This is a genomic window from Planococcus salinus, from assembly GCF_003719725.1.
Lineage (GTDB): Bacteria > Bacillota > Bacilli > Bacillales_A > Planococcaceae > Planococcus > Planococcus salinus.
Genome location: NZ_RIAX01000015.1, coordinates 1 through 54,347 on the forward strand (window position 1 = coordinate 1; position 54,347 = coordinate 54,347).

The 54,347-nt window shown below is 45.9% G+C and carries 52 protein-coding genes and 1 riboswitch; of the genes, 39 read left to right on the forward strand and 13 right to left on the reverse strand.

The genetic code is table 11. The annotated features are described in order from the left end of the window. The first annotated feature begins 141 nt into the window (after positions 1-141). Together EEX84_RS14675 and EEX84_RS14680 are read left to right on the forward strand one after the other, a co-directional pair. Entirely contained in the window at positions 142-903 is a 762-nt protein-coding gene (locus tag EEX84_RS14675) for a polyphosphate polymerase domain-containing protein (protein ID WP_123166401.1), read from the forward strand. 2 nt (positions 904-905) lie between these two features. Further along, positions 906-1,589, forward strand: a complete 684-nt coding sequence (locus EEX84_RS14680) for a DUF4956 domain-containing protein (protein ID WP_123166402.1) — start codon at positions 906-908, stop codon at positions 1,587-1,589. 53 nt (positions 1,590-1,642) lie between these two features. Here the strand turns inward: EEX84_RS14680 and EEX84_RS14685 are convergent, their stop codons facing one another. Together EEX84_RS14685 and EEX84_RS14690 are read right to left on the reverse strand one after the other, a co-directional pair. Next, a complete protein-coding gene (locus tag EEX84_RS14685; protein ID WP_123166403.1) occupies positions 1,643-3,064 on the reverse strand; it encodes a YfcC family protein in 1,422 nt (473 codons plus the stop codon). A gap of 202 nt (positions 3,065-3,266) precedes the next feature. After that, positions 3,267-3,764 carry a hypothetical protein gene (locus tag EEX84_RS14690; protein WP_123166404.1) on the reverse strand — a complete coding sequence of 166 codons (498 nt, stop codon included), beginning with the start codon at positions 3,762-3,764 and terminating at the stop codon, positions 3,267-3,269. A 126-nt stretch (positions 3,765-3,890) separates the two neighbouring features. Between EEX84_RS14690 and EEX84_RS14695 the strand changes: the two genes are divergently transcribed. The 9 genes from EEX84_RS14695 to ystJ all read left to right on the forward strand — a co-directional run bounded on the left by EEX84_RS14695 (position 3,891) and on the right by ystJ (position 12,759). Continuing rightward, the gene (locus EEX84_RS14695) at positions 3,891-4,598 is read left to right on the forward strand and encodes a hypothetical protein (RefSeq protein ID WP_123166405.1); all 708 of its coding nucleotides are present in this window, start codon (positions 3,891-3,893) and stop codon (positions 4,596-4,598) included. Between the two features lie 54 nt (positions 4,599-4,652). Further along, on the forward strand, positions 4,653-4,841 hold the full coding sequence (locus EEX84_RS14700; protein ID WP_123166406.1) for a hypothetical protein: 189 nt from the start codon (positions 4,653-4,655) through the stop codon (positions 4,839-4,841). Positions 4,842-5,002: 161 nt separating this feature from the next. Then, entirely contained in the window at positions 5,003-5,989 is a 987-nt protein-coding gene (locus EEX84_RS14705) for a LacI family DNA-binding transcriptional regulator (protein ID WP_123166407.1), read from the forward strand. Between the two features lie 92 nt (positions 5,990-6,081). Further along, positions 6,082-7,362: a histidinol dehydrogenase gene (gene hisD / locus EEX84_RS14710; protein ID WP_123166408.1), complete on the forward strand. Its 1,281-nt coding sequence runs from the start codon at positions 6,082-6,084 to the stop codon at positions 7,360-7,362. A 114-nt stretch (positions 7,363-7,476) separates the two neighbouring features. Continuing rightward, positions 7,477-8,796: a GntP family permease gene (locus tag EEX84_RS14715; RefSeq protein ID WP_192892984.1), complete on the forward strand. Its 1,320-nt coding sequence runs from the start codon at positions 7,477-7,479 to the stop codon at positions 8,794-8,796. Positions 8,797-8,884: 88 nt separating this feature from the next. Further along, positions 8,885-9,835 (forward strand): 3-hydroxyacyl-CoA dehydrogenase family protein, encoded by a 951-nt coding sequence (locus tag EEX84_RS14720; protein WP_123166409.1) that lies wholly within the window; start codon positions 8,885-8,887, stop codon positions 9,833-9,835. Further along, a complete protein-coding gene (locus tag EEX84_RS14725) occupies positions 9,832-10,596 on the forward strand; it encodes an SDR family NAD(P)-dependent oxidoreductase (protein ID WP_123166410.1) in 765 nt (254 codons plus the stop codon). The genes EEX84_RS14720 and EEX84_RS14725 overlap by 4 nt, the downstream gene beginning before the upstream one ends. A gap of 15 nt (positions 10,597-10,611) precedes the next feature. Then, positions 10,612-11,376, forward strand: coding sequence for a 3-hydroxybutyrate dehydrogenase (locus EEX84_RS14730; protein WP_123166411.1), 765 nt, complete (start codon positions 10,612-10,614; stop codon positions 11,374-11,376). Between the two features lie 144 nt (positions 11,377-11,520). Continuing rightward, positions 11,521-12,759, forward strand: a complete 1,239-nt coding sequence (ystJ, locus tag EEX84_RS14735; RefSeq protein ID WP_123166412.1) for an NADP-dependent malic enzyme — start codon at positions 11,521-11,523, stop codon at positions 12,757-12,759. Positions 12,760-12,984: 225 nt separating this feature from the next. On the opposite strand, the gene EEX84_RS14740 is transcribed toward ystJ, so the two are convergent. Continuing rightward, the gene (locus EEX84_RS14740; RefSeq protein WP_123166449.1) at positions 12,985-14,097 is read right to left on the reverse strand and encodes a 5-methyltetrahydropteroyltriglutamate--homocysteine S-methyltransferase; all 1,113 of its coding nucleotides are present in this window, start codon (positions 14,095-14,097) and stop codon (positions 12,985-12,987) included. Positions 14,098-14,234: 137 nt separating this feature from the next. Then, positions 14,235-14,338, reverse strand: a riboswitch (SAM riboswitch). Positions 14,339-14,527: 189 nt separating this feature from the next. Here EEX84_RS14740 and EEX84_RS14745 point away from each other — a divergent pair. The 5 genes from EEX84_RS14745 (at position 14,528) to EEX84_RS14765 (ending at position 17,816) form a co-directional block, all read left to right on the forward strand. Continuing rightward, positions 14,528-14,833 (forward strand): antibiotic biosynthesis monooxygenase family protein, encoded by a 306-nt coding sequence (locus tag EEX84_RS14745; RefSeq protein ID WP_123166413.1) that lies wholly within the window; start codon positions 14,528-14,530, stop codon positions 14,831-14,833. Further along, positions 14,830-15,183, forward strand: a complete 354-nt coding sequence (locus tag EEX84_RS14750) for a hypothetical protein (RefSeq protein ID WP_123166414.1) — start codon at positions 14,830-14,832, stop codon at positions 15,181-15,183. Before EEX84_RS14745 ends, EEX84_RS14750 begins: the two co-directional genes overlap by 4 nt. 16 nt (positions 15,184-15,199) lie before the next feature. After that, the gene (locus EEX84_RS14755) at positions 15,200-15,859 is read left to right on the forward strand and encodes a cobalamin B12-binding domain-containing protein (protein ID WP_123166415.1); all 660 of its coding nucleotides are present in this window, start codon (positions 15,200-15,202) and stop codon (positions 15,857-15,859) included. Beyond that, positions 15,834-16,601, forward strand: a complete 768-nt coding sequence (locus EEX84_RS14760) for an STAS domain-containing protein (RefSeq protein ID WP_123166416.1) — start codon at positions 15,834-15,836, stop codon at positions 16,599-16,601. Before EEX84_RS14755 ends, EEX84_RS14760 begins: the two co-directional genes overlap by 26 nt. A 207-nt stretch (positions 16,602-16,808) precedes the next feature. Then, complete coding sequence (locus EEX84_RS14765) at positions 16,809-17,816, forward strand: LLM class flavin-dependent oxidoreductase (RefSeq protein WP_123166417.1); 1,008 nt, start codon at positions 16,809-16,811, stop codon at positions 17,814-17,816. Positions 17,817-17,903: 87 nt separating this feature from the next. Here EEX84_RS14765 and EEX84_RS16645 read toward each other — a convergent pair whose 3' ends face one another. Further along, positions 17,904-18,074: a hypothetical protein gene (locus EEX84_RS16645; RefSeq protein WP_192892982.1), complete on the reverse strand. Its 171-nt coding sequence runs from the start codon at positions 18,072-18,074 to the stop codon at positions 17,904-17,906. Between the two features lie 172 nt (positions 18,075-18,246). Further along, on the reverse strand, positions 18,247-19,134 hold the full coding sequence (locus EEX84_RS14770) for a hypothetical protein (RefSeq protein WP_192892983.1): 888 nt from the start codon (positions 19,132-19,134) through the stop codon (positions 18,247-18,249). Between the two features lie 181 nt (positions 19,135-19,315). Here EEX84_RS14770 and pcp point away from each other — a divergent pair, with 181 nt between their 5' ends. Beyond that, complete coding sequence (gene pcp, locus EEX84_RS14775; RefSeq protein WP_123166418.1) at positions 19,316-19,921, forward strand: pyroglutamyl-peptidase I; 606 nt, start codon at positions 19,316-19,318, stop codon at positions 19,919-19,921. A 183-nt stretch (positions 19,922-20,104) separates the two neighbouring features. Here pcp and EEX84_RS14780 read toward each other — a convergent pair whose 3' ends face one another. Next, a complete protein-coding gene (locus EEX84_RS14780) occupies positions 20,105-20,764 on the reverse strand; it encodes an HAD family hydrolase (protein WP_123166419.1) in 660 nt (219 codons plus the stop codon). A gap of 585 nt (positions 20,765-21,349) precedes the next feature. Here EEX84_RS14780 and EEX84_RS14785 point away from each other — a divergent pair. After that, a complete protein-coding gene (locus EEX84_RS14785) occupies positions 21,350-22,480 on the forward strand; it encodes an acyltransferase (RefSeq protein WP_158599130.1) in 1,131 nt (376 codons plus the stop codon). Between the two features lie 74 nt (positions 22,481-22,554). Further along, positions 22,555-22,848, forward strand: coding sequence for a hypothetical protein (locus EEX84_RS14790; protein ID WP_123166421.1), 294 nt, complete (start codon positions 22,555-22,557; stop codon positions 22,846-22,848). Positions 22,849-22,890: 42 nt separating this feature from the next. Here the strand turns inward: EEX84_RS14790 and EEX84_RS14795 are convergent, their stop codons facing one another. The 4 genes from EEX84_RS14795 to aceA form a co-directional block, all read right to left on the reverse strand. Further along, positions 22,891-24,972: a thioredoxin domain-containing protein gene (locus EEX84_RS14795; protein ID WP_420812583.1), complete on the reverse strand. Its 2,082-nt coding sequence runs from the start codon at positions 24,970-24,972 to the stop codon at positions 22,891-22,893. Between the two features lie 545 nt (positions 24,973-25,517). Beyond that, positions 25,518-25,646 (reverse strand): protein YhfH, encoded by a 129-nt coding sequence (yhfH, locus tag EEX84_RS14800; RefSeq protein ID WP_123166422.1) that lies wholly within the window; start codon positions 25,644-25,646, stop codon positions 25,518-25,520. Between the two features lie 17 nt (positions 25,647-25,663). Beyond that, positions 25,664-27,208 (reverse strand): malate synthase A, encoded by a 1,545-nt coding sequence (gene aceB / locus EEX84_RS14805; protein WP_240034004.1) that lies wholly within the window; start codon positions 27,206-27,208, stop codon positions 25,664-25,666. 64 nt (positions 27,209-27,272) lie between these two features. Beyond that, a complete protein-coding gene (gene aceA, locus EEX84_RS14810; RefSeq protein WP_123166424.1) occupies positions 27,273-28,565 on the reverse strand; it encodes an isocitrate lyase in 1,293 nt (430 codons plus the stop codon). Positions 28,566-28,742: 177 nt separating this feature from the next. On the opposite strand from aceA, the gene EEX84_RS14815 reads away from it, so the two are divergent. Further along, positions 28,743-29,393 (forward strand): LytTR family DNA-binding domain-containing protein, encoded by a 651-nt coding sequence (locus EEX84_RS14815; protein ID WP_123166425.1) that lies wholly within the window; start codon positions 28,743-28,745, stop codon positions 29,391-29,393. Between the two features lie 60 nt (positions 29,394-29,453). Here the strand turns inward: EEX84_RS14815 and EEX84_RS14820 are convergent, their stop codons facing one another. Continuing rightward, complete coding sequence (locus EEX84_RS14820) at positions 29,454-30,818, reverse strand: FAD-binding oxidoreductase (protein ID WP_123166426.1); 1,365 nt, start codon at positions 30,816-30,818, stop codon at positions 29,454-29,456. Between the two features lie 124 nt (positions 30,819-30,942). On the opposite strand from EEX84_RS14820, the gene EEX84_RS14825 reads away from it, so the two are divergent. The 8 genes from EEX84_RS14825 (at position 30,943) to EEX84_RS14860 (ending at position 39,072) form a co-directional block, all read left to right on the forward strand. Beyond that, positions 30,943-31,965, forward strand: a complete 1,023-nt coding sequence (locus EEX84_RS14825) for a TRAP transporter substrate-binding protein (RefSeq protein ID WP_123166427.1) — start codon at positions 30,943-30,945, stop codon at positions 31,963-31,965. 168 nt (positions 31,966-32,133) lie between these two features. Then, the gene (locus EEX84_RS14830; RefSeq protein ID WP_123166428.1) at positions 32,134-32,787 is read left to right on the forward strand and encodes a GntR family transcriptional regulator; all 654 of its coding nucleotides are present in this window, start codon (positions 32,134-32,136) and stop codon (positions 32,785-32,787) included. An 8-nt stretch (positions 32,788-32,795) separates the two neighbouring features. After that, entirely contained in the window at positions 32,796-33,824 is a 1,029-nt protein-coding gene (locus tag EEX84_RS14835; protein WP_123166429.1) for a TRAP transporter substrate-binding protein, read from the forward strand. Positions 33,825-33,901: 77 nt separating this feature from the next. Beyond that, positions 33,902-34,396 carry a TRAP transporter small permease gene (locus tag EEX84_RS14840; protein WP_123166430.1) on the forward strand — a complete coding sequence of 165 codons (495 nt, stop codon included), beginning with the start codon at positions 33,902-33,904 and terminating at the stop codon, positions 34,394-34,396. Continuing rightward, a complete protein-coding gene (locus tag EEX84_RS14845; RefSeq protein ID WP_123166431.1) occupies positions 34,393-35,682 on the forward strand; it encodes a TRAP transporter large permease in 1,290 nt (429 codons plus the stop codon). The genes EEX84_RS14840 and EEX84_RS14845 overlap by 4 nt, the downstream gene beginning before the upstream one ends. Positions 35,683-35,715: 33 nt before the next feature. After that, positions 35,716-36,873, forward strand: coding sequence for an aminotransferase class I/II-fold pyridoxal phosphate-dependent enzyme (locus EEX84_RS14850; protein WP_123166432.1), 1,158 nt, complete (start codon positions 35,716-35,718; stop codon positions 36,871-36,873). Positions 36,874-36,900: 27 nt separating this feature from the next. Beyond that, positions 36,901-38,520, forward strand: coding sequence for a M20/M25/M40 family metallo-hydrolase (locus tag EEX84_RS14855; protein ID WP_123166433.1), 1,620 nt, complete (start codon positions 36,901-36,903; stop codon positions 38,518-38,520). A 57-nt stretch (positions 38,521-38,577) separates the two neighbouring features. Beyond that, positions 38,578-39,072: a cupin domain-containing protein gene (locus EEX84_RS14860; RefSeq protein ID WP_123166434.1), complete on the forward strand. Its 495-nt coding sequence runs from the start codon at positions 38,578-38,580 to the stop codon at positions 39,070-39,072. A 175-nt stretch (positions 39,073-39,247) separates the two neighbouring features. On the opposite strand, the gene EEX84_RS14865 is transcribed toward EEX84_RS14860, so the two are convergent. Further along, positions 39,248-40,612 (reverse strand): aspartate kinase, encoded by a 1,365-nt coding sequence (locus tag EEX84_RS14865; protein WP_123166435.1) that lies wholly within the window; start codon positions 40,610-40,612, stop codon positions 39,248-39,250. Between the two features lie 126 nt (positions 40,613-40,738). Between EEX84_RS14865 and EEX84_RS14870 the strand changes: the two genes are divergently transcribed. From EEX84_RS14870 to thrB, 3 genes are read left to right on the forward strand one after another with little or no spacing between them, the layout of a single operon-like run. Next, positions 40,739-42,031 carry a homoserine dehydrogenase gene (locus EEX84_RS14870; RefSeq protein ID WP_123166436.1) on the forward strand — a complete coding sequence of 431 codons (1,293 nt, stop codon included), beginning with the start codon at positions 40,739-40,741 and terminating at the stop codon, positions 42,029-42,031. Then, entirely contained in the window at positions 42,028-43,089 is a 1,062-nt protein-coding gene (thrC, locus tag EEX84_RS14875; protein ID WP_123166437.1) for a threonine synthase, read from the forward strand. Before EEX84_RS14870 ends, thrC begins: the two co-directional genes overlap by 4 nt. Further along, a complete protein-coding gene (thrB, locus tag EEX84_RS14880; protein WP_123166438.1) occupies positions 43,086-43,991 on the forward strand; it encodes a homoserine kinase in 906 nt (301 codons plus the stop codon). Before thrC ends, thrB begins: the two co-directional genes overlap by 4 nt. A gap of 79 nt (positions 43,992-44,070) precedes the next feature. Here the strand turns inward: thrB and EEX84_RS14885 are convergent, their stop codons facing one another. Continuing rightward, positions 44,071-45,495: an NAD-dependent succinate-semialdehyde dehydrogenase gene (locus EEX84_RS14885; protein WP_123166439.1), complete on the reverse strand. Its 1,425-nt coding sequence runs from the start codon at positions 45,493-45,495 to the stop codon at positions 44,071-44,073. 232 nt (positions 45,496-45,727) lie between these two features. On the opposite strand from EEX84_RS14885, the gene EEX84_RS14890 reads away from it, so the two are divergent. The 8 genes from EEX84_RS14890 to EEX84_RS14925 all read left to right on the forward strand — a co-directional run bounded on the left by EEX84_RS14890 (position 45,728) and on the right by EEX84_RS14925 (position 54,149). Further along, complete coding sequence (locus tag EEX84_RS14890; protein WP_123166440.1) at positions 45,728-46,915, forward strand: hypothetical protein; 1,188 nt, start codon at positions 45,728-45,730, stop codon at positions 46,913-46,915. A 166-nt stretch (positions 46,916-47,081) separates the two neighbouring features. Then, entirely contained in the window at positions 47,082-48,218 is a 1,137-nt protein-coding gene (locus EEX84_RS14895) for an amidohydrolase (RefSeq protein WP_420812584.1), read from the forward strand. 27 nt (positions 48,219-48,245) lie between these two features. Further along, entirely contained in the window at positions 48,246-49,544 is a 1,299-nt protein-coding gene (locus tag EEX84_RS14900) for a M20 family metallo-hydrolase (RefSeq protein ID WP_123166442.1), read from the forward strand. Positions 49,545-49,774: 230 nt separating this feature from the next. Then, positions 49,775-50,074, forward strand: a complete 300-nt coding sequence (locus tag EEX84_RS14905) for a MarR family transcriptional regulator (RefSeq protein WP_123166443.1) — start codon at positions 49,775-49,777, stop codon at positions 50,072-50,074. A gap of 611 nt (positions 50,075-50,685) precedes the next feature. Further along, positions 50,686-51,705: a GNAT family N-acetyltransferase gene (locus tag EEX84_RS14910; RefSeq protein WP_123166444.1), complete on the forward strand. Its 1,020-nt coding sequence runs from the start codon at positions 50,686-50,688 to the stop codon at positions 51,703-51,705. Positions 51,706-51,760: 55 nt separating this feature from the next. Continuing rightward, positions 51,761-52,234 carry a hypothetical protein gene (locus tag EEX84_RS14915; protein ID WP_123166445.1) on the forward strand — a complete coding sequence of 158 codons (474 nt, stop codon included), beginning with the start codon at positions 51,761-51,763 and terminating at the stop codon, positions 52,232-52,234. Positions 52,235-52,269: 35 nt separating this feature from the next. After that, positions 52,270-52,578 (forward strand): MGMT family protein, encoded by a 309-nt coding sequence (locus EEX84_RS14920; protein ID WP_123166452.1) that lies wholly within the window; start codon positions 52,270-52,272, stop codon positions 52,576-52,578. A gap of 272 nt (positions 52,579-52,850) precedes the next feature. After that, a complete protein-coding gene (locus tag EEX84_RS14925) occupies positions 52,851-54,149 on the forward strand; it encodes a glucose-6-phosphate isomerase (RefSeq protein ID WP_123166446.1) in 1,299 nt (432 codons plus the stop codon). Positions 54,150-54,347 lie beyond the last annotated feature (198 nt).

A 54,347-nucleotide genomic window follows, 5' to 3' on the forward strand; every position in this document is an offset into this window, starting at 1 on the left:
GGGCGAAAATAAGTTAGCTTATTTTCCCTCTACTCGATTTCATTCTCATGAACTTCTCATAATCGTTTAAGAAGATTCACATAATTGCCCGTTACACTTAACTTATCCCAGTAAGAAAAACTAATGAAAGGAGAGCGTATCATGGCTTTGGAAATTTTCAGAAGAAGGGAACAGAAGTATTTAATCACAAAACCGCAATATAAAGAATTGATTCGACAGCTGCAAATGTATATGCGGCCAGACAAATACGGGCAAAATGGAAAATATACGGTATCAAGCCTGTATTTCGACAATGCGGAGCAGCAGATTTACTTTGAAACAAAAAACAAGCTGAAGTACAGGCAAAAACTTCGTCTGCGTACGTACGGCGTTACGTCTATTGGAGGAGATGCGTTTTTTGAAGTAAAGCAAAAGCATGATAATGTCGTCAACAAAAGAAGATTGATCATGCCGCTTCGCGAAGCTTATCGTTATTTGCAGGAAGGAGATACGGCTGACTTGAACAGTTACCAGTCTTCCAACCTCCAGGTGCTGCGGGAAATCGATTACTTTATGAAGTACTATCAGCTGGAACCCAAAATGATTATCAGCTATGACCGACAGGCTTTTCACGGCATGGAAGACGCGGATCTCCGTGTCACATTTGATTTGGAATTACGGTGCAGAAAAGAGGATTTACTGTTGGAACAAGGAGCGCATGGCATTTATTTCATCGATTCGAATCTGGTAGTGCTTGAAGTGAAAGTGAATGACAGCGTCCCTCTTTGGCTGACGCGCATTCTCCAATCTCTTGAATGTGAACAGCGCAGTGCGTCAAAGTTTTGTTCCAGCATGGAGCTGTTGGAGGATTGCTTACATCAACAATGCGGGTTATTGGAAAATACAAATTGGGGAGGAAGATGAAAATGGAATTAATCGATAGGCTGTTTACTTACAATAGTGCTACAGGAGAATCGACCATTTGGTTAAGTTTAGCCGCAATGGCTATTGCTGCAGTATTGAGCTTGGTAATCACCGAAGTTTATCAAATGACTTTTACGGGTGAAAGTTACTCACAGGATTTCGTCCACACCATTGTTATGATGAGTGTCGTGGTATCGGTGGTCATGAATGTGGTCAGCGGCAATGCGGGAGTAGCATTCGGTTTGTTTGCGGTCTTTTCACTGATCCGTTTTCGAAGTGCTGTTACCAATGCCAAAGACATCGCTTATATTTTCTTCGGGTTATGCGTAGGGATGACCAGCGGCTTGTACCAATTTCAATTGGCGATTGTTCTGACTTTGTTTGCTTGCGCAGTATTTTATTTCCTGTTTAAAGCGGATTACGGCAGAGGCCATGATACACAGGTATTGAAAGTGACGGTGCCGGAAAATTTGAACCATGAAAACATGTTCGATGACATTTTAAAAGACAAAACGGAAGATTATCATTTGCGTCAGGTGGAAACCGTGAATCTGGGGACCATGATCCTTTATACATTTACCATCCGCAGAAAAAGTACGACACAAGACCGTGAACTCCTCGATGTCATCAGGGAACGCAATGCCAACTTAAAAGTCTCGCTGTCTTACCTGCAGGCGAAAGAATAATAAAAAAGCCCAAGGCGTGGGTCTTGGGCTTTGTATTTGCAACGGGATTTCTTCTACATCGGACCATAATCGATAAACTGCGCAATGATCAGGAAGACGATGGCAATGGAATACCAAACAATGAGAAGCGGAAAAATGAACTTCAGCCATTTTTCCCAGCGTACACCCGCGATGGCAAGTGTCGCCATAAAATAGCCGGATGTCGGATAAAAAATGTTGGTGAAGCCGTCACCCATCAAGAACGCCAGTACAGCCGTCTGCCGCGTCACACCGGTCAAATCGGATAAGCCGGTCATGATTGGCATAGTGACCATCGCCTGGCCGCTGCCGGAAGGAATCAGAAAGTTCAACAACGCCTGCACAACCATCATGAACACTGCCGTCAATGAATTCGGCATGAAATCGACAAAATTCCCGAAAGCGAAAATAATGGTATCCATGATTTCTCCTGCTTCCAGGACGACAGCGATTCCCCGTGCAATCCCGACGACGATGGCGCCCAGCAAGATGCGTTTAAACCCTTCATTGAAAGACTCTGCAATTTCCGTGGTGCTGAGTCCCGCGACGAGTCCTGCAGCTACTCCGATAAGTGCATATAATCCAGTCAATTCACGGAAATACCAGCCATAATTCAATAGGCCAAAAAGCAGGAAAGCAAACGCAATCAATAATGTGATGGATGTATAAATTTGTCTTTTGGTTGCTTTGGTTTCAGTAAAATCGGTATCTTCATGCTGATCGGTATCCTGTTCATCAAACGTAATGCTCAATTCGGGATTGGTTTGCACTTTTTTTGCGTAACGCCAGACATAAAACATGCCGACCGATAAAACAACGGCTAATATAATTGCCCGGTACCACAAGCCTGAGTAGAATGGGAGTTCCGCGATTAATTGGGCGGTCCCGAGGTTGGCCGGCACTGTCAATGCCAGGGAAAATCCCGAAATGGTCGCAACAAGGACAATGGCGGTAGCTGTGATTTTATCAAAGCCCAATTTCAGGACCAACGGCAGGATGGCCGGCAAGTAAATTAAACTGAGTTCTACCTGGCCGGTAAATGTAGTGAACAAAGCAAATGGGATCATCAAGGTAGGGATAATCCAGAGCCCTTTATCGGAAAACTTCTGTGCCAGTTTATTGACGCCGATGGAAATAACTCCAGTGCGTTCGATAACCGCGAACATTCCGCCGATCATCAAAATACCGAAAATAATTTCGGCTGTCTGTATGAAGCCGTCTGGTATAGAGAACATGAATTCATAAAAAGTGACAGCCGTAGCATCAATATAAGAAAAGGTTTCCGGTTGAATAACTTCTGCTCCGCTTTCATTTTCCACCCGGTCAAACTGGCCGGCTGGAATCACATAGCTGGCAAGGGAGGCAAGTGCAATCATGATGAACAAGATGACGTAGATGTGGGGAACTTTCCATTTCCGTTTCTTCTCCGGCTCTTTTGACTCTTCATGTCTGGCCATGGTACTCCCTCCATTCGGTTTTTCTCAATTGCAGAAAAAGCAATTGGCTTAGTGACCTTATACCCTTGAAAGTCAGGTATGTAACACGAGCAGCCGGCTCAGTTGAGTTTTTTTGACCTGCGGGAAGGGTATGGAAAAAGAAACGGGAAAGTTTCATTTTCAGAAGAGGCGAAGCCCTTATTCGTTTTAGCAGCAAGACCTGTCAATCCATGTATGCATCGATTTTTCCGGTGTCCATTGCTTCTTTGTTTTCGGCAAGCACAGTACCGTTCAGATCTTTGACGATAATGGTTGGCTGCTGGTTATCGAAATAAGCAGAATTGACGTATAAGCGACGGATTAACGTATCGAAATACGGGGCTGCAAAAAGATTATCGAGAGATTCACCATCCCTGTTATTCAATGTGATGATAATTTCGCCTTGGTTCATTTTAACGTTGGCGACCAACTGCATCCCGGCTTCACCTGCTTTGGATAAATCAGACAGATACTGGTCGAAATCATTTTTTGACAAGTAAATGACTTCCCATTCCTGGTCGGAGATGTCGTGCAGGTCCTGTTTCAATAATTCCTGGTTGCAGCTTTCATCCGTTTCCTGCGTTCCATGTACCGCCTTTTCGGCTGTCGGAGTTTCAGTTGCATTACAGCCGGCCAGGAAAAAAACCGCTGAGCCAAAAACTGTCAGTAGTATGCGTTTCATCCTTTTCATCCTCACTTAAAAAGTTGCGTCCTATCGCTTTCCTTATCTTAACAAAAATGCAGTGTACTTGGATTGGAAATAAAAGAATCTTCGCTTACCGTATTATGCTTGAAGGAGGAGATTTTTATGAAGAAAATGACAATCGCCGCTGGAATGCTGGCGTTGTTGACATTAAGTGCGTGCGGCGATGACGCCCCGCCCGAACCCGAAGTGCAAATTCCGGCCGGATCTGATACCAATGTAACCGATGAAGACCCGGAACAAGTCGAAGAAGCCATTGAAGAGGAGGCTTCTGAAGAAGAACTTGGAGAAAGCGAAGGGGAAAATGTGGATCCATATGCATTTTTCATGGAAGACGGCACAACAGCGACTTATGAAGGAAAAGGCATTGAATATGCCGCGCTCAGCATTCGCACGGAATATCTGGAGGAAGACCACATCGCTTTATATGAAGACAACGGAGGCACTATACTCTTGCGTGTTTACCGGCTGTCTGAGGATAAAGTGGAACTGGTGAAAGAAGAACCGGAGTTTTACGAAGAGTACACAGCGACTGCCGAAGAACTGAGCGCATTGGAACCCATTTCCACTTATTTGGAGTTTCCGATTGAAGAAGGCAACAAAATGAACGGTCGAACCATCGTTGAAACAGGAGCGACAGTTGAAACACCTTATGACACCTTTGAAGATGCCATTGTGATTGAGAACAAAAGCGAAAGCTCGGTCAGTCGTTCGTATATCACAGAAGGTTTCGGCGAAGTGAAACGTGAATTTTTATCAGAAGAAGGGGAAGAGGAGTTCGTGGTTACATCCTCGCTTGAAACAATTGAATAGCCGGCATCAGTTGGGAATAATAAAAATTCTCCAGAACAGAAAGGAGGGAAAAATATGAAAACCTGGTTGACTGCCTTCGGATTGGTTTTCGCGCTGCTGTTGGGTGGATGTGGAGCTGATGAGCCTGCTGTACCGGAAGTCGAAGTTCCGGGCCCTGACACCGATGCAACCGACGGCAATCCGCCGGATGAAGACGACTTGGAAGACTATGAAGACATGGAAGATTCTGAGGAAGGAGATTAAAGTCGGTGAATGGGTAATCCAACCGTGATGTCCAGGACAATGAACACAGCAGTTGCATCAAAAATGTAGAAACTTTTGACTCTGTATTGTCTTTGGATTTCCACTCACTGAAAAGTAGTGTAAGCTTGTAGATAATCAAGTGATAAAGGGTTGAAGGACGAATGAAAAACGTGGTAACCGCCAAGGACGTAGCAAAGCTTGCAGGAGTTTCGCAGTCATCAGTTTCAAGGGTCTATTTCGAAGGGGCGAACGTGTCGGAAAAAACAAGGAAGAAAGTACTGGCTGCTGCTGAAGAACTTGGCTACCGGCCGAACGAGTTTGCCAGAAGTCTCATAACAAATCGGACAAAAATTATCGGTCTGGTTATGAAAGGCGTGCAAAATCCATTTTATCCGCAGGTGCTGCAGCAGTTCACTGCTTCTTTCAAAAAATGGGGTTACAGCGTTTTATTCGTTCATACGAACAACGACGAAATCCAAAAAGAAGATATTGAGACTTTGCTGAATTACAATGTGGCAGGCGTCGTCATTACAGATGCGACAATGGCATTGAGCGCTGCAGAAGCTTTCAGGTCAAACGAAATTCCGCTGGTGCTTTTCAACCGGAAATTGAAAACGGGCGAATTCTATACTGTTTGCTGCAATAACCTGAGCGCCAGCCGGCAGATAGCGGAGTATTTGATCGGCAAAGGCGGCGGGGACATGGTTTATATCGCCGGAAATGAAAACACGTCGACCAGCAGGGAACGGGAAGCCGGCTTCAGGGAAACTCTTGAACGGAACCAGGTCGCCTATAGGAAATATGCTTCTGACTTTACGTACGAAGGAGGGTATGCAACCACGTTGAAAGTGCTCGAAGGCAAGAAGGTGCCTTCTGCGTTTTTTGCAGCGAATGACATTATGGCTTTGGGCGCATTGGATGCACTCCGCCAACATTCCATCCGTGTCCCGGAAGATACGAAAATCATTGGTTTTGACAACATCGATATGGCATCCTGGCCGGCGTACGAGTTGACGACATGGGAGCAGCCGATTGAGAAAATGGTTGAAGAAACAGTAAACTATCTGCTTTCAGAAATTGACGAATACAGCGGTTTGATCAAGACAGTAGAAGTGGATGGTTCGCTTATTGAACGAAAAACCACGTAAAAATAGAGTTGACAATCGGAAATGATTCGCCTATTCTTTGAATTAGTTCCATTTTGAATACGTATTCAAAAAACGATGATGGGGGTAATAAAATGGTTAAAGTATTTAAAGCGGGCAAATCACCGGAAGAAGTGAGTGCCAACGATTCGAAAGTTTCGAAAATCGTAGCTGGAGCTTTGGAAGATGTTGAAACAAGAGGCGACCAGGCAGTTCGTGAATTATCTGAGAAATTCGATAAATGGTCTCCGGAGTCTTTTCGGTTAACTGAAGAGCAGATAAATGAAATCGTTTCCAAAGTTCCTGACAGCGTTATTGAAGACATTAAATTTGCACAGAAAAACATCCGCGCGTTTGCTGAAGCGCAATTGGCTTCTTTGAACGACGTGGAAGTTGAACAAATTCCAGGCGTTATTTTAGGTCACAAAAATATCCCGGTAAACAGTGTAGGATGCTACGTTCCAGGTGGCCGCTACCCGATGGTCGCTTCGGCACATATGAGTGTTCTGACCGCTAAAGTGGCGGGCGTCAAACGGGTCATCGCCTGCACTCCGCCGATCAATGGTGAAATCCCGAATGCCACAATCGCTGCTATGTCACTTGCCGGAGCAGACGAAATTTACCTTTTGGGTGGTATCCAGGCAATGGGCGCCATGGCCATCGGTACCGAGTCGATTGAACCGGTCGATATGATTGTCGGACCAGGTAACGCCTTTGTAGCAGAAGCGAAGCGTCAGCTATATGGACGCGTCGGCATCGATTTGTTTGCCGGACCTACTGAAACGCTGGTGGTGGCAGACCACACAGCAGATGCTGAAATGATCGCTACAGACCTTTTGGGACAAGGCGAACACGGACCAACTTCGCCGGGTGCTTTGATCACAACTTCTGAACAGCTGGCTGAAGAAACAGTGAAAGAAATTGAACGCCAATTGGAGACATTGCCGACTGCAGATGTGGCCAGCGTGTCATGGGAAGACTACGGGCAAATTTTAATCGTTGATTCGATTGAGGAAGCACGGATCGAAGCGGACCGTTTGGCATTCGAGCATGTGGAAATTTTGACGGAAAACCCGGATTATTTCCTGGAAAACATGACGAATTACGGCTGCTTGTTCCTGGGGCCGGAAACGAATGTTGCATACGGAGATAAAGTAATCGGTACGAATCACACATTGCCGACAAAAGGTGCAGCACGCTACACAGGCGGGTTATGGGTCGGCAAGTTCATTAAAACCGTAACGTACCAGAAAGTGACCACCCCTGAAGCGAGCGCATATATCGGCGAATACGCTGCGCGTCTTTGCCAATTGGAAAACTTCGAGGGACATGCTGAACAGGCACTACTTCGAGTAAGAAGATACGGAAAACAATAAGGCATTTACGGGCAGTAGATTTCTCGCTTGTTTCAAGCTTTAAGCGGGAGTCATACTGCCTGTTTATATGAAAGAATTTATGTGCAGGTGATGGAGGTTTTATCAGTGTTAGAGATTATTGGGATGATCGGAATGTTCGGCGGGTTGGCATTATTGGTGTTTTTGACGATGAGAGGGATGAATCTTCTGATCGCCGCACCGCTGACAGCGTTGTTCGTCGCGGTATTGAACGGCTTGCCGTTGTTTCCGCAATTATTAGAAGACGAAAGTGGTGTAAACTACTTAACGAATTACATGGATGGTTTTACGAGCTTCATCGGTTCCTGGTATTTGATGTTCCTGACGGGGGCCATTTTCGGTAAAGTGATGGAAGACAGCGGAGCTGCAGACAGTGTGTCCCAGTGGATTGTCGGGAAAATCGGGATGAAACGGGCGGCTTTGGCAATTGTCATTGCCTGTGCTGTTTTGACATATGGCGGCGTCAGCTTGTTTGTCGTAGCTTTCTCGGTCTACCCGATGGCACTCAGCTTGTTTAAACAAGCAGACTTGCCGAGACGTTTTATCCCGGCGACACTTGCTTTCGGTTCCACCACGTTTACGATGACTTCAGCCGGTTCTCCGGAAATCCAGAACTGGATTCCAATTGAGTTTTTAAATACAACTCCTTATGCAGGATGGGAAGTCAGTTTAATTGTCGCTGTCTTTATGATGGTGTTCGGATACTGGTGGCTGACGAAAATGATCAACAAAGCGAAATCGAAAGGGGAGCATTTCGTCTCCAGACCGACGGACCCGACTGCAGAACCAAGCAGCAAATTGCCGAATCCACTGCTCAGCATGATTCCGTTGTTGGTAGTTTTAATCGTTTCGTTTATTTTCCATGATATTTTGGGAACTTCCGCATTGATCATTGCATTGAGCGGCGGAATTTTAGCTACATATATCATCAACCGCAAGTACTTCCATAACTTGGCGAAAGCATTCGGTGACGGAGCGATGGGTGCGGTCATTGCCATCGCCAATACGGCGGCAGTAGTCGGTTTTGGTGGCGTCGTGAAAGCTACTCCGTCTTTTGAAGCGGCAGTCAATGTTATGACGGATATTCCAGGCAGCCCGTTGATTGGCGGCGCACTTGCTGTAGCGGTCATTGCCGGGCTTACAGGATCTTCGTCAGGCGGTCAGGCGATTGCGTTGCCGCTGCTGGCGCCGCATTATCTGGATATGGGCGTTGATGCGGAGGAGTTACACCGTACAGTAGCCATTTCTTCCGGATCACTGGATTCATTGCCGCAGGGCGGTTATGTGGTGACAACCATCCGGTCAATTGCCGGAGAAACACATAAAGATGCATACCCTGCGTTTGGTGCATTGTCCGTTGTCGTACCATTGCTTGGTGCTGCATTGGCAGTCGTGCTGTTTTCTCTGGGATTATAATATAGTAATGGATACCCAACAGACTAGTAATATGGTAGTTTGTTGGGTATACGTCGTTTTACATACGAATGAAGAAGGGGTGTAATAAATGGAGAAACTGGCAATCATCGGTTCAGGTACGATGGGACATTCCATCGCTTTGTCAGCCGCATGGACAGGTCTGGAAGTCAGCGTCTACGGGGTAAACACAAAAGATCTGGAAAACGCCGAAAAAGGCCTTGCAAGCAAACTTAAGGTGATGATGGAAAATAAGTTGTTTGATGAGACAGCCGCACGAAAAATCCGGAACCAAATCCATTTTTCCATCGTATTGGAAGATGTGGTCGCTGACTCGACTTTTATCATCGAGGCCATTCCGGAAGTGCTGGAACAGAAAAAGAAACTGTATAAACTACTCGAAACGCTTGTTCCGGAAGACGTCGTCATCGCGAGCAACACATCTGGCTTCAGACCGACTCTTTTGGCAGAAGAAATGGAGCATCCCGAACGTTTATTGGTCACTCACTTTTGGAACCCGGCTCACTTGATTCCTTTAGTGGAAGTGGTATCTGGCGAGCAGACGGATGAAGGGACAGTTGAACGCTCGATGGAACTTCTGAAGTCCATGAACAAAAAACCGATTTTGTTGAAGAAGGAAATCCCGGGATTCATCGGCAATCGGCTGCAATATGCTTTGTTTCGGGAAGCCCAGGCACTGCTTGACGCAGGTGCTGCCACGAAAGAAGATATCGATGCGGCGGTTACATACAGCATTGGTCGGCGTTTGCCGGTCACTGGTCCTTTGATGACAGCGGATATGGGCGGATTGGATATTTTTTCGGCCATTTCGAATTATTTGTTCGCCGATCTCAGCAATGATCAGCAATCCGGTGAAACATTGAGCCGGCTGGTTGATGAAAAGAAACTGGGGGATAAAAGCGGTGAAGGGTTTTACCAGTGGGAACGGAATGAGTCGGAACGGATTAATGCAGAACGGGAGCAAACACTGATCCATTTCTTGAAAAAGGATTTGGAAAACAGCAGGGAGGAAGAGAAATGAAGGGATATTTTTCTGAACTTGAAAACAAAACTGTCGTCGTGACCGGAGGCAGCAAAGGTATCGGCAAAGACATCGCACTGACTTTCGCAAGACTGAACGCCAATGTCATAATCTCCGGACGCAACCGGGAAGCACTGGACAAAACATTGACGGAGCTTCATGAATTCAATGACAAATGCATTGCTGTCCCGGGAGATTTAAGTGAAATCCGGGAAGTACGGAAGTTGATCGACACGGCAGCGGAAACGTTTGGCAGTGTGGACGTGCTGGTCAATAATGCCGGTGTCAATATCGCAAAACCTGCAATGGAAGTGACAGAAGAAGACTGGGACACAGTACTCGACCTGAATCTGAAATCTGCTTTTTTCGCCAGCCAGGCGGCAGCAGGATATATGCTGAAACAACAAAGCGGGAGAATCATCAACATCGCTTCCCAGATGGCGTTTGTCGGTTATTACAAGCGGGCCGCCTACTGCTCCAGCAAAGGCGGTCTTGTGCAGATGACAAAGGCTTTGGCAGTCGAATGGGCCAAGCAGGGCGTCCGTGTCAACGCAGTAGCGCCAACTTTCATTGAAACCGAGTTGACGGCCAAAATGCTTGAAGACGCCGATTTCAAGAAAGAAATCGATGACCGCATTTTATTGGATGGATTGTCCAAGCCGGAAGACATTTCAGGAGCCGTTTTGTATCTGGCTTCCAATCTGTCGAACTTTGTGACAGGAGAAACAATCAAAGTGGATGGCGGCTGGACCGCTATTTAAACGGGGGGAAATGGGATGAAAGGAAAAGTGTTATTTATCACTGGAGCGGCACGGGGAATCGGCTATGATATTGCCAAAGCATTTTCTGAAGCAGGTGCTTCTGTAGTTATATCGGATTTGGTACAGGAAACCGTCGATTCAGCGGTCGTTGAACTTGGAGGAGACACAAGAGGAATCGTCTGTGATGTGACAAAAGAACAAGACATCCAGGCAGCCATCGACTTTACTGTGGAAACGTTCGGACGCATCGATTTTCTTGTGAACAATGCCGGCATGCAGCATGTCTCGATGATTGAGGATTTTCCGACTGAAAAGTTCGAACTGCTGGTGAAAATCATGCTCACTGCTCCGTTTATTGCCACAAAGTATGCTCTGCCCCATATGCGCCGGCAAAAGTTCGGGCGCATCATCAACATGGCTTCGATCAATGGCGTCATCGGATTCGCCGGCAAAGCGGCATACAATTCCGCCAAACATGGCGTCATCGGTTTGACAAAAGTGGCAGCGCTTGAAGCAGCCACTGACGGTGTGACGGTCAACGCGATTTGTCCGGGTTATGTGGATACAAAGCTGGTGCGCAACCAGTTCGCCGATTTGGCCAAGACGCGCAATATCGCGCTTGAACAAGTATTGGAAGAAGTGCTGTATCCACTTGTTCCGCAAAAGCGCCTGTTGGATGTGAAAGAAGTGACGGATTTGGCCTTGTATATGGCAAGTGATTCGGCCAAAGGGATGACCGGCCAAGCGGTAATTTTGGATGGTGGATATACGGCCCAGTAGGTGACGCGCTCAAAAAGCCGCTCGTTGACAGAGCGGCTTTTTCGTCTCATACAAAAGACTGAAAGTTTAAAAATGTGGAACAAAAAGCTTTTAATCCTGAATAGATTCGTTATAATTAACAAAACCAATCAGGGAGATGAGGCAATGTCTAACTTAAAACAGGAAGCATTACAATTGCACCGCAAACATCAAGGGAAACTGGAAATCAACTCGAAAGTGGCAGTTGAAAATGAACGGGATCTAAGCCTTGCTTATTCTCCTGGTGTCGCAGAACCTTGCAAAGAAATTGAACAAAATCCTGAAAAAGTATACGAATACACGATGAAAGGGAACACCGTGGCTGTTGTTACAGACGGAACTGCGGTTCTGGGACTTGGCAATATTGGCCCGGAAGCATCTCTTCCTGTGATGGAAGGAAAAGCCGTACTGTTTAAAGAGTTTGCCGGAGTCGATGCGTTTCCGATTGCCTTGAAAACCACCGATGCTGATGAAATCGTGAATACCGTCAAATTACTGGAACCCGGTTTTGGCGGTGTGAATTTGGAAGATATCTCCGCGCCTACGTGCTTTGTTGTAGAAGAGCGTTTGAAAAAGGAGATGAACATCCCGGTCTTTCATGACGACCAGCACGGGACGGCGATTGTTACGCTCGCGGGTTTGATCAACGCTCTGAAGCTGACGGACAGAACTTTGGAAGAAACCCGCGTAGTCGTGAATGGAGCCGGAGCCGCAGGGATTGCGGTGGTCAAGCTGCTGAGCAAATTCGGTGTCAAAGATCTGGTAATGTGTGATACAAAAGGCGCTATTTATGAAGGACGTCCCAACGGCATGAATCCCTATAAAGAAGAAGTTGCAAAAATCACCAACCAGTCGAAAAAAGAAGGTTCGTTGGCAGAAGTGATTGAAGGAACGGATGTTTTTATCGGAGTTTCTGCGGAAGGCGCGTTGACACAAGACATGATCAGAACGATGAACGCTAAATCGATCATTTTCGCCATGGCAAATCCCAATCCGGAAATTCTGCCTCATCTGGCTAAAGAAGCCGGAGCCAAAGTGATTGGTACGGGGCGTTCCGACTTCCCGAACCAAGTCAATAATGTCCTGGCGTTTCCTGGGATTTTCCGTGGCGCTTTGGATGTCCGTGCCACTGAAATCAACGACTCGATGAAAATGGCGGCTGTTCTGGCAATTGCTGATTTGCTTGGGGAAGACGAAGTGAATGTGGATTATGTCATTCCTGCCCCATTTGATCCGCGTGTGGCGACCGTTGTCGCCAAAGCTGTATCGCAAGCAGCGGAAGAATCAGGTGTTGCATTGCGGCCGAGAACATCCGGACCAAAAGACAGCAAAGAAAGCAGTTTGACAGGCGTGAAAACAATTTGAGTTTACAGTCTAACAATTAGTGAAAGAAAGCCACTCTTAATGACATAAACACTCCATCATTGGCGAAAAGCCAAACATGACAGAGTGTTTATGGAATTGGAGTGGCTTTTTTGCTGGTTTTTGATATTAAATAGAGAAAGTCGCGATAACAAGCAGGAGGAATCACTGAAAAAATATAAAAAAAGGAGCTCTTCGCTTACAGAGCTCCCAGTCCATTAAATTCCATCATTTTTCGCCAAAAATCTCTTCTGACAGATCGACGATGTACTTCAGTTTGTCCCATTGCTGCTGTTCTGACAGCTTATTGCCATGGTGCGTGGATGCGAACCCACATTGGGGACTGATGCAAATCTGCTCCAATGGCACAAATTGAGCGGCTTCATCGATACGCGCTTTGATGGTTTCTTTGTCTTCCAACTCACCTTTTTTCGACGTAAAAACACCGAGCACCACTTTTGCGCCGCCATTTGGTATGTGCTCCAGTGGTTCGAAGCTGCCAGAGCGTTCATCGTCATATTCCAGAAAAAAGCCATCGACTTTTTCTTTAGCGAATAAAGTCGGAGCAATTAATGCATAGCTTCCTTTGAAGGCCCAGTCCGAACGATAATTCCCGCGACACAGATGAGTCGTGATGGACAAATCTTCAGGCTTTCCTTCCAGGACACCGTTGGCGACACGCAAAGCCAGATCAATAAGAAATTCTCTTGAGAACTGCCCGTCGTTGAACGGAATGTCCGGGGAGGAAAGGCCGGCGATGTACACATCATCAAACTGGATATAACGGGCACCTGCGTCATAAAATGCTTGAATGGTATCCCGGTATGCCTGAATTATGTCCTGTGCATATACTTCGATATCGGGATACAGCTTTACATCACGGATTCCTTCATTGAAAAACTGATTGGGACTTGGAATTGTCAGTTTTGGAATTGCCCGGTCGGCCACAATGTCCTTGAATTCGATAAAATCTTTGATGAATGGATGATTTTCATTAAAGGAGATTTTTCCAATATTGCGAACATCATATGCCTCTGTTTCCCCTTCGTGAAATTGATACCCTTTCTCAGGAATGTATCCTTCAAAGCCATTAATATGCGACATGAAATCCGTATGCCAAAAAGTCCGGCGGAATTCCCCGTCTGTTACAGCTTTGAGGCCAACTTCAATCTGCTTATCGACAATCCGTTTGATTTCCTGTGTTTCGATTTCACGCAGCTGTCCTGCTGTGATTTCGCCGTCTTTGAATTTTTGCCTTGCCTGCTGCAAATTTTCAGGACGCAGCAAGCTTCCGACGTGATCGGCTTTGAATGGGGCTTGGGTGGCTGTTTTGATTGTCATGTAAATTCCTTCTTTCTCAATGTAATGGGAGTACTTTTCTTCTGCCTGTTTGTGGCTTTTGCACGAGTCATCAGTCAAAACAAAACAGGGAGCTTTCTTCAAAAAGAAGAAAGCTCCCTGCGAAAGGAAATGAATTCTTCTCATCTGCCAGGCGTTTGGCCTTTTGGAATTAGCACCGTGGCCTGTCGGCTGGTTGCTGAGACATCAAAGGGCCAATTCCCTCCGTCTCTCTTGATAAGAAATATCATATGAAATTAGATTTTGTTTCGATGAGTATAAGCTTACCTGAAGAATTCACTGAATACAAGAAAAATTGAAGAAGTTAATTTGGTTAATTCTTGCACGGAGTCAGGGATAGTGCATTTCTTTTAATACGATATCCGAAATGTTATAATGTAATAATCAAAATCACACAAAAGAGGAGAAAAACATGTATATTGTCACCTCAACTGTTCTGGTGCCGCCGGATAAAACAGAAGAAGTCATCGGGATTTATCAAAACCGTTCCAGGCGGGTTGATAATGCCCCTGGGTTTCATTCGTTCCGGCTCATACAGAATGTTAAAAAAACGAATGAGTTAACCGTCCACATGGAATGGCAGACAAAGGAAGCGTACCAGGCTTGGGTAAGAAGCCAGGAATTCAAAGAAATCCACGACCTCGAAAAGAATTACCCGGATCAGGAATTGGCGGGAATCATCCCGAAAGTCCGGCAATACGAAGTGGTGGCACGATGAAAATGGAAACGAAACAGCACATTGCGGCTGCAACAGCTAAGAGCATATACGAAGCATATCCAACTCTTTGGGAACGGTTCGGCGAGCGTGGATTTGTACATACCGAAAAAGACAATCTTCATCATTTGGACCACCTTGAAACAGCCTTTTCCATAAAAGACAAAAAAATCTTCACAGATTACTCATCTTGGCTGGAAACCGTTTTGACAAGCCGGAATGTAGAGACGGCGCTGATTATTGATAACTTTGAGCGACTGATCGATATTCTTCCGCTGCATCTGGAAGAGGATGAACGTGTATTTATGCTGGAATGCCTGGAAGAAGCAATCTCATGCTTGAAGCAAACGTGAATTAAAGGAGCTTACTATGGAGATCCAACCGAAGGAATTGGCTGATTTGTTTTTGGCAGGAGAAGAAGAAAAGGCGCTGCAGCTGGTTCAACAATATTTACAGCAACATTCTCAACAAGATCTTTATCATCAGTTGTTAACGCCGGCGATGTACCGGATCGGCGAATTGTGGGAAAATAATATCATCAGTGTGGCAGATGAGCACCTGGCGACTGCCGTGTGCGATTTTGTAGTATCTGCTGCTGAGTTAAAGCGTGAATCAATCAAGGGGATAAAAAGGAAAGCAATGATTCTGGGGCCTGAAGGAGAAGGCCATTATATCGGGATGAAAATGGTTTCATCTTTGTTTAAAGAAAATGGCTGGCAGGTTCACTATATGGGACCGAACCTTCCGTTGGAGTCGGCCATTGAATCCGCCAAACGCTGGAAGCCGGAAGTGGTGGCATTGTCAGCGGCACTGGTTTATCGTTTGCCCGCTTTGCAGCAATATGCAGCAGCATTCCGGGAACTCGATTTCAAGCCTGTCATTCTCCTGGGAGGAAGAGCGGTTTCAATTGCCGATCCTTCTTTTATCCGTGAGGAAGGCACCGTTGTGGTCAAAGATTTACAACAATTGAAAGACTGGATTCAAACAGGAAAGGAGGCAGACGATGACTTCCATTTCTCAATTGGCTGAATGTCCATTGCCGGCACTCAAACTGGACAGCAATTTGGCTATCACGGATTGTTCAAAGGAAGCAGAGGCTCTGTTTGGCCGTTGCGCATCTTTATTGGATTTGCTTGACTCGGGCAGCCAAAACAAAGCGCGCCATTTTTTCAAGCCGGACAAGAGTTCTGCGGCATTGGAGTTGAATTTTAAAACGTTGACGGAAGAGCTGTTATTGGCTGATGTACACAGTCGTTGGGAAAGTGCTTCTGCTGTGAACGTCATCATTGTTCCGAAAGACAACCGGATCAACGAAATTTCCAATCAATTGATCACCTTGAGAAAGCGGCTGAATGATACCAACTTCGATTTGCTGCGTGAAAAGGAACGGACGGAGCTGTTGTTGCAGCAGGTGAGGGAGTTGTCGGCCCCCTGTATCAAAATTGGCAGGCAACAGCTTCTCATTCCGTTGTTTGGAGATTTGGACTCTGAAAAAATCGAAGCGGTCCGTTCTCAAATTTTGAATGAAGTCTATGAACAGGATGTGGAGACCGCTATCATCGATTTGACGGCAATGGAGCAGATAGCAGCTGACGGTGTCACTCTTCTGGAATCCATGTTTCAAAGCCTGCGGATCATGGGAGTCGAAGGCATCATTACGGGCGTCAAGCCGGAACATGCGAAGCAATTGCATTTCTTGAAAGACGCAATGGAATTGCGCTTCGAATCCTCGCTTCATTCAGTTTTGACATCGCTGAATCTGGTGAAATAGAGATGTTTCAGCCCAGTCCACTGTCTGCAGAGGGCGGGCTTGTTTTATTGGAAAAGAAGAAGGAATAGTTGCAGATCCTGTTCTGATCCGAAGGTGTAAAGTAGTGGGCAAAAGTCACTGCCGTACTATCGGATCAGCCGTTGTGAGCTGAAAAAATGAATTGATCCGATTTAATCGCTACAATGGTAAAGATAAGGAGTGAATGAAATGCCAACAAAGAAGTTTGAAAATATCCCACTTGCCGTTCTCGACTTGGCGCCGATCAATGAAGGAAGCGAAACAGGCCAGTCGTTCAAAAATAGCGTGGAGCTGGCCCGCCATGTAGAAAAGCTGGGATTTAACCGGTACTGGCTGGCTGAGCATCATAATATGCCAGGCATCGGCAGTTCAGCGACGTCCGTTTTAATCGGCCATATCGCAGGAGCGACTTCGACCATCCGTGTCGGTTCCGGCGGTATTATGCTGCCGAACCATGCACCGCTCGTCATTGCTGAGCAGTTTGGGACGCTGGAAGCGATGTATCCAGGCAGAATTGATCTGGGTCTGGGGCGCGCACCAGGAAGCGACCAATCAACGGCTTTTGCGCTGAGACGGACGCTTCACAGCAGCGGCGATGAATTTCCTCAGCTGGTCGATGAACTGGAGAACTACTTTTCCGACAACCCGGCTGGACGGGTTCGCGCGTATCCGGGCACAGGCCTGGACATTCCGATTTGGCTTCTGGGTTCCAGTGGCTTCAGCGCACAGCTTGCTGCCTATAAAGGTTTGCCATTCTCATTTGCCAGCCATTTTGCGCCGGACTTCACCATGCAGGCGCTGCAATTGTATCATCAGAATTTCAAGCCGTCTGCTGCCTTGAAAGAACCGTACGCGATGGTAGGGGTCAACATCATTGCTGCCGATACACAGGAACGGGCGGAATGGCTTGCGACTTCCTCACAGCAGCAGATGTTCTCGCTGATGAGGGGAGAACCGACCACATTCCAACCGCCGATCGATGATTTGAAAGAAGTTTGGACTGACCGGGAAATCGCCATCTTCAGGGAAAAGCTGGACAGCGATTCCATGATCGTTGGAACACCGGATGTCGTCCAGCAAAAACTGAAAAATTTCATCCAGAAAACAAGAGCCAACGAAGTGATTGTCAATTCGCAGATTTTCCATCAGGAAGACCGTCTGCGGTCCTATGAACTTGTGGCTGAAATGATGGAATGATAAAAACCTCCTGTCTTCATGAGACAGGAGGTTTTTCAATGCACAGAGAAAAACACCTCCCATTCGAGAGAGGTGCTTCCATGAAGATCAGTGAAGGTCTTTTGCTTTGATCTCTTCACTTTTCTCTGCTTCCAGTGCGTCGTCTTCCTCAAACACAGAGTAATCAGGTGCTCCTTCACCGACCATATCAAGAGATGCCATAAAATCTTCATCCAAACGGCGTTCGATTTCTTTTGGATTCAGACGTTCGCGGTTCATGCTGACCAGCCTCCTTGTTTTTTCACAATAGTGGTATGGATGAGGAAGACATCTTTCTATCTATCATCAGTATACTGATTTTTCAATTTATTTTGAAGCGATACGGCTTGCCGATTCTTTTTCTTTTGAAATGAAAAAGTCGGCACACCGATTTCGGTATGCCGGCTTTTTATTAGTTGTCCTGATTTACTTCAGCGTTCAATATCATCGATTCGAAAAACAACGAAGGAGAGGTTTCGTTCCATTCGGCTGAAGTGGGGTCTTGTGTCCGTTCCGCGATAAAGCCATAGGCCATTTGCGTCCGCGGGTCGTCCGTCAGTGGAAGTTTCACCAAAGGGCCTTCAGGGGTCAGCCAATTCAATTGCTCCTGTCGATTATTCAACGAAAAGTCGATCCATTGCTGTTCAGCTTCTTCGCTTGCAAACAAAGGTGCTGGCGCCAGCATGGTCCATGTCTGGGAAATATGTTTCGGAGGCAGCCAGAAACTTTTCAGGACGGTGCCTTCTTCAAACTCCAAATTGGGGTTTTCGTGGCGGAGTTCCATAACTTCTGTACCATCGCCGAGTGTAATTTCTCTGGATACATAGATTTGGCCCTGAAGCAACTCGTTGCCATTCCATTCAATAGCGCCGAAAGGGTTGCTTGTCGGGTCTTGTCCGTATACAGGGTCCTCTGATGGGTCAACGGGTTCAGGGTTCCAGGAAGTCAGTTCCCCGCCTTCCAGACCTGACATATTCAAGGAAAGTGCATAGGGCATCCATCCGGTATTATCGACTTCTTCAAACAGCAGCTTGACATCATTGTCCAACGTCCGTTCCACAATGGTATACGTTCCGAGCTGAAGACCGAGCAGCTTGATGGCACGTTCATGTCGGATATCAGAACCTTCTTCACTGACTTCAGGATCGGAAAGTGTAAAAAGCGTCGGTTTGTCTATCGTCAAGCTTAATCCGTCCACAGAATGGACTTCTTCTTCGTGCGTCATATACATCATGCCCGCGAATAAAATAAGCGTCATAAAAAATACGACCAATATCAATAACGTGATCTTTCTGAACAAAATGTCCACCTCTGTTGTCTGCTTTGTCATGCTTCTTCGATTATAGCATGGCAAAAGGACAGAATCAGTGGAAGATTTGAGCATGCGATGAACTTTCAGGAAAGAGTCGACAGAAGGGGGCTGTATCCGTTCTATTTTTTAGACAGGCAGTTTTGTATAATGGAAGATGGAGGGATTAATGATGAAAAAATTATTACTGACGGGATTTGAACCGTTCCTTGACTTTACAGTGAATCCAACGATGAAAGTGGTGGAGGAACTGGAAAGCGAAACGATCGGTGGGTATGAGGTGATCGGCAGGATTTTGCCGGTGGATTTTCACTCATCAGGAGAACGCCTGCTTGGACTGATAAAAGAAGTGGAGCCGGATGCAGTCATTTCGCTGGGCCTCGCTGCAGGCAGATTTAAAATGACACCGGAACGCATTGCGATCAATGTAAAAGACGGTGCAGTGGACAACGAAGGGCATAAACCGGTGGATGAGCCGATCCGCGGGGAAGGGGAAGAAGGTTATTTCTCCACTTTGCCGATCCGCAAGATGGTCAATCGCCTGATTGAAGCCGGCTTGCCGGCGGACGTGTCCAATACGGCTGGCGCTTATTTGTGCAACAATGTCATGTACGAAGGGTTGCATTACGCCAAAACGCAAAAGCCGGACATGCTTTCGGGATTTCTCCATATGCCGGCTTCCCATGAGCTGGGGATTCAGCATGGCAAGATTCCGAGCTGGTCGCATGAGGACCTGGTAAAAGGTGTGCGTGTGTGCATCGAAAGCTTATCAGAATAGAACAGAGTGGGTCGGTTTTAGGGGTTTTTAGGTCGGAACGCAAAAAAATTTCCGCCATCGCAAATAAATTCTCCTCCTCGCAAATAAAAATTTTCAAACGCAAATAATTCGCTCTAATCGCGAAGAAACACATAAAACAAGCCGGCTGTGCAAATGCGCAGCCGGCTTGTTTTTATATAGACTCTAAATGATTTCCCAATTCCGTTGTTGGGCCACGGTTTTGAGGCGGGGTTCCGGCTGGACGGCGACGGGATTTCCCACCAGCTCCAGCACAGGCAAGTCAGAAAAGCTGTCACCGTATGCAGAACTGTTCGCCCAATCGATCTCTTTGCCGGCCAAAGCCTCTTTTATTTTCTCCGTTTTCAACGGGCCTTGTATATGGGCGATGGGAGTCCGGTGGTCCAGCAGATCATTTTTGTAGGGGACTTCCGTGCCGATGATGGTCTGGATTGGCATTTCTTTGGTCACTGCCTCCAGCAGCGGCATGAAAGCGCCTGATACCAGCATGACATAATCATTGTTTGCGACATGTTGCTTGAGCCTTTCGACCACGCCGGGGTTCATGTCAGCGTGCATTTTCTCCGCAATCTCCTGAAAATACTGTTCCAGGTCATTTCGCGAAAAAGTCTGAAGCGCTGATAGATACGCCTGGACTGATCGCTGGCGCATTTTCTTCTCCGGGTAAATCTTCAATTTGTGCCCCAGGTAAGGAGGAAGAATGGCACGGTAAAACATCCGGTATCGCTTGCTATGTTCAGGGTGATGTTTTAAATGGTCCATCATCAGCTGAAAAGTCTCTTTCGAATACAATGTTCCGTCAAAATCGAATATGGCTACGCGCACAACTATCACTCCGGTCTGTCATAATTTAATCTCTATAATAAGTTAAACTTAATGATCTCTAATTGTCGATATTCCGCAAAACAGCTCCGCTTTCCTGCGGGCTTGCGCCGAACTAACTCGGGCTGGACGCCCGAGTGGATTTCGACACTTCGCTATCCCGCTGGAGTCTCCGCTGTTTTGCTCCATATCTTTTAGTTTAACAGCAGGAAAACAGAAGCCTATCTCTTATTTAATAAATTTCTTAGCGCCGGCGCGTCCACGGGCTGGGCGGAGCTATGAGACGAGTGCTCTTCTCGGCTCATGGCGGGAAAGGCATTGGCCAAAGATAGTTTGGCCGATGCCTTTGCGACGAAGCAGCGAAGCGATGCAGGAGCACCGGTTTATGCCCAAAGCGGCCGAAGCGGTGTATAAAAGCTAATTTCTTTAGTTTAACATATATAGTTTAATCATATCGGAAAGCACAGAGGTGTTCTAGTGCTTTGCAAATGCCAGATGAGCCGAGGAGGCTTTTATGATACTATTAACTAGAGCTATTGGTATATATTGACGCTATAAGTCCTTTTTTAATTTATGAGGTGTATAAAGTTGAAGAAAGAAATAAAATCGATTTATTTTATCCGTGTATTCGCGATGCTGATGGTGGTGCTGGTTCATGTAACGGCACCGTATACGCATTTGTTTTCCCCCAATACGATTCAGCATATATCATATCATTTTGTGAATAATATCGTCCGCGTGGAAGCAGGCTTATTCATCATGCTGGTCGGCATTGTCTTTTTCTATAATTACCGAAATCGCGAGTTGACGCCGAAAGTACTGCTCGATTATTTCCGAAAACGCGTCGTCTACATATTGATTCCTTATATTATCTGGTCACTTATCTATGAAGCGGATGCTATTTACTACAACCATAAAGTATTTGACATGGGTGGGATATTGGATAACATCCTTCACGGGGGCAGTAAATATCAACTCCACTTCATCTCTTTGGTCGTCCAGTTTTATCTGTTCTTTCCGATTATGCTGTTCATCGTCCAGAAATCGGCTTTTTTGCGGAAGTATTTATGGGCAGTCGGGGTTGTCATCGAATTTGTATATTATTTCGTGAATATGGAATACCGTTTGACGAGCGGACCGTTTTTCGTGACGATTATCAGTCCGTTTTTACTGGGCGCCTGGATCGGACTTCACTATGAAGCCATCAAGGCAAAAATCACCGGTTCAAAAACCGTACTGCTCGGTCTGGCATTTTTGTGTGCCGCTGTACCTTATGTGCTGATCCGTTATCAGAATGCGTTTAATACACGCGTTCCGATTCCGGAAGAATTGTATAAATTGATCGGCATCGGTTTCCTGGTGATCGGCGGCTTGTACTTTTTCCATTTGTCGGAACGGCTCGTTGTCAAACTGGACAGCGACGCCATAGAAAAAGTCAAAAACCTGGCTTATTATTCCTTCGGCTATTATTTACTGCATCCATATGTCATTACGCAAGTGAACATCTATTTCCCAATTCGGGACGGCTGGTTCTCTTGGCACTTCATGATTTTCTTCCAGTATGTGTTGGTGGTGGTCATTTGTTATTTCGTCATTTGGTGGTTCCATCGTTTTATTCCATTGGCGAGTTTTGTGTTCGGCAAACTGCCGAAAAAGGCGCCGCTTTTCTGGGAAGCCGGAAAAGAGCGGTTGCCTTCTGCTAAAGGAGAGAAGGCATAGCTGTTCCATGTTTACCAGCTGATTCGTCGAGGTATAGAAGAGAAACTGAAACAAGCTCGACAGGAGGTCGTTGAATGGCTGAAAAGCAGATCATGGTCGGCTATGTGCAGCTGACGGAAGAAGAATCGGAACGGTTGTTTGAAGAAGTGAAGAAAGATAAACAAATCGATTCCTATGACGCGCTTCAGGATTTGATGGAGGATTTTGAATCGAGGGTCATCGAACCGGAAACAAAACCGTTGGCAGATGTAATGGATGACAAAGAAGCTCCTACGGAAGAAAAAGACACAGGAGTCCGTTACATCGAAATCTTCAATAAACTGGAGGAAGACTCCCGTTACCGCATCAAATCATCCAAACAACCATAATGGATTTCAACAAAACCGCCCAAGCAGCTGCCTGGGCGGTTTTTACTGAGCTAACCGCTGCTTCACTTCCTGGAGATCGAACAGCGGCATTTTGCATACATAATTTTCACAGACATAAACAGCGAGAGGGATGTCGTCATGAATTTTCCCTTCTGTCAGCGGCATGGTCCCGGCAGCTTCCACAGTCGCTTCAAGCCATACATCGTAAGGCCGGTAAGACGTCCTCAGAAACTGAAGCAAGGCGCTTTTTTCAGTTTGTGATGTGCCGCTGATGACAATTTCCTTGCCGCCGGCTTGAAAAGCCAGCCGGGCAGTCAGCAGCATCAAAACGGCGGAAGGGTATTTTTCTGCAATATCGGCAAAAGCGGTGATGGTTGTGTCACTTTTGGTCAACAAGTCGTTATCGCCTGTCAGCTTGCCAAGGCGCCATAATTGCAGCGCTGCGATGCCGTTGCCCGAAGGCATCGCTCCATCAATCGCTGTTTTGTCCCGGACAATGAGTGCTTCGGCTTCTTTATCGGTAAAGAAAAATCCATATTGGCCGATATCCTCAAAGCGTTCAAGCAAAGCCTGTGCCAGTTGTTTTGCTTTTGCCAGGTTCGCCACAGCACCCGTAGCCATATATAATTCGATATGAGCCCAGAGCAGATGCGCATAATCATCCAAGTATCCGAGGTTTTTCGCTTCTCCTTCCCGCCAGCGGGTGTAGAGATACTCTTCCTGCCATAAGTGAGTATCTACAAATTCTACAGCATTTTCAGCGAGCTCAAGGAATTTCGGTTCAGCAAAAGCTGCACCGGCTTTTGCCATCGCCGCGATGCACAGTCCGTTCCAGGAAGTCAAAATCTTATCATCCAAATGAGGGTAACTACGTTTTTGCCGTTCCGCCAGCAATTGTTGCCGGCAATTCTCCAACAGTCTTTCGAGTTCCACAAGTGTCATTCCGTGTTTGTCGGCAATGGCTGCTTTGTTTGTGCCGATCAGGTTCGGGATGTTTGCATTTTCAAAATTCCCTTGAGGGGTGATGTTGTAAACTTCACGGTATACCGGCGCTTGTTCGGTTCCCAGAATTTTCGTTATTTCATCAGCGGACCAGACATAATACTTTCCTTCTTCCCCTTCACTGTCCGCATCAATGGCAGAATAAAAGCCGCCATCCGGATGCAGCATTTCCCGTTTCAGGAAACGGGCTGTGTCATAAACTATTTTTCGGTAACTGGGGTTTCTGTTAATCAGAAATGCCTCTGTATAGACCATCATCATCAAGGCCTGGTCATAGAGCATTTTCTCGAAATGGGGGACCAGCCATTTCGGATCGGTCGAATAACGGGCAAAGCCGAAGCCGACATGGTCGTAAATTCCGCCATCCGCAATGGAATCCAGCGTTTTTTCAACCATCTCCATCGTATTCTGATCTTTGGTGACGGCGTAATACCGGAGCAAAAACAATAATTGGCCAGGTGACGGGAATTTAGGGGCACCGCCAAATCCGCCGAATGAAGAATCAAATTCCCCTTCCAGAATGGCATGGGCCTGGGCAATCACTTCTGAAGAAACTTCCTGTGTGTTTGTCTGGATTCCCGGCTGCAATGCACCGGTCAGTTTGTCGGCGACGTCCTGGATTTTTTCAGGATCGGTCCTGTAGGCATGGAGCAACTGAGGCAAAACATCCATCATGCCGGGGCGGCCATACTTGCTTGTTTTCGGAAAGTACGTTCCGGCATAAAACGGGCGTTGCTCTGGTGTCAAAAAAACGTTCAGCGGCCAACCGCCTTCACCGGTCAGCAGTTGACAGATGTTCATGTAAATCGTGTCAATATCCGGTCGCTCTTCCCGGTCCACTTTGATGGCGATGAAATGGTCATTCAATAATTCCGCCACTTCTGCGTCTTCAAATGATTCATGCTCCATGACATGGCACCAATGGCAAGTGCTGTAGCCGATGGACAGGAATACCGGTTTGTTTTCCGCAGCGGCTCTTTTGAAAGCTGCATCGCTCCATGGATACCAATTGACCGGGTTGCTGTCATGCTGAAGCAGGTAAGGCGACTTCTCCAGAGACAACCAATTCTTATCAGCACTCGGTCTGGCATCAACCAACGGATCTTTTTCAGAATGGTCCAAGGAAATCACTCCACCTCTAAGGTTTATTGAGTCTTTACCTATACTGTACCTTGTGGAAGAAATTATAAACAGAAAAAGGAGTGGCCCTGAATGATTTTCAGGGCCACTCCTAGCTTGTTGAGAAACGGTTCAGTACCTAGATATTCCGCAAACCAGCTCCGCTTTCCTGCGGGCTTGCGCTGAACTAACTCGGGCTCGGCGCCCGAGTGGATTTCAGCACTGCGCTATCCCGCTGGAGTCTCCGCTGCTTTGCTCCATATCTTACCCATTGTTCTATAAACAAGAAATCAATGGTATATCCTGATTTCTTATTTTAACCGCCTTAAAATCAGTAATGGGAACTGAATGAAGCGGAAGGCGGCGACTCCTGCGGTAATAGCATGAGCTGAAGGCCCCGCAGGAGCGCAGCGACGAGGAGACTGAAGCCATGCCCGCGGAAAGCGTCCGCCTGGAGCGAAATGGAAAAGGCTGATGAAAGTTTCTCGACAGCCTCGGAGTAGCCCTGAATGATTTTCAGGGCCACTCCTCAATCTTAGCAAGGAATATTATTCAGCTCGTTGTCCCATGCACCGTTCGCATTCATAGACGATCGATTCGCGTTGTTCCTTGATTTCGTTTCCGCATTCCTGACATTCTTTCTTAGCGCGTGTTTCAAAAGTTTTCATTGTTTTCATAGTGATCTCCTCCAGTATCAGTTTAGTTTTTCATACCCGGGCAGTGTCAAAAATTCGGCAAAATCACTTTGCAATGTAAGACTTGTAAACAACTCGCTGGCCTCTGCATAACGTCGGGACAGATAACGATCTTCCCCCACTGATTCTTTGATCTTGTCGGTTTCTTCACCTGTAAGTTCGTGGAACAGGCTGACATCGATGTTGCGTCCATCAATCAGGACGCCTTGCGGATGGCGGATCCAATGCCAGACTTGGGACCTGGAAATTTCGGCAGTGGCGGCGTCTTCCATCAAATGGTTGATCGGTGCGGCACCGTTGCCGGACAGCCAGGAAGCGATATACTGGATACCGACAGAAATATTGGAGCGAAGGCCTTCTTCGGTAATCGTACCTCTTGGAATTTCGACGAGGTCTTCCGCTTCAACATGAATATCACTGCGTTTTCGGTCGATTTGATTGGCTGTCGGCATATGTTCATCAAATTGTTCCATGGCGACTGCCACCAGGTCGGGATGGGCGACCCATGTGCCATCATGTCCATCCAGCACTTCGCGGCGCTTGTCTTCACGCACTTTTTGGAAAGCGGCTTCGTTTGCTTCAGGATTTCCTTTAATCGGAATCTGGGCAGCCATTCCGCCTAAAGCCGGAGCATTCCGTTTATGGCAAGTTTGGATGCACAGTAATGTATAGGAGCGCATAAACGGGACAGTCATTGTCACTTGCGACCGATCCGGCAAGATGAACTTCGGCTGGTTGCGCATCCGTTTGATGAAGCTGAAAATATAATCCCATCGGCCACAATTGAGTCCTGCTGAATGATCGCGCAGTTCATATAAAATTTCATCCATTTCATAAGCGGCCAGAATCGTTTCAATCAGAACGGTTGCCCGGATGGTGCCTTGCGGGATGGCGAGTTCGTCTTGTGCAAAAACGAAGACATCGTTCCATAACCTCGCTTCCAGATGACTTTCCAGCTTTGGCAGGTAAAAGTAGGGACCGGAACCACGGTCAATCAATTCCCGGGCGTTATGGAAAAAGTATAAGCCGAAGTCGACCAGGCTGCCGGATACCGGTTTGCCATCAATTTCGATGTTCTTTTCCATCAGATGCCAGCCGCGAGGGCGGACCATCAAAACAGCCGTTTCATCCTTGAGTGCGTATTGTTTACCGGTTTCAGGAATTTCAAAATCGATTTGGCGCCGGACGGCATCCCGCAGATTGATTTGTCCGTCGATGATATTATGCCAGTTGGGAGCCGTGGCATCTTCCAGGTCCGCCATGAACATTTTTGCTCCGGAATTCAAGGCATTGATGAGCATTTTGCGGTTTGTCGGTCCGGTAATTTCGACACGGCGGTCTTTCATATCTTCAGGCAATGGAGCGATTGTCCAATTGCCTTGACGGATATGTTTGGTTTCAGGAAGGAAATCGAGTGGAGTTCCCGCGTCGATTTCCTGTTGCCGCTGCTGCCGCTTTTCCAGTAACTCCACACGGCGTTTATTGAACTGGACATGCAGTTTTTCAATGAATTCCAAAGCTTCAGGTGTTAAAATGGTCTCCATTCCTGGAATGGCGTCTCCTTTAATGACGATATTCGACTTCGTGATCAATCAAATCATCCTTTCATTAAACTGTTTCTTTTTGGAATTGAGCGCTTTCTGTTGATCCTTTCATCGCGGTCGTGGAGCTTGTGCCACCGGAAATGATCTGTGACACTTCATCAAAATAACCGGTGCCCACTTCACGCTGATGACGGGTTGCTGTATAGCCTTTCGCTTCATTGGCAAACTCAGCTTGCTGCAGTTTCGAGTAGGCTGCCATGCCGTGATCTTTATAGTCATAAGCCAGTTCGAACATGCTGTTGTTCAATGCATGGAAACCGGCAAGTGTGACAAACTGGAATTTATAACCCATTTTTCCGAGTTCCACCTGGAATTTCGCAATTGTTTCGTCATCCAGTTTCGCTTTCCAGTTGAAAGAAGGGGAACAGTTATAGGCAAGTAATTTGCCAGGGAATTTTGCATGGATGGCATCAGCGAACGCCTGCGCTTCTTCCAAATTTGGATGGGAGGTTTCGCACCAAACCAAATCTGCATAAGGAGCGTAAGCAAGGCCTCTTGCAATGGCTTGATCGATTCCGGCATTCGTACGGTAGAATCCTTCAGGCGTCCGTTCTCCTGTGATGAATGGATGATCGACCGGATCGATATCGCTGGTGATCAAGTCGGCTGCGTCTGCATCTGTACGGGCGATCAAGAGAGTCGGTACACCCAGTACATCAGCTGCAAGTCTTGCAGAGACAAGGTTCCGGACTGCATTTTGAGTAGGCAACAAGACTTTTCCGCCCAAATGTCCGCATTTCTTTTCAGAAGCCAATTGGTCTTCAAAGTGGACGCCTGCAGCACCGGCTTCAATCATGGCTTTCATCAATTCGAAAACATTCAGCGGTCCGCCGAAGCCTGCTTCCGCATCTGCTACGATCGGTGCAAACCAGTCGAAGCCTTCTGTGTTTTCCACACTGTCGATTTGATCGGCACGTTGAAGTGCCCGGTTAATTTTTTTTACAACATCCGGTACGCTGTTGACCGGATACAAGCTTTGGTCCGGGTACATTTGACCGGCTGAGTTGGCATCGGCCGCGACTTGCCAGCCGCTCAGATAAATTGCCTGAAGGCCAGCTTTTACTTGCTGAACTGCCTGATTTCCTGTCAATGCGCCAAGAGCGTTGACGAAGTCTGTTTCGTGAATGGAGCGGAACAAACGCTCTGCTCCTCTTTTAGCCAACGTATACTCAATTTGAACAGACCCCCGAAGTTTCACAACATCTTCCGCTGTATACGGACGTTCAATTCCATTCCATCTGCTGTCTTCTTCCCAGCTCTTATTCAACATTTCCACCTGTAATTGTTTGCTGACCATTTAACCCATCCCTTTCCGAATAAAAAAGTTTTTATTAACTGTATTAATACAGTTTGTTTTGATGTATATTACTATATAACAGAATATTTACACTGTCTTGAAAATTCGATAAAAGCGTCTATTTCATGACAGAAGCAGAGATTTCGCGACAAAGACATTTGAAAGGGGAATCGGTGTATGGAAAACAGTGTGTTGGAACAGTTTGGATTTATCATGGGGGATTGGATTCCGAAAGAAGCTTCAATCGCAATCGCTAAAGGAAAGCAGTATATCTATTACAAAGCGGGAATTCACGACCTTCGGATTCAGGCGGGACAAGCGGTCGAAAGCGGAAGCGTCGCAGCGAGTACATATATAGAAGGAAAACGTATTGAGCGGTTGATGGAACCTTCTGCGGACGGCTCTGCCTATTACGGAATCGGTTACCCGGTCAGCATAGCTGGAGAGTCCAGTGCATTGGTCATTATTTTGCCGCCGGATTATCCGGTCCGTCAAAAGCAGCCGCTGCAGTTTCTGACAGGAAAACTGGAAGACAGGTGGCGCCCGGTCGCGATTGATAAAGTTTCCCATATAGAAAGCAGCCAAAAAAAGACCTGGTTCTATGCAGAAGACGAGACCTATTGTTCAATCCATACATTGAAGAACCTGCGGCATCAATTGCCGGATACTTTTTTGCCGGTTCATCGTTCTTATATCGTCAACATCCATTTCATCGAAGAAATCAGCCGTGATCTTTCCTCGAATTACTTGCTGACTTTAAAAGACGGATCCATGCTGCCGGTCAGCCAAAACTACGCCACTTCAATCCGAGAGCGACTTGGATTTTAAAAAAGAGCGGAGCATCAACTTAATGGACAAATAAAAAAAGCCATCCGGGGATGGCTTTTTTTATTCGAAAATCTTATCGGGATTCAGCAGGTTTTCCGGGTCGAGCAGTTGTTTCATATTTTTCATGACCGACACTGCTGCGCCGTGTTCGGTTTGCTGGAATTTCCTTTTTCCGATTCCTACACCATGTTCCCCTGTGCAGGTGCCGCCAAGTTCGATGGCCCGAAAAGCCAGTTTTTCATTGACCAGTTCAGCTGCCTCCTGCTGAGCAGGGGATTCGGAGTCAAAGACGATCAAGGTGTGGAAGTTGCCGTCTCCAATATGGCCGAGTATGCCACCGACCAAAGCGCTTTCTTCGATCAATTCACGGGCATAGTCGATCAAATCAGGCAGCTTGGAGATAGGCACGCACACATCTCCACCTGTAACTTTCGTTCCTTTTAGGTGGCGGAAAGCATAAGACATTTCATGACGCGCTTTCCAAATGAGCGATCGTTCTTCCGCATCCACAGCGACTTTCCAATTTTCAGCTCCCAAACCTGTCAATAATTCTTCCGCAAGCACTGCTTCTTCTTCAGCCGCTTTTTTCATGCCGGCGAATTCAAAAAACAAGGAATGCCTCTCTGGAATTCCATAATTTCCATAGGTATTTACCTGGCTGATACTCAAGGCGTCAACGAATTCCATACGAAGGATTGGAATGCCGCTCAATAGAATCATATGAGCCGCTTCCGCGCATTCACGTGGAGTTGAAAATGTACAGCTTGCAGCGATGACATGCTCCGGAATTCCATGCAGCTTCAGGGTGATTTCCGTAATGATTCCGAGCGTTCCTTCCGAGCCGGTAAACAAACCGGTCAAGTGATACCCAGAAGATGATTTTTTTGCTTTTGATCCTGTATGTATAATCGTTCCGTCCGCGAGTACAACTTCCATATCTGTGATTTGATCGCGCATTGTTCCGTACCGCACAGCAGTTGTGCCACTGGCGTTAGTGGCTGCCATCCCGCCAATTGAAGCATCAGCGCCAGGGTCGATGGGGAAGTACAAGCCTTGCCGGTTGATCAATTTGTTCAGCTGCTTGCGTGTGATGCCCGGCTGTACGGTGATTTGCATGTCCTCCGGTGAAAACTTCAACACCTGATTCATCCGTTCAAAATCCAGAGAGATGCCGCCTTTTACAGGAATCGCCTGTCCTTCAAGCCCGGAACCTGCTCCAAAGGGGGTCACAGGAATGCCAAAAGTTCTTGCTGTTTCCAGGATTGCTTGTATGTCTTCTTTGGATTCCGGAAAACATACGACTTCCGGTTCAACAGCGTGATGCGAGGATTCGTCGTGGCTGTGACGATAGCGTTCACTTTCGCTGGATGAGTATTGATCAGTCTTTAACTTTTCTTTCAGATGTTCCAACCAATTATTTTTCACGAAAACAACACTCCTTTTTTAAAAGTATATAATAAAATTGAAAATTTGGTGGTTTGCGTTTGAAAGTATTCGGGTACTATTAGAGGTGCTATACATAGTAAATACTTAGTTCACAGGAGGAATTATGAAAAAATTATACGGACTACTGCTCATTTTACTTGTTGTCATGGCTGCATGCGGCCGCCCTGACGATTCAACCACTTCATCTGGAGATGAAAGTGGGGATGAAGTACACACAATTCGTATTGCTTATTTGGTACCGGAAGAGCATTCAGCACACATTCAATCTTTGGAATTCAAAGAAAAGCTGGAGTCGGAATCGGATGGCAGATTAAAAGTTGAACTGTATCCGAATGGCCAGCTATACGGCTCAGACCGGGAAGCAATCGAAGCGACACAGCTGGGCAATATCGAAATGACCATTCCTGCTGTAGCCCCACTGGCTTCTTTCAACGAAAAATTCCTTGTCTTCGATCTGCCTTTCCTGTTCAATGACTATGACGCTGCATATAAAGCGCTCGATGGAGACCTTGGACAAGAACTATTGGCTGATTTAGAACAAAATGACTTAAAAGGTCTGGTATTTGGCGAAAATGGATTCAGGCATGTCTCCAATAATGAAGGGCCGATCGAAAAGCCGGAAGATATGGAAGGCTTAAAGTTGCGGACATTGGAAAATCCGCTTCATACAGATACTTTTAAAGCATTTGGTGCAAATGCTTCACCGTTCGCATTTGGTGAGTTATATACGGCACTCCAGCAAGGTACCTACGACGCCATGGAATGTCCGATTTCACTTTACTACACAAACAAGTTCTATGAAGTGCAGGATTATTTGTCATTGACAGGGCATGTATACGCAGCGGCCATCCTGCTTGCCAACAATGACTTTTACAACAACCTGCCGGAGGATCTTCAGGACTTGGTGATGGAAGCTTCCGAAGAATTTCGGGATGCTCAGCGTGAACTGGCCCAGGAGCAGGACGTGGAATTTCTGGATCAGTTGAAAGCTGAAGGAATGCAGGTGAACGATTTGACAGCAGAACAGCGCAATGAGTTTCGTGAAGCGGCACAGCCTGTCTATGAAAAGTACGAAGACCAGATAGGTCCCGAATTGATAGAACAGGCATTGGCTGCCAATGAATAAGTGGTGGAAAAACCAAGGAGCCGGCTCCTTGGTTTTTTTGCTGGGCAGATAAAAAGCTATTTGTTTTGCTGAATATTATCATTTTATATTTACAAACAATTTAACATATTCTATACTTTCTGTATACAGTATACACTGTATGGATCTTCGAGAAAGGAAGGAGGAACTATGGAAAAGATCGCTACAAAAGCCACTTTAGCTGAACAGGCGTACGAGTACATCAAAAAAATGATTATCACTGGAGAACTTGATCCTGGGGAAGAACTCCCTGAAGAAAAACTTGCTGCTGAGCTGGGCATCAGCAGAACTCCTTTGAGGGAAGCACTGAGAAGACTAGCTGTTGATGCGCTTATCGAATTGAGGAAAACCCGTCCTGCAGTGGTTGCCGGTTTTAATCATGAAGACGTCAAAGAGATTATGGAAATCCGCAGGTTACTTGAAATCCATAACCTTGAACACTTATCGAAGGCAGATCAACAGCGTGTCATTCCTGATTTAAGAGAAAACGCGGCGCGTCAGTTAAAGGCGGTCAAAGAAAATGATTATGTCTGCTTTATGGACACCGATCAGGAATTTCATGCGTTGCTTTACAGCAGCAATTCCAACAAACGCATGAAAGAAATGATTTATACGGTGAACACAGGTGGAAGCCGTGCTTTTCTGTTGTTGTCTGAAACAATCTGCAAAAGTGCTGTAGAAGCTTACCATGAACATTTGTCTATTATCGAAGCGATTGAAAAAGGGGATATTGAAGCAGCCAAACAGCAAATGGCACTTCATCTGAAAAATATCGAAAAACGTTTGCTGGAATACATCAAATAGGAGGCATTATGAAAAAATTACTGGGTTTATTACTTATCGGACTATTTATCCTGTCAGCTTGTGGAAGACCGGACGGAGGAAGCACGACATCAGATGGTGGCGGAGAAGGCGAAGAAACGTACACAATCAGATTGGCGCACCTGGTGCCTGAAGAACAGTCGTCACATGTGAAAGCGCTTGAATTTAAAGAAAAGCTGGAAGAAGAGTCTGACGGCCGACTGACTGTGGAACTTTACCCGAATGGTCAGCTTTACGGATCTGACCGCGAAGCGATTGAAGCGGTGCAACTAGGGAATATCGAAATGACAATTCCGGCGGTAGCGGCTATGGCTTCGTTTAACGAGAATTTCCAAGTGTTTGATTTGCCGTTCCTGTTCAACGACAACGAAGCGGCGTACCGGGCCCTTGATGGCGAATTGGGTCAGGAATTGATGGCTGGTCTGGAAGAAAACGGTTTAAAAGGCCTTGTGTTTGGTGAAAATGGTTTCCGCCATGTATCGAATAACGAGCATCCGATTGAAATGCCTGAAGACATGGAAGGCTTGAAAATGCGTACTTTGGAAAGTCCGATGCATACCGATACGTTCAACGCTTTCGGAGCAAATGCATCTCCCTTCGCATTTGGTGAGTTATACACAGCCCTTCAGCAAGGAACATATGACGCGATGGATTGCCCAATTTCACTTTATTACACAAATAAGTTCTATGAAGTGCAGGATTATCTGACGTTAACAGGTCATGTTTATGCAGCCACTGCGTTGTTGGTAAACGATGACTTCTACAACGGATTGCCCGAAGACCTTCAGGAATTGATCATGGAAGCTTCTGAAGAGTTCCGCGATGAACAGCGTGAATTGGCTCAACAGCAGGACGCTGAATTCCTCGAGCAATTGAAAGCGGAAGGCATGCAAGTCAATGATTTGACAGACGAACAGCGCGAAGCATTCCGTGAGGCTGCTGAAGTGGTCTACACAAAATATGAAGACCAAATTGGCAGAGATTTGATTGATCGTGCGCTTGAAGCCAACAATCAATAAAGCAGGATAAAAAAGAACAACAAAAAAATCAAGGAAGCAATTCCTTGATTTTTCTTTTCTGAAAGGAAGTAGGGCTTATGATAAAGAAGTTTGCAAAAGCGGAAGAAGCTTTTCTCGTATTGACGCTTGTTGTCATGGTGGCATTAATCTTCAGTCAGGTTGTTGGCCGCTATGTCTTTTCCAACGCACCAAGCTGGACAGAAGAGATGGCTCGCTACATCCATATTTTCCAGGTTTGGATCGGAGCCAGCTATGCAGTGAAGTTGCGGGAGCATATACGAGTGGAGGCTTTTATCACCAGGTTTAAAGGAGTTCCAAGACAGATTCTGGAAACCATAACTCTTGCTATATGGTTTGGCATTGCATTGTTTCTAGCTTATTTTGGCACCCAGCTGGTTTTAACAAGTATTCAAAATGGCCAGGTCACTCCTGCCATGCAGATGCCAATGTGGATCCCGTTTCTGGCAATCCCGCTTGGCGGTTTTGGCATGTGCATCCGCCTGCTCCAGCAATTGAGAAAGATTTGGCAGGGGGATTATGAAATGCACAAGGAAGGAGAACTTCCGGGATGACAATAGCCTTATTATTCGGGACTTTATTTATTTGTTTACTGATCGGTGTGCCGATCGCTTTTGCGTTGGGGGTTTCAGCATTGACAGCCATTTACTTTGGCTCTACCCTGCCGCTCAGCATCATTACACAAAAAGCTTTTACATCGCTTGACTCCTTTCCATTGCTGGCGATTCCATTCTTTATGCTTGCAGGTATTTTAATGGGCAAGGGTGGCGTTTCCAAACGACTGTTGGATTTGGCGGCAGCCATGGTCGGCTGGATGACTGGCGGATTGAGCATGGTGACCATTGTAGCTTGTATGTTTTTTGCTGCCATTTCGGGATCAGGCCCGGCAACAGTGGCAGCCATCGGTGGATTCATGATTCCGGCGATGGTGGCACGCAATTACGGTGGCGGCTTTGCCTCGGCAGTAGCAGCTTCGGCTGGTTCCATAGGCGTTATCATTCCGCCGAGTATCCCGTTTGTCTTGTATGGAGTCATCGGCAGTGTGTCAGTCGGCAGTATGTTTTTGGCAGGGATCATCCCTGGCTTCATCGTTGGTTCGGGATTATTGCTGACCGCATACTTAATTTCCAAAAAACGAGGGTATAAGCCAGAACCAGGGGAAGACACCAAATTCGTTTTTAAAGATGTAGTGAAAGCTTTCTGGGAAGCAAAATGGGCTTTGCTGATTCCCGTTATTATCCTTGGTGGTATTTACGGCGGTATTTTCTCACCAACAGAAGCTGCTGTTGTAGCAGTTGTCTATGCCGTCATCATCGGTAAGTTCGTCTACAGGGAATTATCCTGGAAGGGATTGTACGAAAGCTTCAGGGAAGCGATTGTCATCAATGCAACAACGATGATTATCATCGGGCTTTCCGTATCGTTTGCTTACTTTATGACCATCGAGCAGATTCCAGGAGAAATTTCCGATTTCTTAACAGAGCTATCAACAAATCCATTTGTTATTCTGTTGGCGATTAACTTATTATTATTAGTAGTGGGGATGTTCATCGATACTATATCAGCACTTGTTGTACTGACGCCGATTTTGCTGCCGATTGTAACGGCTGTAGGAGTGGATCCCGTTCATTTTGGTGTCATATTGGTAGCAAACCTGGCGATCGGTTTTGTTACACCACCGCTGGGAGTCAACTTGTTTGTGGCATCGAGTGTAGGGGGTGTCCGGTTTGAAAGAATCGCGACTGCCGTTTTGCCATTCCTTTTTGCGATGATTGTTTGTCTGCTGGTCATCACGTTTATTCCCGAGCTGTCTCTATGGCTTCCGGGCTTGTACGAATAATTATTTCCATTTTCAGAAGAGAGGTTGTTTTTCATGAGTGTATCCATTAACAGTCGAGCCGAAGAGTTGGTGTTTTCCGGCATTCGACAATTTGCCAATCAAATGATCGACTATCCGGAGGCCATCAATTTAACAGTCGGCCAGCCCGATTTTCCGACCCCTGAAGCCGTAAAAGAAGCAGGCATCCAGGCGATCCGGGATAACCAGACGAATTACTCCCATAATGCAGGCGTATTAGAGTTGCGTCTTGCCATAGAATCTTTTTTTAAGGACACCTATGGACTGAAGTATGATCACCGAAATGAAATCATCGTGACAAATGGTGCAAGCGAAGGGCTGGATTCTGTTTTCCGGACCATTTTGGAAGAAGGCGATGAAGTGATTTTACCGGCTCCGACCTATTCAGGGTACGAACCGCTTGTTCAGTTATGTGGAGGGAAGGTGGTTTATCTGGATACGTCCTCGACCAGATTCCAGCCGACACCTGAACATCTGGAGTCCTTGATTACCGACCGCACGAAAGCGGTGCTGATGAACTTCCCTTCCAATCCAACAGGAGTGACCCTGGGCACGGAAGAAGTGGAGAAATTGGTCCGTGTGCTGGAAAAGCATGATGTGTTTGTTGTCACAGACGAAATTTACAGTGAAAACTCCTTTAATGGCAAGCATTGCACATTTGCTTGCTATGAAAGTTTGCGCGACCGGACGATTCTTGTCCACGGTGTCTCAAAATCGCATTCGATGACCGGATGGCGTATCGGCTATGTGTTGGGACCTAAAAAGGTGATGAATCAGGTGATCAAGGTCCACCAATACAACACGGTCTGTGCTTCGGTTCCCGGTCAGTATGCTGCCATCGAAGCGTTGAACAATCAGCGGCATGTTCCTGCAGAGATGAACAAAGAATACATCAAGCGGAGAGATTTCGTTTACGGGCGCCTGCAGGACATGGGAATAGATGTCGTGTTGCCGACAGGAGCATTTTACATTTTTCCATCCATCGAAAAGTTCGGAATGCCGTCCTTTGAATTTGCCACACGCCTGCTGAAAGAAGGCGGCGTGGCGGCCGTTCCTGGTTCAGCTTTTACTCAATACGGCGAAGGGTTTTTACGGATTTCATATGCCTATGCAATGCCTGTACTGGAAGAGGGTATGGACCGTCTGGAAAAATTTATTGGATCGCTGACTTAACTTTTATCTGAAATGAGGAATTGATTTATGAAACGTCTGTGGGATACTCCTGAAAAAATGACTGATTTGCTATGTGAAATGGTGTCATGGGAAAGTGTGTATTTAACGCAAGGGGAAATTGATTTTCCCAAAAAAGCGAAAGCTAAATTGGAGAACCTTGTTTATTTCCAGGAAAATCCCCATCTGTTGGAACTGGGGGAGGTCAACTGGGACCGGACTTTCCTGACGGCTTTGTACAAGCACGAAGAAGCCAGGGATACAGTTGTCCTGCTCAGCCATTTTGATACGGTGAGCACAGAAGACTACGGCGTGCTTCAACCACTTGCCTGTAAACCGAGAGAGTTGACTTCCGCTCTTCATGACCGGAAAGAAACGTTGAGGGAAGAAGTGCGCAGAGATCTGGAATCAGGGGATTACTTGTTCGGACGCGGAACCATGGATATGAAAGCGGGGCTTACACTTCATATGGCACTCATTGAAAAAGCTTCCATTGAAGAGTGGCCGGTCAACTTGCTGCTTTTGACTGTTCCGGATGAGGAAATCAATTCAAACGGTATGCGTGAAGCAGTTCCAAAACTTGTCGAGTTGAGTGAAGAGCATAATTTGGATTACAAATTATTCTTGAACGGGGAACCTGTATTTGCACAAGATCCGAATGAGCATGATTTCAAAGTCTATTCCGGTACCATCGGTAAAATCATGCCGAGCGCTCTTTTCTATGGAAAAGAGTCACATATAGGAGAGCCGCTCAGCAGTCTGCCGTCCAACTTCATGTCTTCTTATCTGGCTCAGGAAATGAACTGGAACCCCTTGTTCCAGGAAACTGTCCTGGAAGAAACTGCACCGTTGCCGATTACTGTTTTGCAAAGAGACGTCAAAATGGAGTATTCAGCTCAGACACCATATCGCGCTGTAGGCATGTATAATGTGTTCTTGCTGGAGCGCAGTGCTGCTGATGTCATGGAACTTTTCGATCAGGCAGTGCGAAAAGCGATGAATCGGATGAGTGAAGATTACATGGAAATGTGCCGCAGGGAACAGATAGAACCCGTGCGGGAAGTGAAAGTTCTGCTTTTTGAAGAATTAAAAGAATACGCTGAGAAGAAATTGGGGAAAGCAAAAGTGGAAGCCATCATTTCTGAAATCGTCACGGAAAACCGGGAAATGGATGTCCGGGAACAATCACACGCCATAGCAGACCTCCTCCTGATGGAATGCCATGAGCTGACGCCTGCTGTGATTTTAATGTTTGCACCACCTTATTATCCACCGGTCAATTCCAGTGGCTCTTCGCTTGTTCAGTCCTGTATCCATCATTTTACGGAACAAGCGAAGGAGAGGTATGGTTTCGAGGTGAAGCAGGGCCATTACTTCAATGGGATTTCAGATCTGAGTTATGTCAATTTCCAGGATCAAAAAGACGGCTGGGTGACTTACGAGATGAATACACCGGTGTATGGAAAAACATACAGCATCCCGTTTGAGAATATGCACAAGTTGCAGGCTCCTGTTCTGAATGTCGGCCCTTTCGGCCGGGATGCCCATCAGCGGACCGAACGCCTGAATATAAAAAATGCTTTTGAACAATTGCCGCCGCTGCTGGAGTCGATGATTACATCCCAATTCGTCAATGTATATTCCCGTTGAGAATATTTTGCTGCGATCAGGGTACAGTCCTGTATAACAAAAAGGAGCTGATGGCACATGTCTGACGTGAAATTATTGTATTTTGAAGACGATGGCACGATTCCCAATAATCCGTCACTGCCGGTGGTGTTTTATCCGCGTGCTTTTCAAGAGGCGCCTGAAAAAATCGAAACAATCTTCAACCGTAATGACTGGACAAACAGCTGGACAGGGGATGTGTTCGACTACCATCATTATCACAGCAACACCCACGAAGTTCTGGGCGTCCGTTCCGGAAGGGCGACGTTGCAGATAGGAGGAGAGCAAGGGACTGAGCTGACAGTTGAAGTTGGCGATGTCGCCGTGCTTCCGGCAGGAACCGGGCATAAAAAACTCGACAGCAGTGCTGACTTTAAAGTTGTGGGAGCTTATCCGGGAGGAGTCCAGCCCAATAAAAAGACAGGAGAACCCGAGGAACGCCCTTATGTGCTGGAAGATATCCAAAACACTCCACTGCCGCACAACGATCCCGTCCGCGGCAAAGAAGGGCCGCTTCTTACTGACTGGTCGTAATATTCACTCCTTGTTGCCTTTAAAAAGGCAGCGGGGAGTTTTTTTGTTGAAGTATCGGCAATTTGAATAGACAGACAAAACAGGCTCTTTTTGAATAAACAAGAAAAACGAGTGGAGAAAATAATTTTCTCCACCCGTTTCTGTTTCTCCCTCAATGTGCCTGCTTCTCGGGTAATCAGACAACTATCGCCGCTTCAAAAAACTCTTTGTACAATTCGTTCAGAATTTTTTTCTCATCTTTTTTCAAAACGCCGAATACCAGACTGACCTCTGAAGACCCCTGGTTGATCATTTCGATATTGGCCCCCGTCCTGGCAATGGCATCAGTGGCCCTTGCTGCCAGTCCTGTACTGTTGTTCATGCCTTCTCCTACGAGTACGACCATGGAAAATTCGCTGCGTATATGGACGTCGTCAGCATACAATTCATTTTTTACACGCTCGATGATGCGTGCTTCCTTTTCAGGTGACAGCTGGTGACTGCGTATGATGACAGAAAGGTTATCAATGCCAGACGGAATGTGTTCATAGGAAATTTGTTCGTCTTCCAATATTTGCAGCAACTTGCGCCCGAATCCGATTTCGCGGTTCATCAAGTATTTGCTGACGTATAAAGTGGAAAAGCCACTGTCAGCGGATATACCGATTACCGGCCGGTTGGAAATATCCCTTTCTGCCACAATCATGGTACCGGAAGACTTAGGGTTGTTGGTGTTTTTTATGCATAAGGGAACAGCGGCTTTATACGCTGGCATTAATGCTTCATCGTGAAGAACGGCAAATCCGGCATATGACAATTCACGCATCTCCCGGTAAGTCATTTGCTCAATTTCCACGGGATTTTCCACCGACCTCGGATTTGCTGCAAAGACACAATCGACGTCTGTGAAGTTTTCATACATCTCCGCTTTCACGGAAGCAGCCAAAATCGATCCGGTGATATCGGAACCGCCACGTTCAAAAGTCCGCAGCACACCTTCTCGGGTATAGCCGAAAAATCCAGGAAACACACTGATGGTGTCACGGCGGTTCAAAGCGGACAAGTTGGTATAGGATTCCGGAAGCGCTTGAGCGCGGTCCGGCAAACCGTTGACAACCAACCCCGCATCTTTGGGGTTTATGTAACTGGCTGGAAGTCCAATCGAAGTCAAATAAGCTGCGACCAATTTGGCGGAATTGTCTTCACCACTCGCTTTCAGCTGGTCGGTAAATAGAGCGGCGTTTTGTTTGTCTTCCTGAAGCCGCTTTTCAAGATCTGCTTCAATCGTTTCCACTATTTCTTTTCCAAGTCCCAGTTCACCAGCAATTATGGCATAGCGCTCAACCACTGCTTCCAGGGGATGGGAGACATCTTCTCCTGACAAAGCTGCCTGCACCAGTTTGATGAGCATGTCTGTAACTTTTTCGTCTTCCTCGTAGCGTTTTCCGGGAGCAGAAACAACAACAATCTGCCGTGCTGGATCTTCTTTGACAATAGCGGCCACTTTTTTAAGTTGCTTGGCGCTGGCAACTGATGTGCCGCCGAATTTGCATACCTTCATCTGATCAAATCCTATCTGTATTAAATTTGCCAACAGGGTTGTTTTACGACTGAACTAATACTATAATGTCCTTATGATAAAAACAGCTGTTTTTTCACAGTGTACACACCATAGGAGGAATCGTCAATGAAAAATGAAATTTCCATCGGATTATTAGGATTCGGAACAGTCGGAAGCGGTGTTGCCACGATTTTGCAGCAGCATCAAAAAGATCTGCGCCATAAGTTGGGCGTAGAAGTTTCCATTAAAAAAGTTCTGATCAAGAACAAAAACAAAGACCGGCTTGCATCGTTGGAGCCAGAAGTCTTTACAACGGATATAGAGGAAATATTGAATGATCCCTCACTTGATATCATTGTGGAAGTAATGGGTGGAATGGATGAAGCCAAAGAAGCAATTGAAAAAGCTCTTGCTGCAGGGAAGCAAGTTGTAACAGCCAATAAAGATGTGATGGCGGAACATGGCCATGAATTGCTGAAGTTGGCTGATGAGAAAAAATGCGATCTCTTTTATGAAGCAAGTGTAGCAGGAGGCATTCCGATTATCCGGACGCTGGAAGACGGCTTGGCTTCTGACAGAATTTCCAGTTTAATGGGAATTGTAAATGGTACAACGAATTTCATCTTGACGAAAATGAAGCAGGAAAACATGAGCTATGAAGACGCGTTGGCTGAAGCGACAGCGCTTGGGTATGCAGAAGCGGATCCTTCCTCCGACGTGGACGGTCTTGATGCGGCCCGAAAAATGGTCATTTTATCGTCTCTGGCTTATTCGACAGAAGTTCACTTGGATGATGTATTGATCAGAGGGATGAAAGAAATCCGGGACGGTGATTTGGAACTTGCTCAAGGATTCGGCTATACAATGAAAATGGTTGGATCGTCAACTAAAGATGAAGATGGCATTGAAGTGGCGGTAGAACCGATTTTCCTGCCTGATTCCCATCCGCTTTCCTCGGTTAATAACGAATTCAACGCTGTATACATATATGGAGATGCAGTCGGAGAAACCATGTTATACGGTCCGGGTGCAGGGTCTTTGCCGACGGCTACTTCTGTTGTTTCGGATGTTATTGCGGCCTGCCGCAACATATTGCTTGAAGTGAACGGCAAAAGAGTCCACGCTGCACAGTACGAACGGATGATTAAACCGGAAGACAGCCGTTACTCAAAGTATTTCCATAGACTAAGCGTCAAAGACGAGATAGGCGTGCTGTCAAAACTGACTGCTATTTACAGCGAACACGGTGCAAGCCTCCAATCGGTCAAACAGCATCCGGCAGAAGATGACGGCAATTCCGAATTGGTCTTGCTTACACATAAAATTTCGAGACAGCAACATTTGGATGTTATAAAAGAATTGGAAGGAACGGCAAGCGTCATCAGCCATTACCGCATAGAAGGGGAGGAATCAGCATGAGATGGCCAGGACTGATCGAACAATATAAAGAATGGCTTCCAGTCAATGGAGCCACACCGGCTTTGACTCTTCAGGAAGGCAACACGCCACTGGTGCATTTGGAGAAATTATCGGAAGAATGGGGGATTGACCTTCATGTAAAACTGGAAGGTGCCAATCCTACCGGTTCCTTCAAGGACCGTGGCATGGTGATGGCAGTGGCGAAAGCCAAAGAAGAAGGGAAATCGGTGCTGATTTGCGCATCAACAGGCAATACGTCCGCTTCTGCTGCAGCCTACGGGGCACGGGCAGGAATGCGTACGATTGTCGTAATACCTGAAGGCCGCATCGCTCTTGGGAAATTGGCTCAGGCAAAGATGTATGGAGCTGAAATTCTGGCCATTAAAGGAAATTTCGATGAAGCACTTGAAATGGTGAGGGAAGTCGGCCAGGAGGCGGGCATTGCTCTGGTCAACTCTGTAAACCCTTATCGACTGGAAGGGCAAAAGACGATTGCTTTCGAAATTATCGACCAGCTGGGACAGGTGCCGGATCTGCTTGCATTGCCGGTAGGGAATGCCGGAAATATTTCTGCTTCCTGGAAAGGATTCAGTGAATATGCTGAAAAAACCGGTGCCGCACGCCCTGCACTTTTAGGGGTCCAGGCAGCAGGGGCTGCACCGATCGTCAATAACCAGGTAGTGGAAAATCCGGAGACCGTAGCAACTGCCATCCGGATCGGCAACCCGGCGAGCTGGAACCTGGCGTTAAATGCGCTCGATGAATCCAATGGCACCATTTTGGCTGCAAGCGACGAAGAGATTCTGGAAGCCTATCAGTTACTGGCATCGACAGAAGGCGTTTTTGCTGAACCAGCGTCATGTGCTTCGATTGCAGGACTAAAAAAACAAGTCGAAAACGGGATGATTAAAAAAGGTTCGACAGTCGTGGCGATATTGACAGGCAACGGCTTAAAAGACCCGGAAACCGCCATTTCGGTGAATGAACACAAAGCGCTTCTTGTCCCGGAAGATATGGAGCGTTTCTGGGAGGAATTGAAGAAAGGTGTGAAAGCATGAGTTGGAGAGACTTTTCGGTAAAAGTACCGGCATCAACTGCAAACCTTGGACCTGGGTTTGATTCGATTGGCATGGCTTTGGATTTGTACCTGACAATCACAGTGTGTCCTTCTCCAACCATGTCCGTGGAATACGTCGATCCGGATTATCGGCAATTGCCCTGCGGAACTGATAATTTAATCATCGCAACTGCCCGGAAAGTGGCTGCCCGCTATCATAAGCAGCTGCCGACGGTCAAACTGAACATAGAAACTGATATTCCATTAGGGCGAGGGCTTGGCAGCAGTGCATCAGCCATCGCCGGAGGCATAGAAATTGCCGATCGCCTTCTTGATCTAAAAATGTCTCAGAAGGAAAAGGTGGAAATCGGCAGTGAAATGGAAGGCCACCCTGATAATATATCCGCTTCTTTTATGGGAGGACTGACGATTTCGTATGATGACGGGACTGTCTTAGAGACAATCCACGTGCCCCATGTTGATATCGGAGTCATCATCCTTGTTCCGCCGGCCGAATTCCTTACGGCGGAATCACGGGAACTGTTGCCGGAAACCTTGAGACATTCGGCAGCGACACGTGGAAGCGCGGCAGGGAATGTCCTGTCAGCGGCTTTGGCCCTGAATGATTGGAAAACAGTGGGCCGGATGATGGAAAGAGACACATTCCATGAGCCATATCGTCAAAGCATGTTCCCCGATTTTGAGGCAATCCGGAGTTTTAACCGGGAAATAGGGGCTTTTGGTTCGGTCATCAGTGGCGCGGGTCCGTCCTTGTTCGTTGCGGTGGAAAAAGGGGAAGAACAAGGAGTAGCCGAAAAGCTGAAAATCCGGTTTCCTCATTATCAGTGCCTGGTCACCAAACCGTCCGAAGCCGGGATCATGTCATATGAAACTGTTCAATAATGTTCATAGGAAAACGGCCAGGAAACTTCCTGGCCGTTTTTTTATGCATTTCATTTCACTTTGTCACTGAGTAAGCGTTTTATAATTTGATTGAGACATATTTTGTTTCAAGGAATGCCTCCAAACCTTCCTGCCCGCCTTCACGACCGATGCCGCTTTCTTTCATGCCGCCAAACGGCGCCTGTGCAGAAGAAGGGGCACCATCGTTCCAGCCCACAATTCCATACTCCAGGTTTTCGGACAGATAAGTGCCGCGTGACATGCTTTCTGTAAAGAAATATGCAGCAAGGCCGAATCTCGTGTCGTTTGCCAGCTTCACAGCCTCTTCGTCAGTTTCGAAAGACATGATCGGTGCTACAGGACCAAAAGTCTCTTCGTGCATCACCAGCATATCAGAGCTTGCATTCACGAGTACCGTCGGGTTATAGAAGTAGGAGTTGTTTTCTGTTCTGCCGTCTCCGCCCACTAACACCTTTGCTCCTTTTTCCACTGCATCTTTGACGTGGCGATCAGATTTTTCATAGCCGTCTTTATCAATCAGTGGACCGATCTGAACACCTTCATCCAAACCATTGCCGACTTTCAATTTGGAAGCGGCTTCCTGCAGTCTTTGGGAAAATTCTTCTACGATGCTTTGCTGTACATAAATCCTGTTCCCACAGACACATGTTTGGCCGGCATTGCGGAATTTGGAAGCCATAGCTCCTTCGACAGCCAAATCCAGGTCCGCATCATCCAAAACGATGATTGGAGCATGCCCTCCCAATTCGAGTGACAGGTTCTGCATCGTCTCTGCGCTTTGTTTCATCAGTTCTTTTCCGACTTCTGTAGAGCCGGTGAACGTCAATTTTCGCACATCTGGGTGGCTGGTGAAAACCTTTCCTATTTTGGAGGCGCTGCCGGATACGAGATTAATGACGCCTTTCGGAAAACCAGCTTCCACTGCCAATTCATACATGCGAACTGCAGTCAGCGGTGTCAATTTTGCAGGTTTTGCGACAAATGTGCATCCAGCCGCAAGCGCCGGCGCCATTTTGCGCGCCATCATAGCGGCAGGGAAATTCCAAGGTGTAATGGAAGCTACAACTCCCACCGGTTGTTTGTTGACCTGAATCCGCTTGCCGGGTTTGCTTGCCGGAATTGTCCGTCCGTAAACCCGTTTGCCTTCCTCCGCAAACCACGAAATGAAAGAAGCTGAATATTCAACTTCACCAATGGCTTCTGCCAATGGTTTCCCCATTTCCATAGTCAGGATCTTTCCGACATCTTCTTTATTCTCGAGCAATAGGTCATGCCATTTCATCAATAATTCTGCCCGTTCGTAAACGGTCGTTTTCGACCATGAAGGGAAAGCGGCGGCTGCAGCTTCCACTGCTTTTGTCGCTTCTTCTTCTCCGCCATTTGGAACTGTTCCAACCTGTTCCCCGGTTGCTGGATTCATGACCTCGATTACACCATTCCCCGACGTGTTCCACTCTCCATTGATATAATGTCTTCCTTCCATGCTCTAATTTCCTCCCCTTGTGTTTACTGGGCTTTTAGAAACCCGATAACTCTATTGTAGAATATTCGGACAACTAAGTCGAATTTTGAAGAAGTTTTATATGAATTATTCTGCACTTTCTAAGTAGTTATTTTATTCTATATCTTACAAAACCGGATTTGTGCTACTATGGCTAAGTACTTTAGCAATTGAACGCGTTAAAGTGGAAAAAGACGAAGAAAGAGGAGATTTTATGGCGCAAATGCTCGCACTGGCAATTATCGTTTTCATTCTTTTTATCGGCGAAATTGTATCAATCCGCACGAGAGCCTGGATTCCATCCATTTTTATCAGCGGAATCCTTTTTTTACTTGGGTATTGGACTTTCTTTCCCTCAGAGATTGTGGCTATAGCCGGAGTGCCTCCTGTTGTGGCAACTTTACTTATTTATTTATTGATCACGAATATGGGAACGTTGCTGTCGCTGCAGGAATTGAAACAGCAATGGAAAACTGTTTTAATAGCTTTAGCAGGTATTTTGGGAATCGTAGTAATTTTACTGGGAATCGGTACTTTGCTATTTGGGTTTGAAACAGTCATTGTAGCCATTCCACCATTAGTGGGAGGCATTGTCTCCGCTCTTATTATGTCCGAAGGCGCAGAGGCGGCAGGGCTGACTACTTTGTCTGTGTTTGCAATCGTCATTTATGTGGTGCAGGGATTTGCCGGCTACCCTTTGACATCCATCATGCTGAAGAGGGAAGGAAAAGCCCTTTTGCGCAAATACAGGAATAATGAACTGACGGAAAAGACCGTTTTGGAATTGGAGAATTCTGAAGAAAAAGAAGAATTGAAAATGTTCTCTAAGCTTCCCGATTATTACAATACGGAGTTCTTTAAATTTTTCCGGCTGGCATTTGTCGGTTACTTGGCCTACCTGGTCTCAACGTTGGCGGCCCCGGTTGTAGAAATAAGCCCTTTTGTACTGTGTCTGCTGTTCGGAGTCGTCGCACGCAGCATTGGCTTCCTTGAAAGGCATCCATTGAAAAAAGCGAACGGTTTCGGTTTTGCCATCATGGCTTTACTGCTTTACATATTCGACGGCTTGAAAAATGCCACCCCGTCAATGATGCTTGAAATTCTATATCCGTTGTTCGGCTGTATCATTATCGGCTTGGTGGGGATGTATTTGTTCTCTTTCGTTGCGGGGAAAATTCTCAAAGTCAGCAAGGAAATGGCCTTTGCCGTCTCTTTGACTGCTTTGTATGGATTTCCGGCTGATTACATCATTACAGTGGAAGTGATTAATGCATTGACGGATGACCCTAAAGAACGCCAGGTGCTGACCAGCCATATGCTGCCGCCGATGCTGGTGGCAGGATTCGTGACAGTGACCATCGTCTCCGTAATCCTGGCCGGTATTTTTGTGGGCTTCCTTTAATACCAATGAAGCACAAAAAATATGTAAGTTGAAGAAAAGAAAGCGAATTGCTTATGCTGATTCAGGCAAGGCATTTTCTTTCTGTTCATTTTACGTAAATAGCAAAGGGGGATTTTCTGTGATAAACGAAAAAATCAAACAAGCCATTAAAGACAATAGTGATGAAATGATTCAAATCCGCAGAAAGCTGCATAGTGAACCTGAATTGTCCTGGGAAGAACACAACACAACCCAATATGTAGTTGAATACTTGACCAACTTAGGCATCGAATGCCGCAAGACCGATCCCACCGGTGTCATCGGGGAGTTGAAAGGCGGAAAAGCCGGGAAAGCCGGGAAGACGGTAGCGCTGCGGGCAGACATGGATGCATTGTCAGTCGAAGAGTTGAACAATGATTTGGTATATGCCTCAAAAGAGAAGGGCAAAATGCATGCCTGCGGACATGATGCACATACAGCCATGCTGCTGGCGGCTGCGAAGTCTTTGGTCAACATCAAGGATGAACTGCCGGGTACAGTCCGGTTCATCTTCCAACCTGCAGAAGAAGTGGCTACCGGCGCAAAAGCGATGGTTGAACAAGGAGCGGTCGAGGGAGTCGACAATGCGTTCGGCATTCATATTTGGTCCCAGATTCCGACTCACAGTGTGGCGTGCAATGCGGGACCATCTTTTGCCTCAGCTGATATATTCAAGATTCATTTTAAAGGACAGGGTGGCCACGGCGCGATACCACAGGATTGCATCGATGCTTCTGTTATCGCATCTTCCTTCGTGATGAATGTGCAGTCTGTCGTTTCACGCACTGTTGATCCGCAGCACGCAGCAGTGGTGACGGTGGGGAAAATGACAGTGGGGACGCGCTTTAATGTAATTGCAGAGAATGCTGAAATCGAAGGGACAGTCCGTTGCTTTGATCCAGCCACGCGTGACCATATTGAAAAGCAGCTTCAGATTTATGCAGAAAATACAGCGGCTGTTTACGGCGGAACGGCAACAGTTGAGTATATCCGCGGAACTCAGGCAGTGATCAATGAAAAAGAAAGCGCCGAGCTGGTGCAATACGTCGCTGCAGAAGCTTTTGGCAAAGATGTGCTCTACGATGAAAAGCCGACAATGGGCGGAGAAGATTTTTCATTTTATTTGGATGAAGTTCCTGGTTGTTTTGCACTGGTCGGAAGCGGCAATACCGAAAAAGACACGTACTGGGCACATCACCATGGCAAATTCAATGTTGACGAAGAGGCGATGGAGACTGGAGCGGAACTTTATGCACAGTATGCCTGGGCTTATTTAAATCAATAAACCGATAACTGGAAAGGATGACTAGACATGACTAAGGAAAATCCCGTATTCGAAAATTTAATGAAGGACTTTAACAGTGAACTTAGCCATTCCGGTGTAAATGGTGAACGGGTAGCGCAAAGACTTTATGAGCTTTCCGAAATAGGATATACGCAAATCGGCGGTGTGACACGTCCCGGTTTATCAGATGAAGAAAAAAGCGCAAAAAAACTGGTAAAAAACTGGATGGTGGAAGCCGGTTTGAAAGTGTCGGAAGATGGAGCCGGAAATGTGGTCGGCCGTTTGGAAGGACGAGACCATACAGCAAAAGCGATCGCTTCAGGTTCTCATGTCGACAGTGTGCCGAACGGAGGAAACTTTGACGGTCCTTTGGGTGTGTTGTCTGCGTTAGAAGTCGTGGAGGCGTGGAAAGAGACGGGCTATACGCCTGACAAACCGTATGAAGTGGTTATTTTCACCGATGAGGAAGGCTCCAGGTTCAACAGTGGATTGACGGGCAGCCGTGCCATGACTGGCGATATTACCCAACAGGAAATCGATCAGCTGCGCGATTACAACGACGAAACTCTGGAACAGGTCCTGGAGCATTATGGTAGTTCTTTGCAACAGTTTCGAGAAGCTAAACGTGATCTCAGCGAGTTGGAACTTTTCGTAGAAGTACATATCGAACAAGGGAAGAAGCTTGAAGAAACCGGACAGCCGGTTGGAATTGTCAGCGGCATTGCAGGGCCGGCCTGGACAGAACTTGAATTTATAGGGGAAGCGGGGCATGCAGGCAATACACCGATGATCGGCAGGAAAGACCCGTTAGTGGCAGCATCGGAATTCATCGCAAAAATAGCCGAATTCCCCGGACAAGTAAGTGACACAGCGGTGGCTACCGTTGGGAAAGTGGAAGTCTCACCAAATGGCATTAACGTAATACCTGGAAAAGTTACACTGCATGCGGATATCCGTGATATCCAGGAAGACACGCGGAACGAATTGCTGGATCGGATAATAGATGAAGCCAAAACAATTGCAGAGGCAAGGGGGATTCAGTTAAACGTTCAGCAGAACACCAAAATTCTTCCAGTGCCGATTGCACAGGAACTGCAGTCCGAACTGGCAGAGTCTCTTGTCAAATACTCAATCACTCCCACCTATATACCGAGTGGAGCTGGCCATGATGCAATGATTCTTGGACGGCATCTGCCTGTGGCCATGCTGTTTGTAAGAAGCAAAGAAGGAATCAGTCACAATCCAAAAGAATGGTCTTCCTTGAACGATTGTGTTTCTGGAATCCATGTATTAAAAGACTTTATTGAAACCAGAATGAAAAGGTAAATAAAATCCGGCTGTTCAGTTACTGAACAGCCGGATTTTTACATGCCAGAACTTTTTTGAAAAGTTTCGGTCTGAGTAATTGAGCAATCCTGCATAATATATGAAATTAATAAAAAATATTAGAAAAAATTAACTAATTTTCGTTATGATGACTAATTTATTAAATCGAGGGTATATAGGCAGTAGAATCGAAAATTATTACTTTCAAAAATAAAAAAGGAGGATGAAGCATGGTACGGTTACGAAATGAAGACGTATCTGAAAGACAGCATTTCACCGAAAATAAATTACTGGATACCAGCCGGGAATGTTTTGCAGAAGAGCCGGATCGCATCATGGATGCAGGGGACAGGTTTATGAAGTACTTCTTGAGAAATGCTTCTCCTGAAGGAGTGCTTTTTAAAACCATTAAAGAAATTACAAGCGAGATGAATATACCGCACCAAACTTTGTCAAAAGTATTGAAGCGATTGGAAGAAGAAGAAATCATCTACCGTCGAAACGGGATTATCGGATTATGGAGAAAATGAAAAGAGTTTCGCTCTGTTAAGGAGCGGAACTCTTTTTTTGTATCTTGTGATGGATGAGAAAATAAAAAGCTATTATTTTTTATAAGTTTCTATTAAGGTAGAGCCTTTTATTTATCGCTTCCCTTACTATATAAAAAAATAGGTATTTAAAACTAAAAAACGGCTGAAAGCTATAAAAATATCCGTTTATAATGACGATTTACTTATCGGAATTTAAAAAATATTTAATTAATTTCGAAAAAGTGTAGAAGATGTAAAAAATATATGATATAAAGGAACTATAATTATCTGAATTTTTTAAAAACACATAAAAATAAAATAACAGGTATAAGGAGGCATGTCCATTGAAGCAGACTTTCCTTTGTTAGTTCACAACCAAATAATTTTCACCCGCTGTCCTCACATCATCAAAGTTTCGAAACAGTTTATATAGAAAAGGCAATAAGTTTAAATCCGTTTGAGAAAGACCGCGGAGTGCACTAAACCTTGAGAGCAAGGTTGGGAATGAGCGGTTATATTCGTTTTCCTGGGCTTTATACATCAACGAATTTCAGGAAGCGATATTGTTCACAGCGTTAAAATCATCGGGCAATAATAGGGGGGTGAGAATTATGCATGAACTTGTGCCTGTACACGATCATACAAAATGGAAAAAGATAGTAGAGTCCTTTGAAGATGCAGACATTTACTATAACAGGCAGTATTTTTTAAGTGCAGTAAAGCTGGATCCAGGAGAGCCTTTTTTGTTTTATTACCGGGATGACCATGGAGAAGTCGCTTATCCTTTCATCAAACGGAAAATCATGAAAGGATCGATGGACTTTTATGACATCACCACACCATTCGGCTATGGAGGGCCGATTTTAAATATAGTCGATAGCACAAGAAAGCTGGTTCAGCACTTCAGAGAAGAGTTTTCCGAGTTTTGCTCAAGAGAAAATATCATAGCTGAATTCATCCGATTTCATCCTTGGAAGAAAAATGCATTGTTATTTGAAGATCATCTGACTGTCCTGCCCTTATACGATACATTTTCCATTGATCTTAATCAGCTTTCAGCACCTCGGGTTCCATTGGAGGAAGACAACGGCGGTGCTTTACAAACTACAGGGAGTCAGGAACCGACTGTGAAAAAACTGGGAACTGTGCGCCATATGTTTGAGTTTCTGGTGTTATATTATTCGGCTGTTCGTAGAAGAGACGAAGCGGATAGCTATTATTTTTTCACCGATGATTATTTCGAAGCGCTGGTCAGTTCACTGGGCCCAAACCTGCATTTGTTTGGAGCCTATTATGAAAATAAGTTAGTGACAGCTTGTTACGTGTTAACCACAGAAGATACCATTTATCACCATCTGGAAGGAAGTCTTGATGAACCGGGAATCCAGGAAGCCATGAAGGCTCTGCTGCTGAAAATCGCGGAATGGGGAAAGGAAAATTATTATACATCGTTTCTCCTCGGAGGCGATTACAAAGGGGAGTCTGAAACTGCAGACAAGACCAGACAAGAAATAAGCAACCGTGACCCGGAACTTTTTTATGTCGGACATAAAATCCACAACGAAGCAATGTTTAAGGAACTCATCTCTGCAGAAGAAACAGACATTGTTAAACGGTATAGAAATGTTTAGGTAAAACAAGAAAACCTGAACGAACTATTAATCTTAATGCCTGGGGGGTAATACTATGAGATACTGGCAGTATAAAGGGGTAGTGGAAAGAGAGTATAAAAAGTCATTGAAGAAAGTTATGTACGAACTTTGTGTGGAAGAAGGATTGAACGCAGCAGAAGGTGCGAAAAGGCTTGGATTGGCAAAAGAAGTTTTTGTCTATTGGAGAAATCACTATCGGTTTGAAAAAAAACAGATTTTATTTGACGAAACAGTAAAGGATTTAAAGCATCTGCAAAGCAGATATGAGGATGATGTGAAAAACGTGGACTTAAAGAGGCCTCTTTTGCATGAAAAAAAGCAATCGGTGGAAGGGTTGGAAGAATTGGTTGAACGAATGGTGGAGTATTATAAAGTTGTTCATCACAAAAGTGGAGGGCTTTCCACGGAAACAGCAAAACTCCCGCTTTATGAGTTCAGCTATGAAGTAGTGGGAGAATACCGCAATGGAAAATTACTGGAGAAAGTAAAAGAGTTCAACGAAAGTTGAATGTGAAAGTAAAAATAAATAGGATGAGACTTGAAATGCAGCCATTTACAGAAAAGACGATTCAAATCATAAAAGAAATACCTCCGGGGAAAGTGATGAGTTACGGACAAATCGCTGTCCAGGCTGGAAGTCCACGAGGAGCCAGACAGGTGGCCAGAATTCTTCACAGCTTAAGCGAAAAGCATGAGCTTCCCTGGCACCGCGTGGTGAATGCAGAAGGAAAAATTATGCTCAGGGATGAAGAGGCCAGACATGCGCAGACCGTCTTCCTTCAAACTGAAGGGGTGGAGGTTGACCAAAGCGGAAAAGTCGATTTAAAACGATTTAGGCACGATCCAAATTGATCTCTTCCTCCTTGGTTTTTAAATTTCCGCTAAGACAAATTGCATAAGGAAAAGCATTTTTACATAAGTAAAATGTCGAATCGAATTTCTTTCCTGATTTTGAGGAAACTTATACAAATCATATGCAGGGGATGCGGTGTCTCATCGCTATGTCCGAACAGCGGTCACTTAGTCCACTGGCTAAGACACCTTGTAAAAAGGTGTTTTCTTTCTTCTAACATCAGGAAAAATGTTAAACTAAAAGCACTATAAAAAGGGCGGTGGTTGTCATAATGACAGTATCTTTAAATGAGAAATACATTAAGGAGTTTGTGGAAGAAGATGAGCTGACAGCAATGCAGGACTTTATAGAAGTTGCTCACCGCAAAATGCATGAAAAGAAGAGCATGGGAGCTGAATATTTGGGGTGGTTGGATTGGCCATCTTCTATAAAAGAATCGGAGCTGCAAAAAATCGAAAAGTCAGCTGAAGAGATCCGCCAGGAAATGGATGTATTGATAGTCATTGGAATCGGTGGTTCGTATTTAGGGACAAAAGCCGTCAAAAAGCTGTTGCGTCCTTCATTCGGTTTAGACTCAATGCAAATCATTTATGCAGGCCAAAATTTGAGTGGCCGTTATATGGAAGATCTGCTGTCATATATTGAGGGCAAAAATGTGGCAGTCAATGTCATTTCCAAGTCAGGTACAACAACTGAGCCAGCCATCGCTTTTCGGACCATTCGCAAATGGCTTTATGACCAGTATGGGGAAGATGCAGCAAAAAGAATCATTGCAACAACCGATGCCTCCGAAGGAGCTCTAAGAAAATCGGTTGAGACAGAGGGGTTCCAATCTTTTGAAATCCCTCCTGATATCGGAGGCCGATATTCAGTTTTAACGGCAGTAGGCCTTTTTCCGTTGGCGGTAGCAGGAGTAGATATCCGGTCGTTGCTTGACGGCGCCAAACAAGCAGAAAAAGATCTTGCCGAGCCGAATCTGTCTGCAAATCACGCATATTTATATGCTGCATATCGGCAAATATTAAATATGCGTGGATATTCAACAGAAGTGTTAGCCAGTTATGAACCGGCAATGACTGCTTTTCATGAGTGGTGGAAGCAGTTATTTGGAGAAAGTGAAGGAAAGCAGGGGAAAGGGATATTTCCGGCGTCTGTTATATACTCGACTGATCTGCATTCGCTTGGTCAGTATTTGCAAAATGGACGCAGAATTCTATTTGAAACGATGGTAAGTTTTGAGGAAGATCAGCACAGCAGCAAAATCCCTTTTGATGAAGAAAATGTAGATGGCTTGAATTACCTGGCTGATAAAACTTTGCATGAGGTGAATAAGCAGGCGCTTGATGCAGCGGCCCTGGCCCATGTGGAAGGTGGCGTTCCTGTACTTTCGCTGGAAGTTCAACGCCTGGATGATTTTCATACGGGTTATCTGATTTACTTTTTCATGAAAGCCTGCGCCATGAGTGCTTATTTATCAGGCGTAAATCCTTTTGATCAGCCTGGTGTGGAGTTATATAAACAAAACATGTTCGAATTGCTTGGGAAGCCGGGCTATGGAGATAAAAGATGAATAAGGTTAACACCACTGAATGTAGAGTGATTGTGGTGTATGCATTTTCCCGTTACAATACACTGTTTTTGTTGGATAAAGAAAAGACGTTCAATCAGCCGCAGCTGATTGAACGTCTTTTTCTGTTTGTCTTATTAAAAATTACTCTTGTTAAGAAAGTTTCACAGACCAGGGCTCAGTGACACGGAAGCCGACCGC

Coding starts and splice junctions, on each gene's coding strand:
- EEX84_RS14725 (WP_123166410.1), top strand. CDS start 9,832: ATGAAGGGATATTTTTCTGAACTTGAAAACAAAACTGTCGTCGTGACC.
- EEX84_RS14920 (WP_123166452.1), top strand. CDS start 52,270: ATGCAGCCATTTACAGAAAAGACGATTCAAATCATAAAAGAAATACCT.
- EEX84_RS14860 (WP_123166434.1), top strand. CDS start 38,578: ATGTCTGACGTGAAATTATTGTATTTTGAAGACGATGGCACGATTCCC.
- yhfH (WP_123166422.1), bottom strand. CDS start 25,646: ATGAAAACAATGAAAACTTTTGAAACACGCGCTAAGAAAGAATGTCAG.
- EEX84_RS14675 (WP_123166401.1), top strand. CDS start 142: ATGGCTTTGGAAATTTTCAGAAGAAGGGAACAGAAGTATTTAATCACA.
- EEX84_RS14680 (WP_123166402.1), top strand. CDS start 906: ATGGAATTAATCGATAGGCTGTTTACTTACAATAGTGCTACAGGAGAA.
- EEX84_RS14765 (WP_123166417.1), top strand. CDS start 16,809: ATGCCAACAAAGAAGTTTGAAAATATCCCACTTGCCGTTCTCGACTTG.
- EEX84_RS14790 (WP_123166421.1), top strand. CDS start 22,555: ATGGCTGAAAAGCAGATCATGGTCGGCTATGTGCAGCTGACGGAAGAA.
- EEX84_RS14755 (WP_123166415.1), top strand. CDS start 15,200: ATGGAGATCCAACCGAAGGAATTGGCTGATTTGTTTTTGGCAGGAGAA.
- EEX84_RS14845 (WP_123166431.1), top strand. CDS start 34,393: ATGACAATAGCCTTATTATTCGGGACTTTATTTATTTGTTTACTGATC.
- hisD (WP_123166408.1), top strand. CDS start 6,082: ATGGTTAAAGTATTTAAAGCGGGCAAATCACCGGAAGAAGTGAGTGCC.
- EEX84_RS14855 (WP_123166433.1), top strand. CDS start 36,901: ATGAAACGTCTGTGGGATACTCCTGAAAAAATGACTGATTTGCTATGT.
- ystJ (WP_123166412.1), top strand. CDS start 11,521: ATGTCTAACTTAAAACAGGAAGCATTACAATTGCACCGCAAACATCAA.
- aceB (WP_240034004.1), bottom strand. CDS start 27,208: ATGGAGACCATTTTAACACCTGAAGCTTTGGAATTCATTGAAAAACTG.
- aceA (WP_123166424.1), bottom strand. CDS start 28,565: ATGGTCAGCAAACAATTACAGGTGGAAATGTTGAATAAGAGCTGGGAA.
- EEX84_RS14740 (WP_123166449.1), bottom strand. CDS start 14,097: ATGACAATCAAAACAGCCACCCAAGCCCCATTCAAAGCCGATCACGTC.
- EEX84_RS14895 (WP_420812584.1), top strand. CDS start 47,082: ATGATTCAAATCCGCAGAAAGCTGCATAGTGAACCTGAATTGTCCTGG.
- EEX84_RS14700 (WP_123166406.1), top strand. CDS start 4,653: ATGAAAACCTGGTTGACTGCCTTCGGATTGGTTTTCGCGCTGCTGTTG.
- EEX84_RS14685 (WP_123166403.1), bottom strand. CDS start 3,064: ATGGCCAGACATGAAGAGTCAAAAGAGCCGGAGAAGAAACGGAAATGG.
- EEX84_RS14850 (WP_123166432.1), top strand. CDS start 35,716: ATGAGTGTATCCATTAACAGTCGAGCCGAAGAGTTGGTGTTTTCCGGC.
- EEX84_RS14695 (WP_123166405.1), top strand. CDS start 3,891: ATGAAGAAAATGACAATCGCCGCTGGAATGCTGGCGTTGTTGACATTA.
- EEX84_RS14885 (WP_123166439.1), bottom strand. CDS start 45,495: ATGGAAGGAAGACATTATATCAATGGAGAGTGGAACACGTCGGGGAAT.
- EEX84_RS14910 (WP_123166444.1), top strand. CDS start 50,686: ATGCATGAACTTGTGCCTGTACACGATCATACAAAATGGAAAAAGATA.
- EEX84_RS14720 (WP_123166409.1), top strand. CDS start 8,885: ATGGAGAAACTGGCAATCATCGGTTCAGGTACGATGGGACATTCCATC.
- EEX84_RS14840 (WP_123166430.1), top strand. CDS start 33,902: ATGATAAAGAAGTTTGCAAAAGCGGAAGAAGCTTTTCTCGTATTGACG.
- EEX84_RS14835 (WP_123166429.1), top strand. CDS start 32,796: ATGAAAAAATTACTGGGTTTATTACTTATCGGACTATTTATCCTGTCA.
- EEX84_RS16645 (WP_192892982.1), bottom strand. CDS start 18,074: ATGAACCGCGAACGTCTGAATCCAAAAGAAATCGAACGCCGTTTGGAT.
- thrC (WP_123166437.1), top strand. CDS start 42,028: ATGAGATGGCCAGGACTGATCGAACAATATAAAGAATGGCTTCCAGTC.
- EEX84_RS14815 (WP_123166425.1), top strand. CDS start 28,743: ATGGAAAACAGTGTGTTGGAACAGTTTGGATTTATCATGGGGGATTGG.
- EEX84_RS14760 (WP_123166416.1), top strand. CDS start 15,834: ATGACTTCCATTTCTCAATTGGCTGAATGTCCATTGCCGGCACTCAAA.
- EEX84_RS14900 (WP_123166442.1), top strand. CDS start 48,246: ATGACTAAGGAAAATCCCGTATTCGAAAATTTAATGAAGGACTTTAAC.
- EEX84_RS14750 (WP_123166414.1), top strand. CDS start 14,830: ATGAAAATGGAAACGAAACAGCACATTGCGGCTGCAACAGCTAAGAGC.
- EEX84_RS14825 (WP_123166427.1), top strand. CDS start 30,943: ATGAAAAAATTATACGGACTACTGCTCATTTTACTTGTTGTCATGGCT.
- EEX84_RS14905 (WP_123166443.1), top strand. CDS start 49,775: ATGGTACGGTTACGAAATGAAGACGTATCTGAAAGACAGCATTTCACC.
- EEX84_RS14925 (WP_123166446.1), top strand. CDS start 52,851: ATGACAGTATCTTTAAATGAGAAATACATTAAGGAGTTTGTGGAAGAA.
- thrB (WP_123166438.1), top strand. CDS start 43,086: ATGAGTTGGAGAGACTTTTCGGTAAAAGTACCGGCATCAACTGCAAAC.
- EEX84_RS14690 (WP_123166404.1), bottom strand. CDS start 3,764: ATGAAACGCATACTACTGACAGTTTTTGGCTCAGCGGTTTTTTTCCTG.
- EEX84_RS14830 (WP_123166428.1), top strand. CDS start 32,134: ATGGAAAAGATCGCTACAAAAGCCACTTTAGCTGAACAGGCGTACGAG.
- EEX84_RS14730 (WP_123166411.1), top strand. CDS start 10,612: ATGAAAGGAAAAGTGTTATTTATCACTGGAGCGGCACGGGGAATCGGC.
- EEX84_RS14890 (WP_123166440.1), top strand. CDS start 45,728: ATGGCGCAAATGCTCGCACTGGCAATTATCGTTTTCATTCTTTTTATC.
- EEX84_RS14745 (WP_123166413.1), top strand. CDS start 14,528: ATGTATATTGTCACCTCAACTGTTCTGGTGCCGCCGGATAAAACAGAA.
- pcp (WP_123166418.1), top strand. CDS start 19,316: ATGAAAAAATTATTACTGACGGGATTTGAACCGTTCCTTGACTTTACA.
- EEX84_RS14865 (WP_123166435.1), bottom strand. CDS start 40,612: ATGAAGGTATGCAAATTCGGCGGCACATCAGTTGCCAGCGCCAAGCAA.
- EEX84_RS14870 (WP_123166436.1), top strand. CDS start 40,739: ATGAAAAATGAAATTTCCATCGGATTATTAGGATTCGGAACAGTCGGA.
- EEX84_RS14915 (WP_123166445.1), top strand. CDS start 51,761: ATGAGATACTGGCAGTATAAAGGGGTAGTGGAAAGAGAGTATAAAAAG.
- EEX84_RS14705 (WP_123166407.1), top strand. CDS start 5,003: ATGAAAAACGTGGTAACCGCCAAGGACGTAGCAAAGCTTGCAGGAGTT.